The 55,568-nt window shown below is 71.8% G+C and carries 54 protein-coding genes and 2 tRNA genes (2 of these 56 running past the window's edge); 29 read left to right on the top strand and 27 right to left on the bottom strand.

The features are described from left to right. Positions 1-39 carry the end of a peptide-methionine (S)-S-oxide reductase MsrA gene (gene msrA / locus GPA03_RS09620; RefSeq protein ID WP_156251760.1) on the top strand. The gene continues 660 nt to the left of window position 1, outside the view, so only the last 39 of its 699 coding nucleotides appear in the window; its start codon lies beyond the left edge, outside the window; the stop codon is at positions 37-39. A gap of 75 nt (positions 40-114) precedes the next feature. Here the strand turns inward: msrA and GPA03_RS09615 are convergent, their stop codons facing one another. Beyond that, positions 115-519 carry an FKBP-type peptidyl-prolyl cis-trans isomerase gene (locus GPA03_RS09615; protein WP_156251759.1) on the bottom strand — a complete coding sequence of 135 codons (405 nt, stop codon included), beginning with the start codon at positions 517-519 and terminating at the stop codon, positions 115-117. Between the two features lie 62 nt (positions 520-581). Between GPA03_RS09615 and GPA03_RS09610 the strand changes: the two genes are divergently transcribed. After that, positions 582-1,598, top strand: a complete 1,017-nt coding sequence (locus GPA03_RS09610) for a GNAT family N-acetyltransferase (RefSeq protein ID WP_241681194.1) — start codon at positions 582-584, stop codon at positions 1,596-1,598. A gap of 19 nt (positions 1,599-1,617) precedes the next feature. Here the strand turns inward: GPA03_RS09610 and GPA03_RS09605 are convergent, their stop codons facing one another. Together GPA03_RS09605 and GPA03_RS09600 are read right to left on the bottom strand one after the other, a co-directional pair. Further along, positions 1,618-2,589: an acetylxylan esterase gene (locus tag GPA03_RS09605; protein ID WP_156251758.1), complete on the bottom strand. Its 972-nt coding sequence runs from the start codon at positions 2,587-2,589 to the stop codon at positions 1,618-1,620. A gap of 536 nt (positions 2,590-3,125) precedes the next feature. Further along, a complete protein-coding gene (locus tag GPA03_RS09600) occupies positions 3,126-4,031 on the bottom strand; it encodes a Bax inhibitor-1/YccA family protein (RefSeq protein ID WP_156251757.1) in 906 nt (301 codons plus the stop codon). Positions 4,032-4,331: 300 nt separating this feature from the next. Between GPA03_RS09600 and GPA03_RS09595 the strand changes: the two genes are divergently transcribed. The 5 genes from GPA03_RS09595 to GPA03_RS09575 all read left to right on the top strand — a co-directional run bounded on the left by GPA03_RS09595 (position 4,332) and on the right by GPA03_RS09575 (position 8,709). Next, on the top strand, positions 4,332-5,279 hold the full coding sequence (locus tag GPA03_RS09595) for an ABC transporter ATP-binding protein (protein WP_156251756.1): 948 nt from the start codon (positions 4,332-4,334) through the stop codon (positions 5,277-5,279). Further along, the gene (locus GPA03_RS09590) at positions 5,276-6,112 is read left to right on the top strand and encodes an ABC transporter permease subunit (RefSeq protein WP_156251755.1); all 837 of its coding nucleotides are present in this window, start codon (positions 5,276-5,278) and stop codon (positions 6,110-6,112) included. The genes GPA03_RS09595 and GPA03_RS09590 overlap by 4 nt, the downstream gene beginning before the upstream one ends. Positions 6,113-6,276: 164 nt before the next feature. Then, on the top strand, positions 6,277-7,449 hold the full coding sequence (locus tag GPA03_RS09585; protein WP_241681244.1) for a sensor histidine kinase: 1,173 nt from the start codon (positions 6,277-6,279) through the stop codon (positions 7,447-7,449). Continuing rightward, positions 7,446-8,120, top strand: coding sequence for a response regulator (locus GPA03_RS09580; protein ID WP_156251753.1), 675 nt, complete (start codon positions 7,446-7,448; stop codon positions 8,118-8,120). Before GPA03_RS09585 ends, GPA03_RS09580 begins: the two co-directional genes overlap by 4 nt. Positions 8,121-8,145: 25 nt before the next feature. Further along, on the top strand, positions 8,146-8,709 hold the full coding sequence (locus GPA03_RS09575; protein ID WP_156251752.1) for a GNAT family N-acetyltransferase: 564 nt from the start codon (positions 8,146-8,148) through the stop codon (positions 8,707-8,709). Between the two features lie 4 nt (positions 8,710-8,713). On the opposite strand, the gene GPA03_RS09570 is transcribed toward GPA03_RS09575, so the two are convergent. Then, positions 8,714-9,526 carry a hypothetical protein gene (locus tag GPA03_RS09570; RefSeq protein ID WP_162458319.1) on the bottom strand — a complete coding sequence of 271 codons (813 nt, stop codon included), beginning with the start codon at positions 9,524-9,526 and terminating at the stop codon, positions 8,714-8,716. 115 nt (positions 9,527-9,641) lie between these two features. Between GPA03_RS09570 and GPA03_RS09565 the strand changes: the two genes are divergently transcribed. Next, positions 9,642-11,372, top strand: coding sequence for a serine/threonine-protein kinase (locus GPA03_RS09565; RefSeq protein ID WP_162458318.1), 1,731 nt, complete (start codon positions 9,642-9,644; stop codon positions 11,370-11,372). Between the two features lie 17 nt (positions 11,373-11,389). Then, the gene (locus tag GPA03_RS09560) at positions 11,390-11,827 is read left to right on the top strand and encodes a methyltransferase family protein (protein ID WP_156251749.1); all 438 of its coding nucleotides are present in this window, start codon (positions 11,390-11,392) and stop codon (positions 11,825-11,827) included. An 85-nt stretch (positions 11,828-11,912) separates the two neighbouring features. Here GPA03_RS09560 and GPA03_RS09555 read toward each other — a convergent pair. The 4 genes from GPA03_RS09555 to GPA03_RS09540 all read right to left on the bottom strand — a co-directional run bounded on the left by GPA03_RS09555 (position 11,913) and on the right by GPA03_RS09540 (position 15,544). Then, positions 11,913-11,986: transfer RNA gene (locus GPA03_RS09555), tRNA-Leu, on the bottom strand. A 28-nt stretch (positions 11,987-12,014) separates the two neighbouring features. Further along, a complete protein-coding gene (locus tag GPA03_RS09550) occupies positions 12,015-13,385 on the bottom strand; it encodes an NAD(P)/FAD-dependent oxidoreductase (RefSeq protein ID WP_156251748.1) in 1,371 nt (456 codons plus the stop codon). A gap of 55 nt (positions 13,386-13,440) precedes the next feature. After that, positions 13,441-14,280 carry a uracil-DNA glycosylase gene (locus GPA03_RS09545; protein WP_156251747.1) on the bottom strand — a complete coding sequence of 280 codons (840 nt, stop codon included), beginning with the start codon at positions 14,278-14,280 and terminating at the stop codon, positions 13,441-13,443. Positions 14,281-14,722: 442 nt separating this feature from the next. After that, positions 14,723-15,544: a DNA polymerase subunit beta gene (locus GPA03_RS09540; protein ID WP_156251746.1), complete on the bottom strand. Its 822-nt coding sequence runs from the start codon at positions 15,542-15,544 to the stop codon at positions 14,723-14,725. 133 nt (positions 15,545-15,677) lie between these two features. Here GPA03_RS09540 and GPA03_RS09535 point away from each other — a divergent pair, with 133 nt between their 5' ends. The 6 genes from GPA03_RS09535 to GPA03_RS09510 all read left to right on the top strand — a co-directional run bounded on the left by GPA03_RS09535 (position 15,678) and on the right by GPA03_RS09510 (position 23,922). After that, entirely contained in the window at positions 15,678-17,120 is a 1,443-nt protein-coding gene (locus tag GPA03_RS09535) for a xanthine dehydrogenase small subunit (RefSeq protein ID WP_241681193.1), read from the top strand. Beyond that, the gene (gene xdhB / locus GPA03_RS09530; protein WP_156251745.1) at positions 17,117-19,534 is read left to right on the top strand and encodes a xanthine dehydrogenase molybdopterin binding subunit; all 2,418 of its coding nucleotides are present in this window, start codon (positions 17,117-17,119) and stop codon (positions 19,532-19,534) included. The genes GPA03_RS09535 and xdhB overlap by 4 nt, the downstream gene beginning before the upstream one ends. Beyond that, entirely contained in the window at positions 19,531-20,364 is an 834-nt protein-coding gene (gene xdhC / locus GPA03_RS09525; RefSeq protein WP_156251744.1) for a xanthine dehydrogenase accessory protein XdhC, read from the top strand. Before xdhB ends, xdhC begins: the two co-directional genes overlap by 4 nt. After that, positions 20,361-21,704, top strand: a complete 1,344-nt coding sequence (guaD, locus tag GPA03_RS09520) for a guanine deaminase (RefSeq protein WP_156251743.1) — start codon at positions 20,361-20,363, stop codon at positions 21,702-21,704. The genes xdhC and guaD overlap by 4 nt, the downstream gene beginning before the upstream one ends. 33 nt (positions 21,705-21,737) lie before the next feature. After that, positions 21,738-23,186, top strand: a complete 1,449-nt coding sequence (locus tag GPA03_RS09515) for an NCS2 family permease (protein ID WP_156251742.1) — start codon at positions 21,738-21,740, stop codon at positions 23,184-23,186. 64 nt (positions 23,187-23,250) lie between these two features. After that, positions 23,251-23,922 carry a hypothetical protein gene (locus GPA03_RS09510; protein WP_156251741.1) on the top strand — a complete coding sequence of 224 codons (672 nt, stop codon included), beginning with the start codon at positions 23,251-23,253 and terminating at the stop codon, positions 23,920-23,922. A 1-nt stretch (position 23,923) separates the two neighbouring features. Here GPA03_RS09510 and GPA03_RS09505 read toward each other — a convergent pair whose 3' ends face one another. The 8 genes from GPA03_RS09505 to GPA03_RS09470 form a co-directional block, all read right to left on the bottom strand. After that, on the bottom strand, positions 23,924-24,892 hold the full coding sequence (locus GPA03_RS09505) for a Ppx/GppA phosphatase family protein (protein ID WP_156251740.1): 969 nt from the start codon (positions 24,890-24,892) through the stop codon (positions 23,924-23,926). A 74-nt stretch (positions 24,893-24,966) separates the two neighbouring features. After that, the gene (locus tag GPA03_RS09500; RefSeq protein WP_156251739.1) at positions 24,967-25,458 is read right to left on the bottom strand and encodes a DUF501 domain-containing protein; all 492 of its coding nucleotides are present in this window, start codon (positions 25,456-25,458) and stop codon (positions 24,967-24,969) included. Next, positions 25,458-26,066, bottom strand: a complete 609-nt coding sequence (locus GPA03_RS09495; RefSeq protein ID WP_162458317.1) for an FtsB family cell division protein — start codon at positions 26,064-26,066, stop codon at positions 25,458-25,460. The genes GPA03_RS09500 and GPA03_RS09495 overlap by 1 nt, the downstream gene beginning before the upstream one ends. Positions 26,067-26,313: 247 nt before the next feature. Next, the gene (locus tag GPA03_RS09490) at positions 26,314-27,012 is read right to left on the bottom strand and encodes a DsbA family oxidoreductase (protein ID WP_156251737.1); all 699 of its coding nucleotides are present in this window, start codon (positions 27,010-27,012) and stop codon (positions 26,314-26,316) included. Positions 27,013-27,142: 130 nt separating this feature from the next. Continuing rightward, positions 27,143-28,429: a phosphopyruvate hydratase gene (gene eno, locus GPA03_RS09485; protein ID WP_156251736.1), complete on the bottom strand. Its 1,287-nt coding sequence runs from the start codon at positions 28,427-28,429 to the stop codon at positions 27,143-27,145. A 129-nt stretch (positions 28,430-28,558) separates the two neighbouring features. Next, a complete protein-coding gene (locus tag GPA03_RS09480) occupies positions 28,559-28,846 on the bottom strand; it encodes a YciI family protein (protein WP_156251735.1) in 288 nt (95 codons plus the stop codon). 24 nt (positions 28,847-28,870) lie between these two features. Next, the gene (locus GPA03_RS09475; protein WP_241681192.1) at positions 28,871-29,530 is read right to left on the bottom strand and encodes a nucleoside triphosphate pyrophosphohydrolase; all 660 of its coding nucleotides are present in this window, start codon (positions 29,528-29,530) and stop codon (positions 28,871-28,873) included. After that, positions 29,527-30,129, bottom strand: a complete 603-nt coding sequence (locus tag GPA03_RS09470) for a hypothetical protein (RefSeq protein ID WP_156251734.1) — start codon at positions 30,127-30,129, stop codon at positions 29,527-29,529. The genes GPA03_RS09475 and GPA03_RS09470 overlap by 4 nt, the downstream gene beginning before the upstream one ends. Positions 30,130-30,227: 98 nt before the next feature. On the opposite strand from GPA03_RS09470, the gene GPA03_RS09465 reads away from it, so the two are divergent. The 8 genes from GPA03_RS09465 (at position 30,228) to GPA03_RS09430 (ending at position 38,615) form a co-directional block, all read left to right on the top strand. After that, positions 30,228-30,929: an NUDIX hydrolase gene (locus GPA03_RS09465; protein ID WP_156251733.1), complete on the top strand. Its 702-nt coding sequence runs from the start codon at positions 30,228-30,230 to the stop codon at positions 30,927-30,929. After that, positions 30,926-32,227 carry a quinolinate synthase NadA gene (gene nadA / locus GPA03_RS09460; RefSeq protein ID WP_156251732.1) on the top strand — a complete coding sequence of 434 codons (1,302 nt, stop codon included), beginning with the start codon at positions 30,926-30,928 and terminating at the stop codon, positions 32,225-32,227. Before GPA03_RS09465 ends, nadA begins: the two co-directional genes overlap by 4 nt. Then, positions 32,224-33,783, top strand: coding sequence for an L-aspartate oxidase (nadB, locus tag GPA03_RS09455; protein WP_156251731.1), 1,560 nt, complete (start codon positions 32,224-32,226; stop codon positions 33,781-33,783). The genes nadA and nadB overlap by 4 nt, the downstream gene beginning before the upstream one ends. Before the next feature lie 14 nt (positions 33,784-33,797). Further along, positions 33,798-34,244, top strand: coding sequence for an SRPBCC family protein (locus GPA03_RS09450; RefSeq protein ID WP_156251730.1), 447 nt, complete (start codon positions 33,798-33,800; stop codon positions 34,242-34,244). Next, on the top strand, positions 34,241-35,098 hold the full coding sequence (nadC, locus tag GPA03_RS09445; RefSeq protein ID WP_421958410.1) for a carboxylating nicotinate-nucleotide diphosphorylase: 858 nt from the start codon (positions 34,241-34,243) through the stop codon (positions 35,096-35,098). The genes GPA03_RS09450 and nadC overlap by 4 nt, the downstream gene beginning before the upstream one ends. Continuing rightward, on the top strand, positions 35,095-36,231 hold the full coding sequence (locus tag GPA03_RS09440; RefSeq protein ID WP_156251729.1) for a cysteine desulfurase family protein: 1,137 nt from the start codon (positions 35,095-35,097) through the stop codon (positions 36,229-36,231). Before nadC ends, GPA03_RS09440 begins: the two co-directional genes overlap by 4 nt. A gap of 287 nt (positions 36,232-36,518) precedes the next feature. Next, the gene (locus tag GPA03_RS09435; RefSeq protein ID WP_156251728.1) at positions 36,519-37,025 is read left to right on the top strand and encodes an FBP domain-containing protein; all 507 of its coding nucleotides are present in this window, start codon (positions 36,519-36,521) and stop codon (positions 37,023-37,025) included. A 129-nt stretch (positions 37,026-37,154) separates the two neighbouring features. Next, positions 37,155-38,615, top strand: coding sequence for a sugar porter family MFS transporter (locus tag GPA03_RS09430; protein ID WP_156251727.1), 1,461 nt, complete (start codon positions 37,155-37,157; stop codon positions 38,613-38,615). A gap of 41 nt (positions 38,616-38,656) precedes the next feature. Here the strand turns inward: GPA03_RS09430 and mfd are convergent, their stop codons facing one another. The 3 genes from mfd to GPA03_RS09415 all read right to left on the bottom strand — a co-directional run bounded on the left by mfd (position 38,657) and on the right by GPA03_RS09415 (position 43,770). After that, entirely contained in the window at positions 38,657-42,304 is a 3,648-nt protein-coding gene (mfd, locus tag GPA03_RS09425) for a transcription-repair coupling factor (RefSeq protein ID WP_156251726.1), read from the bottom strand. A 183-nt stretch (positions 42,305-42,487) separates the two neighbouring features. Further along, positions 42,488-43,087 (bottom strand): aminoacyl-tRNA hydrolase, encoded by a 600-nt coding sequence (gene pth, locus GPA03_RS09420; RefSeq protein ID WP_156251725.1) that lies wholly within the window; start codon positions 43,085-43,087, stop codon positions 42,488-42,490. A gap of 20 nt (positions 43,088-43,107) precedes the next feature. Beyond that, positions 43,108-43,770, bottom strand: coding sequence for a 50S ribosomal protein L25/general stress protein Ctc (locus GPA03_RS09415; protein ID WP_156251724.1), 663 nt, complete (start codon positions 43,768-43,770; stop codon positions 43,108-43,110). 323 nt (positions 43,771-44,093) lie between these two features. Here GPA03_RS09415 and GPA03_RS09410 point away from each other — a divergent pair, with 323 nt between their 5' ends. Then, complete coding sequence (locus GPA03_RS09410; protein ID WP_156251723.1) at positions 44,094-44,942, top strand: alpha/beta fold hydrolase; 849 nt, start codon at positions 44,094-44,096, stop codon at positions 44,940-44,942. Then, positions 44,939-46,387: an FAD-dependent monooxygenase gene (locus GPA03_RS09405; protein ID WP_156251722.1), complete on the top strand. Its 1,449-nt coding sequence runs from the start codon at positions 44,939-44,941 to the stop codon at positions 46,385-46,387. The genes GPA03_RS09410 and GPA03_RS09405 overlap by 4 nt, the downstream gene beginning before the upstream one ends. On the opposite strand, the gene GPA03_RS09400 is transcribed toward GPA03_RS09405, so the two are convergent. After that, positions 46,371-46,919, bottom strand: a complete 549-nt coding sequence (locus GPA03_RS09400) for a TetR/AcrR family transcriptional regulator (RefSeq protein WP_156251721.1) — start codon at positions 46,917-46,919, stop codon at positions 46,371-46,373. The genes GPA03_RS09405 and GPA03_RS09400 overlap by 17 nt on opposite strands. Continuing rightward, positions 46,916-48,400 carry an FAD-dependent monooxygenase gene (locus GPA03_RS09395; RefSeq protein WP_156251720.1) on the bottom strand — a complete coding sequence of 495 codons (1,485 nt, stop codon included), beginning with the start codon at positions 48,398-48,400 and terminating at the stop codon, positions 46,916-46,918. Before GPA03_RS09395 ends, GPA03_RS09400 begins: the two co-directional genes overlap by 4 nt. Before the next feature lie 14 nt (positions 48,401-48,414). On the opposite strand from GPA03_RS09395, the gene GPA03_RS09390 reads away from it, so the two are divergent. Further along, positions 48,415-49,368 carry an alpha/beta hydrolase gene (locus tag GPA03_RS09390; RefSeq protein ID WP_156251719.1) on the top strand — a complete coding sequence of 318 codons (954 nt, stop codon included), beginning with the start codon at positions 48,415-48,417 and terminating at the stop codon, positions 49,366-49,368. Here the strand turns inward: GPA03_RS09390 and GPA03_RS09385 are convergent. The 4 genes from GPA03_RS09385 to GPA03_RS09370 all read right to left on the bottom strand — a co-directional run bounded on the left by GPA03_RS09385 (position 49,346) and on the right by GPA03_RS09370 (position 52,562). After that, a complete protein-coding gene (locus GPA03_RS09385) occupies positions 49,346-49,984 on the bottom strand; it encodes an SIMPL domain-containing protein (RefSeq protein WP_156251718.1) in 639 nt (212 codons plus the stop codon). The genes GPA03_RS09390 and GPA03_RS09385 overlap by 23 nt on opposite strands. 23 nt (positions 49,985-50,007) lie before the next feature. Then, positions 50,008-50,991, bottom strand: a complete 984-nt coding sequence (locus tag GPA03_RS09380; protein ID WP_156251717.1) for a ribose-phosphate diphosphokinase — start codon at positions 50,989-50,991, stop codon at positions 50,008-50,010. Beyond that, positions 50,988-52,451, bottom strand: a complete 1,464-nt coding sequence (gene glmU, locus GPA03_RS09375) for a bifunctional UDP-N-acetylglucosamine diphosphorylase/glucosamine-1-phosphate N-acetyltransferase GlmU (protein WP_156251716.1) — start codon at positions 52,449-52,451, stop codon at positions 50,988-50,990. Before glmU ends, GPA03_RS09380 begins: the two co-directional genes overlap by 4 nt. Before the next feature lie 39 nt (positions 52,452-52,490). After that, positions 52,491-52,562: transfer RNA gene (locus GPA03_RS09370), tRNA-Gln, on the bottom strand. Between the two features lie 46 nt (positions 52,563-52,608). Between GPA03_RS09370 and GPA03_RS09365 the strand changes: the two genes are divergently transcribed. The 3 genes from GPA03_RS09365 (at position 52,609) to GPA03_RS09355 (ending at position 54,581) form a co-directional block, all read left to right on the top strand. Next, positions 52,609-53,334, top strand: coding sequence for a maleylpyruvate isomerase family mycothiol-dependent enzyme (locus tag GPA03_RS09365; RefSeq protein ID WP_156251715.1), 726 nt, complete (start codon positions 52,609-52,611; stop codon positions 53,332-53,334). A 57-nt stretch (positions 53,335-53,391) separates the two neighbouring features. Further along, positions 53,392-54,015, top strand: coding sequence for a TetR/AcrR family transcriptional regulator (locus GPA03_RS09360; RefSeq protein WP_156252004.1), 624 nt, complete (start codon positions 53,392-53,394; stop codon positions 54,013-54,015). A 77-nt stretch (positions 54,016-54,092) separates the two neighbouring features. After that, a complete protein-coding gene (locus GPA03_RS09355; protein ID WP_156251714.1) occupies positions 54,093-54,581 on the top strand; it encodes a MarR family winged helix-turn-helix transcriptional regulator in 489 nt (162 codons plus the stop codon). Between the two features lie 15 nt (positions 54,582-54,596). Here the strand turns inward: GPA03_RS09355 and GPA03_RS09350 are convergent, their stop codons facing one another. Then, positions 54,597-55,523, bottom strand: a complete 927-nt coding sequence (locus tag GPA03_RS09350) for a 4-(cytidine 5'-diphospho)-2-C-methyl-D-erythritol kinase (protein WP_156251713.1) — start codon at positions 55,521-55,523, stop codon at positions 54,597-54,599. Beyond that, positions 55,520-55,568, bottom strand: partial view of a 16S rRNA (adenine(1518)-N(6)/adenine(1519)-N(6))-dimethyltransferase RsmA gene (rsmA, locus tag GPA03_RS09345; protein ID WP_206673503.1) — the 3' end only. 836 nt of this gene lie beyond the right edge of the window; 49 of the gene's 885 nt are visible here — the last part of the coding sequence; the start codon falls outside the window, past its right edge — the gene reads right to left on this strand; it ends in the stop codon at positions 55,520-55,522. Before rsmA ends, GPA03_RS09350 begins: the two co-directional genes overlap by 4 nt.

Here is a 55,568-nt window from a genome sequence, read left to right as displayed (position 1 = left end):
CAGCTGCCCAGCCAAGACTCGGTGCTCGGGCGGGAGTAGCCCCGCACAACAGACAACCGTGTCCTGCGCATGTACGTGAGACGAGCGCAGGACACGGTGGGGGTCAGGGGCGGCTCAGCGGGCGTCGAGCACGTCGACGACGAACACGAGCGTGTCGTCGCCGCGGATCCCCGCGCGGGGGTTGCCCATGGGGCCGTAACCGTCCTGCGGCGGGATGCTGATGAGCACGCGGGAGCCGATCTGGGCGCCCACGAGGCTGCTGTCCCAACCGGAGATGACACGGCCGACGCCGATCGGGAAGCCGATCGAGCTGCCGCGGTCGTAAGAGTTGTCGAACACGCTGCCGCCCCACACCTGGCCGAGGTAGTTGACCTCGATCGTCTGGCCGGCCTCGACGACGGCGCCGGTGCCCTGCTCGAGGACCTGCACCTGCAGGTCGGCCGGCGGCTGGTCGGCCGGGAACGTCAGCTCGGGCTTGTCGCCGAAGGAGCCGCTTGCGGTGGGAAGAGTCGCAGTCATGACCACCACCCTAAGCGCCGCGCACCCACCCGCGAGTAACGCCCACCTGAAAGGATCGACCCGTGAGCGAACTCCCCCACCTGCCGCCCGGACTCACAGCCCGCCCCATCCGGGCTGAGGATGTCGACGCTCTCGCGCACCTGGTCGGTCAGACCCAGGAACGCATGCGCGGCGCCGCGGGGGCGAACCTGGAGGCGATCCGGGCGGTCGCCGTCGGGATCGGGTCGTGGACGCGGCGCCAGCTCGTGGTCACCGACGGCGCCGGGACCGTACGCGGCTGGGCGAGCGCGCACGACCGTGCGGCAGGCCGCACCGACCTGGTGCTGTACCTCGACCGCTCCGCCGACGACGCCGAGCCGCTCGCCCTGGCGCTTCTCGACTGGCTGGACGACGCCGCTGCGGCGATCGCCCGCCACCGGGACCTCGGCTCGACGCTGCTCGAGATCCTCGTCGATGCCGGTGACGAGGCGATGCAGGAATGGCTCACCCGCCATGGCCACCATCGTGCGCGGCGGTGGCTCAACATGAGCCGCCCGGTGCCGCCGGGCGAGCACCTGCCCGGCCGGGAGGGCGTGACCGTGCGTCGTGTGCGCACCCATGACCTGGGTGACGGCACCACGATGCCGGTCGCCGAGGACCTGCAGGCCGTGCACCGCGTGCTGGAGCACTCCTTCGCCGACCACTTCAACTCCTACCGCGAGAGCTTCAGCGAGTTCGTGCTGCGGCTGCGGGAGGACAGCGGCCACCGCTGGGATCACTGGTGGCTGGCGACCGTGGAGCACGAGGGCGGGGAGCTCGTGGCGGGCGCGCTGGTCTCGACGGTCTCACCCGCCGGCCCCGGCGGCGTCGAGGGCTCGTACGTGAGCTACATCGGGGTGGACCGCCGTGCCCGCGGTCGCGGGGTCGCGAAGGCGTTGCTCGCGACCGTGATCAACGATGCCGCCGAGCGTGGCCGGGACCGCGTAGGTCTGGAGGTCGACGCCGACTCCCCCACCGGGGCTGACGGGCTCTACTCCTCGCTCGGCTGGGAGACCACGTACGTGACCGAGAGCTGGCAGAAGGACCTGCCGACGGACTAGGAATCGGCCGAGGCCACGCTCACCGGGCGAAGCGGGCGGCGAGCCACTCCAGCTGGCGGCCCACCTGGAAGCCCGCGCCGCCCTCGTGGCCGTTGTAGGGATAGATCTCTATCTCCTTGGGGCCCGCGTAGCGGTTGTAGGAGGCGTAGACCGTCGACGGCGGGCAGGTCATGTCCATCAGCGCGACCGACCACAGCGAGGGCGCCTGGCCGCGCTTGGCCATGTTCGCGCCGTCGATGTAGGACAGCGTGCGCCAGGTCTGCTCCACGGCGAGGCGGTGGGTGGCGAGGTAGGCGTTGATCTCGCTGTACGGCGAGGTGCCCACCAGCTCGACGGCGCGGCGCAGGTGCTGCAGGAACGGGACGTCGGCCATGAGGCCGGCGACGTCCGGCACGAGGGCTGCCGTGGCGATCGCGATGCCGCCGCCCTGGCTGCCGCCGGAGACGACCACGGCGTCCTTCGCGATGCCAGGGATCGCGCGCGCTGCGTCGACGGCGCGAGCGGCGTCGGTGAACAGGCGCCGGTAGTAATAGCTCTCCGGGCTCTCGAGGCCGCGCGTCATCACGCCAGGCACGGCGGGCGAGTGACCGACCGGGTCGGGGGTGTCGCCGGGGAAGCCCTGGTTCCACCCCTGCCCGCGGGAGTCGACCCGCAGGTAGGCGTAGCCGGCGCTCGGGAACAGCGACGTCTCCCAGGGCAGCCCGCGGCCGCCGGAGTACCCGAGGTAGTTGATGACCACGGGGAGGTCCCCGGTCACGCCCGCCGGGCGTGCATACCAGGCCTTGATCGGGTGGCCGCCGAAGCCGGCGAACGTGACGTCGAAGACCTCGACATGACGCAGGTGCGACGTCGCGGGCTCCATGGTGAGAGCGAGGTCGTGGCCCCGCGCCTCGGCGAGGGTGCGCTGCCAGAACTCGTCGAAGTCGGCCGGCTCGGCGACGTCGGGGGCGTAGGTCTCCAGGTCTGCGAGCGGCAGATCGAACAACGGCATGCGCTTACCGTAGTGGCCGTTCGGCCACCGGGCCGCGCCTGCTCGGCCGCATCCCGCATCCCGCATCCGGCGCCCCGTCCCGCGCCCGCCTCCCAGCGGCGCCGAGCGACCGGGTCGGTGGTCGGTGCGCGAACCGGCCGCTGGAGGTGGGCGTTGCGGGAGTGACCCATCCGTCGACTCCGCAACGCAGACCACGTCGGCACGTTGCGGGAATGACGCTCCGGTCGACTCCGCAACGCTTACCACGCCCGGGCGTTGCGGAAGTGACCCACCCGTCGACTCCGCAACGCACGTTCCCCAGCGGTGTGGGCCGAGTTGGCCATGGTGTCCCGCGCCAGCGGGGCGCCTCTCTCACCCAGCGGTGGCTTTGCGATCAACCCGGCCAGTACAGGGGCTCATCCCGTACAGACGCGTGCGCTGAGCCACGACCGCGGCGGCGGACGGCCGGCAGGCAGGCAGCACACCCCGCCCACGCACGACGGCGGCCCCGCACCCACAGGTGCGAGGCCGCCGTCGAGCGTTGCCGCGAGGTGAGCTCAGTCGCCGCGCAGGATCGCGAGGATCCGCAGGAACTCCAGGTACAGCCACACGAGCGAGAGCGCGATGCCGAAGGCCGCTGACCAGGCGTACTTGCGGGCCACGCCGTTGGCGACGCCGCGCTGGATCTGGTCGAAGTCCATCACGAGGGTCATCGCGGCGAGCACCACAGCGACCGCGCCGATCAGCAGGCCGAGGCCGCCGGTGCGCAGACCCCAGCCGCCGCCCACGCCCATGAAGCCCAGGAACAGGTTGACCAGAGCGAAGATGCCGTAGCTGATCAGCCCGATCGTGACGATCTTCCGGAACTTCGGCGTGACGCGAATCTTGCCGCTCTTGAACAGCGCCAGCGTGACGCCGAAGGTGATGAACGTCGCGAGGACGGCCTGGATCACGATGCCCGGGAAGCTGAGCTCGAAGACCATCGAGATCAGGCCGAGGAAGGCCCCCTCGAAGACTGCGTAACCCATGATCAGCGCGGGCGACGGCTCCTTCTTGAAGGAGTTGACGAGGCCGAGCACGAGGCCGCCGATGAGGCCGCCCCACATGACCGGCATGAGGAGACCGATGGGCGCGGCGCCCGTCGAGAAGAGGAACCAGGTGGCTGCCGCAGTCAAGACGATGGCGCCGAGGACCATGCCGGTCTTCATGATCACGTCGTCGTACGTGAGGCGCCCGGTCTGGGCCGCGGTGGCCGACGGCGCGTTGTAGGCGTCCTGGACCTGCCGGAACTGCTCGTCCGTGGTCTGGTCGTAGGAGCCGGGCGTGCCGTAGGGGCTGGCCTGACCGTACGGGCTGGGCTGCGCGTAGCCCTGGGCGTTCGGCTGGTAGCCGACACCGACCGAACCGGGCTGAGGCGTGCTCTTCCCGAAGTTCGCACTGTTGCTGAAGTAGGGATTGGCCATCTGGACCTGTGTCCTCCTGGTCGTGGCGCCGAGGTGGCGTGCCGGGTTCATGCTACGGGCACGGCGTACATCTGTGCCACGCCCGTCTGATCGCTTCAACGTGCCGGGGGCCACCGGTGTTCCCGGCTGGGGGCTGCCCGGGTGGGCCTCCGAGCCGTGCGGCGTCAGGATGATGGTCTCACCCGATCGGATGAGGGTGGCGGGCCGAAAAGTCCGCCGGACGGGCGGTGCGCAGCCCGGCCCCCAGCCCTACCGTTGAACCAGTTCGGCGCGGCAAGCGCACCCATAGAGAGGACGCCCATGATCGAGGCACAGAACCTCACCAAGCGGTACGGGGAGAAGGTGGCGGTCGACAACATCAACTTCAGCGTCGCCCCCGGCCGGGTCACCGGCTTTCTCGGCCCGAACGGGGCCGGCAAGTCCACCACGATGCGGATGATCCTGGGCCTGGACCGGCCCACGTCGGGCAGCGTCACCGTCAACGGCAAGCCCTACGCGCAGCATCGCGCGCCGTTGCTCGAGGTCGGCGCGCTGCTCGAGGCGAAGGCCGTGCACACCGGCTCCAGCGCCAGGAACCACCTGCGCGCGCTCGCCGCGACGCACGGCATCGGTATCAAGCGGGTCGAAGAGGTCATCGAGCTCACCGGGCTCACCGACGTGGCGCGCAAGCGTGTGGGCGGCTTCTCGCTCGGCATGGGCCAGCGCCTCGGTATCGCAGCGGCGATGCTCGGCGACCCGAAGACCCTGGTGCTCGACGAGCCGGTCAACGGTCTCGACCCCGAGGGCGTCAAGTGGGTGCGCACCATGGTGCGATACCTCGCGAGCCAGGGGCGCACGGTCTTCCTGTCATCCCACCTCATGAGCGAGATGGCGATCACGGCCGACGACATCATCGTCATCGGTCGTGGCCGGATCATCACCAGCGGTTCCGTCAAGGACATCATCGACTCGAGCACCACCGGTTCGGTCAAGGTGCGAAGCCCCCGCGCCACCGAGCTCGCCGAGGCCCTGCGCCAGGACGGCGTGACGATCACGTCCACCGAGGCCGAGGTCCTCACGGTCGCCGGCCTCGAGGCCGCCGCGATCGGTGATCTCGCGGCCACCCGCGGCATCGCTCTGCACGAGCTCACGCCGCTCAGCGCCTCGCTGGAAGAGGCGTTCATGAGCCTCACCGCCGGTGAGGTCGAGTATCACTCCGAGGCCATGTCCGCCCCGGCGCCCGACCCGACGATGGAGGCAGTCCGATGACCGCCGTTGCTACCCCTGACAGCGTCGCCTCCGTACCCACGACGGCGCACGTGTCCTTCATCCACACGCTCCGCTCAGAGTGGATCAAGTTCCTCTCCGTCCGTTCCACGGCCTGGGTCCTCGCCATCTCGATCCTCATCATGGTCGGGTTCTCGTTGATGATGGCGGCCGGCATGACGTTCGCGACCGACCCGGAGATGACCGGCGGCGAGCCGCTGCCGGCGGACCCCTCCGTCGGGATCATGGTCGCCACGTTCGGGTACTCGATCGGGCAGATCGTGCTCGTGGTCCTCGGCGTGATGCGGATCAGCGGCGAGTACGCGACCGGGCAGATCCGGTCCTCCCTCGCCGCGGTGCCGCGGAGGCTGCCGGTACTCGCCGCGAAGGCGGTCGTGGTCGCCCTGGCGAGCTTCGTCGTCGGGCTGGTCGCGGTGGCGCTGGCCACCCTGGTGACCACACCGATCCTCGAGCCGCACGGCATGGCCGTCGACCTCAGCGACGGCGACGCGCAGCGCGCCCTGCTGGGTGTGCCGCTCTACCTGATGGCCATCGCGCTGTTCTCCCTCGGTATCGGCGCGATGCTCCGGCACACGGCGGGTGGGATCGCCGCGGTCATCGGCGTGCTGATGGTGCTGCCGATCATCGGGCAGATCAACCTGGACATCCTTCAGGACATCGCCCCGTACCTGCCGTCCGCGGCGGGTGAGCGCCTCATCACGGGCGATCTCGCCGAGACGGTCCTCACACCGTGGCAGGGCTATCTGGTCCTGCTCGCCTGGGTGGCTGCCGCCCTGATCGGCGCCGCAGTGCTCCTGCGTCGGAGGGACGCCTGAGCACAACGGGAGGGCCGGCGTCGGCGGGAGATGTCCCGTCGACGCCGGCCGTCGTCGTCGTCCCCGAACCCAAGACAGCGGCGTTCACAGCGCTGCAGACCAGGCGCCTCGGACCGATCCGCCGCTGGTTCGCCGAGCACCCGCGCGGCACCGACATCGTCGTGATGGCATGGTTCGCGCTGCCGAGCCTCATCAACCTGGCCTGGCCGATGCCGCTGCCGGGCGTGCATCTCGCCCTCGTCGCAGCGACGACCGCGGTGCTGTGGTTCCGGCGCCGGTACCCGCTGCACGTGCTGGCCTGGTCGCTCATCGCTGCCGCGGTGAGCTCGGCGATCGTCCACAACACCGGCGGTCACGAGTGGGCTGCCGCCATGGCGGTGTACGCGGTCGCCTCGCTGCGGCCCACCAGGACCGCCTGGATCGCTGCCATCGCCACGGTGCTGGTGCTCGCCACGACCGTCTGGCTCACGATCGACTACTACGTCGCGGCCGTGCAGATCGGTCCGATGCCCGAGCAAGAGCCCACGACGGCCACCCCGGTGCAGGCGCTCGTCGGGGTGCTGTCGTGGATGACGGTCGTGACGCTCGTCGCGCTCGCGATCGGCACCAATGTGCGTGCCCGCCGCCTGCACACGCAAGACCTGGTGGACCGCGCCAACCGGCTCGTGCTCGAGCGGGACCAGCGCGAGCAGCTCGCCACCGCTGCCGAGCGGGCGCGGATCGCCCGGGAGATGCACGACGTCGTCGCCCACTCGGTCTCGGTGATGGTCGCCCTCGCCGATGGTGCGTCGGCCAGCCTCGAGAAGCGCCCGGAGCGCACCCGCGCCGCGCTCACGGAGCTGTCGCTCACCGGGCGCGACGCGCTCACCGAGATCCGTTCGATCCTCGGCGTGCTGCGGACCGAGCAGACGGGCGATGCCCCGTTCGACGGCGAGGCACCCCTGGTCCCGACCGCCGGGGACCTGGAGGAGCTGCTCGGCCGGTTCCGCGCCGCAGGGCTGCCGGTCGAGCGGGTGGACTCCGGACCACCGCTGCCGCAGCAGCCGCGGTTCGCCCTGACGATCTACCGCGTGGTGCAGGAGTCACTGACCAACGTGCTCCGCTACGCGGCGGGTGCGAGCAGCGTCCGAGTCGAGATCGACCGCGCCGACGACGTCGTGACGGTGGTGGTCTCCAACGACGCCGGCACGGGCACCGCGCAACCTGGAAGCGGCCACGGCCTGCTGGGCCTGCGGGAGCGGGTCGGCGCGTTCGGCGGCACCGTCACCGCCGGCCCGCACACGAGCGGCGGCTGGCGGGTCCGCGCCATCATCCCGATCCCCACGGAGCAGACATGACGATCTCGGTGCTGCTGGTCGACGACCAGTCGCTGCTGCGGATGGGCTTCCGCATGGTGCTGGAGGCCGAGGACGACCTCGAGGTGGTCGGCGAGGCAGCCGACGGCTCCACGGGCGCCTCGATGGCCACCGCGCTGCGCCCCGACGTGGTGCTGATGGACGTGCGCATGCCCGGCACCAACGGCATCGACGCCACCGCACAGATCACGGCGACGCTCCCGGACACCCGGGTGCTCATTCTCACCACGTTCGACCTCGACGAGTACGCCTTCGCCGGCCTGCGCGCCGGTGCCAGCGGCTTCCTGCTCAAGGACACCAAGCCGGTCGAGCTGGTCGAGGCGGTGCGTACCCTGCACCGCGGCGACGCCGTGATCGCCCCCCGTGTGACGCGCCGGATGCTCGAGCTGTTCGGCACCAGGCTGCCGACCACGGACCCCGCAGGCATCGCCGCCGAGGCCGTCGAGGAGCAGCTCAGCGAGCTGACCCCACGGGAGCGCGAGGTGCTCATGGCGCTCGCCAGCGGGCTGTCGAACGCCGAGATCGCGGCCCACCTCGTGGTCTCCGAGGCGACGATCAAGACACATGTCGGTAAGGTGCTAGGAAAACTGGGGCTGCGAGACCGTGTCCAAGCGGTGATCTTCGCGTACGAGTCCGGGCTCGTCCGTCCCTGATGTCATGCAGATGGGAGGGCGCTCGATGACCGAAGAGGTCAAGCAGAGCCCCGTCGGTGTCCGCGATGCCGGACCGGAGGACGCAGAGTTCCTCCTCGACATGTTGCTCGAAGCCGTCAACTGGACCGGCGAGGAGCGCGTCAGTCGCAAACAGCTCCTGCGTGACAAGCAGCTCGCGCACTACGTCGCCGGCTGGCAACGTGACGGCGATCTCGGCGTCATCGCCGTCGATCTCGGCGGGCCCGGCGGGCTCCAGATCCCGGTCGGCGCCGCCTGGCTGCGCCGGTTCAACCAGAGCGCCCGGGGGCACGGCTACATCGCCGACGACATCCCCGAGCTGAGCATGGGCGTGGTGCCCGCCCATCGTGGCCGCGGCATCGGGCGCGGGCTGCTGCGCACGATCGCCAGCCGCGCGCAGGATGCGGGGATCCGCGCGATCAGTCTGAGCGTGGAGAAGGACAACCCGGCGATCGCGCTCTACACCTCGGCAGGTTTCCGCACGGTCGCGGTCGGGAACGACGACACCAACGCACAGACCATGCTCCTGGACCTGCTCACCTGGACCCAGCCGGAGCCGCGGCAGTCCTGACCGGTCACGCTGTCGGTGAGTAGACCACCCTGGTCTGCGAGCCCAGCAGCACCTCGAAGCGTCCGAGCACGCTGCCCTGGGGATCGAGCGCGTACACCACGTGAGCCGAACCCAGCTGCGCCTGCGGTAGCTCGACCAGCCGGGTGTCGTCATCCGTCGCCGTGGCGAGGACCTGGAGCTGGGCATCGGTGTTGACGTCGTCCGAGAAGAACCGCGCGGCCTCGAGGTCGCCCGCCTGGACGAGATCGAGGAAGCGCTGCGCCGCGCCTGTCGGCGACGACAGCCCCACCCCTGAGTCCAGCCCCGGGGCCCAGGTCTCGACGTCGGCCAGCCTGTCGCCGTCGAGCAGCAGTGCGTAGGTGACGGTCGCCTCCGTGGTCGGCCCCGAGGTGCGGGAGGCGCTGAGCACCACTCGCACGGTGGCGACCGGCTGACCGTCGTGGCTGCCCACGATCTCGGCCCCGGAGGTGGCGACATCCACCTCGTCGACCGCCTCGTCCGCTGCGACGCTCAGCTCGAAGGCGGTCGCGGCAGCGAAGTCGCGCGCACCCTCGCCCAGATCGAGCGCACTCGTGAGCTCGTTGACGGCCACGGCGACCGTGGCGCCGTCCGAGATGATGCTCGTCGGGGTGCTACCGGCGTCGAGCCCGTGCGCGTAGAGCTCGGTGAGCATCGTGGTCAGGATCGTCACCTGCCCGGTGGGGTCGATCGCCTCCGCGGGAGCGTCGTCGAGCGTGCTCACCGGGTCGGCGCTGGCGCAACCGGTCAGCAGCAGCAACGTGGCTACCGCAGCCGTGCGGGCAAGGCGTCTGCTCATCGCTCCCCTACAATCGCCTGGACTTCCCACCAGCCTAGGCGGCCGCCCGCGAGAGTCGTGTTCGGGTCGGCCGGACCGCGACCCGACGAACCGCACCGGAGGTGCCGTGCCAGAGGTGCACCAGGAACCGGCCAGCGCGCCGGAGATCCCGGGTTACACCTATGTCCGGCCGATCGGTCACGGCGGCTTCTCCGACGTGTACCTGTACGAGCAGCAGATGCCGCAGCGTGAGGTCGCGATCAAGGTGCTGCGGACCGAGGACCTGAGCGAGTCGATCCGCGAGCAGTTCGCCGCGGAGGCCAACCTGATGGCACGGGTCTCGAACCACTCGAACATCGCCGCGATCTACGCTGCCGACGTCGATGACGAGGGTCAGCCGTACCTGGTGATGGAGTACTGCTCGGGCGGCAGCCTGGGCGCGTTCTACCGGCACTACCCGATGTCGGTCAAAGACGTGCTCGTGCTCGGCATCCGGCTCGCCGGCGCCCTCGAGGCCGCGCACCGCGCCGGGATCGTGCACCGCGACGTCAAGCCCGCCAACATCCTGCTGACCGAGTACGGCGTGCCCGTGCTCTCGGATTTCGGGATCTCCACGATCGACGAGGAGCTGCCCGAGGCCGGCAAGCATCCCCAGGTCAGCACCGAGGGCCGGCCCGGTACCGGCGAGAGCTCGGTCGGGATGAGCCTGCCGTGGGCGGCACCGGAGACCCTCTGGGAGGAGCCGGTCTCGGACGCGCGCTCGGACAGGTACTCGCTCGCCGCCACCCTCTACTCCCTGCTCGAGGCGCGGTCGCCCCACGAGGTGCCGGGCGGGCCGAACTCGGCCGCCCACCTGACCGGTCGGATCAAGAGCGGGTTCATCGGAGCCATGAAGCGCCCCGACATCCCGGAGTCGCTGCATGCCATGCTCCGGAGGGGGCTCGCGCACGACCGCGCCGCCCGCTACGACTCCGCTGCCGACATGGGTCGGGCGCTCCAGGACATCCAGCGCGAGCTCAGCCTCGAGGTCACGCCGCTGGAGGTGCCTCGCGGCAGTGCGCCGTCGCGCCCTCCGCAGCCGACCACACGGGTCCACCAGAGCCAACCGATCCAGCTCCCCGAGGGGCACGCCACGCTCCTGCCCCCTGTCGACGGCAGAGTGCCCGTGGGGCAGCCCGGTCAGCCGGCTGCCCTGCCGGGTGGTGCGGCCGTGGCCGGCGCTTCCGACAGCCCTTCCCCCGGTGTCACGGGACCTGTGCAGGCGGCCCCGGTCGCGCCTCTCGCGCACGCAGCGACGACCGGCGGCTGGACGGCGAGCGCCGCCCACCCACCGCCGCGCCGTCGCATGGACTGGCGGGTGGTGTTCGGCGTGCTGATCCCAGTGCTGGTCGTCGCGTGCGTCGTCGTCGCCTCCATGCTGATCGCCCAGGCGAACCGTGGTCCGAGCTACACCGGCCGTGCCGTGGACAACCTGTTGGCCGAGCCGAACAGCGCAGGCGTGTTCCAGGTCGAGATCCCCGAGGAGCTGCCGATCCCCGACGAGGTGCAGTCCCGACAGCTCGTCGACGGCGACGGCGACACGATCGAGGACGCCTTCAGCGTCGACGTCTCCACCGACAGCTCAGCCTGGCTCGACGGCGAGACCGTGCAGCTCAACCCGATGGAGTCGACCAACCTCGACGGTCCGACATCGGTGAGCCCGGAGGAGCTTGCCGACGCGCTCGGGCTCGATGTCGCCTCGATGCACACCGGCGACATCATCCTGGTGGCTGCACCCGCGGGCTACTTCTCCAACACACATCCCGATCTCGGCATCAAGGTCAGCGAGGCCACCCTGGTCGTCCTGACGATCACCGACGCGTTCTGAGTCCGCGGGAGGCAACGATGCGCCCCTATCCACCCCTGCTGTACGGCGGCGGGCTCCTGCTCGCCCTGATCGGGCACCTCGTGCAGCCGCTCGGGCTGCTGGGCGCCTGGTGGGCTCGCGGGCTGGGCGTCGCACTGATGATCGGGTCCGGCGCGCTCGCCCTGGCCGCCGAGCACCGGTTCCGGGCCGCCCGCACCCCCGTGCTGCCGTTCCGCGACGCGACCGCGCTCGTGACCAGCGGGCCGTTCTCGGTGAGCCGGAACCCGATCTACCTGGCGTTCACGGTCGCGGTCCTCGGCATCGCGCTGACAGCAGCGAGCTGGTGGCCGCTGATCACGCTGCCGCTCGCGCTGCTGGCGATCACCGCGGTGATCCGCGGCGAAGAGGAACGCCTGCAACGGATCTTCGGCGATGCGTACGCCGACTACCGCCGCCGGGTGCGGCGCTGGCTGTAGGTACGCGCCCTCACATCGTCACGCCCGGCAAGGTGCCGGACTTCCCTCCCTCGATGCTCGGCGCGGACACCTCCCACGGGCGCGGTGCCCCCACCGGGGCTCGAACCCGGACTGGGCCGATTTTAAGTCGGCTGCCTCTGCCGATTGGGCTATGGGGGCGACTGCGAGGGTAGTCGCCCGGCGCGGATCAGCTCTGGATCGGCTCCGCTGTGCTCCCGGCTCCGGCCGAGCCGCCGCCGGCGACGGCCCGGAACTCGGCGCGCGGTGAGGAGAACGCACCGAGGGCGACCATCTCGCGGCGGAACAGCAGCGCCGTCGTCCAGTCGAGCACGATCCGCACCTTGCGGTTCAGGGTCGGCATGGCCCACATGTGATAGGTCCGGTGCATGAACCAGGCGAGCGGACCACGCAGCTTGATGCCGAAGGTCTGCGCGACGCCCTTGTAGAGGCCGAGCGAGGCGACCGTGCCGAGGTTCGCGTGCTTGTAGTCGACGAGCTCCTCACCCACGATCTCGCGGGCGAGGTTCTGGCCGAGGTGACGTCCCTGCCGGACCGCATGCTGCGCCGTCGGCGCGCAGGTGGCACCGGGCTCGCCGGTGAGGTCGGGCACGGCGGCGCAGTCGCCGGCGGCCCAGGCACCCTCGACGACGGTCCCCTCGGCGTCGACGACCTGCAGGGCCGCGTTGGTGCGCACCCGGCCGCGCTCGTCGAGCGGCAGGTCGGTGCGGCCGAGCGCGGGGCTCGCCTTGACACCCGCGGTCCAGACGAGGGTGTCGGACTCGAAGCGGTCGCCGTCGGAGGTCTCGATGTGGCCGTCCACGCAGGACTCCAGCAGCGTGTTCAGCTTGAGCTCGATGCCGCGGCTGCGGAGCTGCTCGATGGCATAGCCACCGAGTTCCTCACCCACCTCGGGCAGGATCCGGCCCATCGCCTCGACCAGCACGAAGCGCAGGTCCTGCGGGCGGATCGAGTCGAAGTCCTGGCACGCGGTGCGGGCCATGTCCTCGACCTCACCGAGCGCCTCGATGCCGGCGAACCCTCCGCCCACGAACGTGAAGGTCAGCAGTCGGCGGCGTAGCGCGGGGTCCCAGGTCGAGCTCGCCGCCTCCATCTTGCCGAGCACCGTGTTGCGCAGCGCGATCGCTTCCTCGATCTGCTTGAAGCCCATGCCCTGCTCGGCGAGCCCAGGGATCGGCAGCGTGCGCGCCACGGAGCCCAGCGAGGTGATCACGTGGTCGTAGGAGACCGTGTAGGCCTCGCCCTCCAACGGCGTCACCTCGGCCACCCGGCTGCCGTGATCGAGGCTGGTCACGCGGCCGGACAGGATCGTGCAGCCCTTGAGCGTGCGCCGCAGCGGCACCACGACGTGCCTCGGCTCCAGGTTGCCCGCAGCCGCCTCGGGCAGGAACGGCTGGTAGGTCATGTACGAACGGGGGTCGACGACGACGATCGCCGCCTCGCGCCGACCGAGTCTCTTGCGCAGCGACAGGGCGGCGTAGAGGCCGACGTAACCGCCGCCCAGAACGAGGATGCGGGGAACCTTGCGGGCCTTGTTCACCTCTCCAGATTAGGTGACACAGCGCCTGTCAAAATGTGGGTTTGGCCACCTGGTCTCAGCGAACCGCGCGAGCCCGGAGAAGCACGTCGTCGAGCATCTCCTCGGTGAGCCTGCCGGTGAAGGTGTTCTGCTGCGACACGTGGTAGCTGCCGATCAGCAGCACGCGCCGACCCTCGGGTGTCACCACCGCGGCCTCGGCACCGTGACCGAAGCCCGGCCGGGGCCGCGGCACCGCCCAGCCGAGCTCGGCGAGCGCGGCGAAGGTGGCCTGCCAGGCGATTCCGCCGAGCGCGAGGATTGCCGTGGTCGACGGCGTCACGAGGGTGATCTCGCGGCGCAGCCAGTGCGCGCACGTGCGCCGCTCCTCGGGGGTGGGCTTGTTGTCCGGCGGTGCGCAGCGGACGGCGGCGACGATGCGTGCACCTGTGAGCACGAGACCGTCGCCGGCGTGCACGGACGTCGCCTGGTTCGCGAATCCGGTGCGGTGCAGCGCGGCGAACAGCCAGTCCCCGGACCTGTCACCGGTGAAGACCCGGCCGGTGCGGTTGGCGCCGTGTGCCGCGGGGGCGAGGCCGACGATCAGCAGCCGCGGCTGCTCGTCGCCGAACCCCGGCGCGGGGCGGCCCCAGTACGGCTGATCGGCGAACGCGCGCCGCTTGGTGACGGCGACCTCCTCGCGCCATGAGACCAGCCGAGGGCAGGCCTCGCACACGCTGCTGCGGGCGTCGACCTCCCCGAGGTCCGCCGCGGCCGCCGCCAGCGTGGCGACCTGCCGCTCGCGCACCCCGACCGGCGTGTCCGCATCGGCCGGATCACCTGGCCAGCCGGTTCCTGGAGCAACCGGGGACCCGAAAGCCGCGGCCGTGATCGGGTGCGGCAGCGACGACGTTCCCATCCCGCCACGCTATCCCCGCCAGCGGTTCCTCACCGTCCACCCAAGGCCGCCCCGTGGCCGCTCACCCACCAGCCAGCCCACCCCGGCGCCCCACCGGTCACTCACCGTCCACCCAAGACCGCCCCGTGGCCGCTCACCCACCAGCCAGCCCACCCCGGCGCCCCACCGGTCACTCACCGTCCACCCAAGACCGCCCCGTGGCCGCTCACCCACCAGCCAGCCCACCCCGGCGCCCCACCGGTCACTCACCGTCCACCCAAGACCGCCCCGTGGCCGCTCACCCACCAGCCAGCCCACCCCGGCGCCCCACCGGTCACTCACCGTCCACCCAAGACCGCCCCGTGGCCGCTCACCCACCAGCCAGCCCACCCCGGCGCCCCACCGGTCACTCACCGTCCACCCAAGACCGCCCCGTGGCCGCTCACTCACCAGCCGTGGACGCTCAGGCACCGCCGGGTGGCCCGGCAACGACGGCCTCGACGACCTCGCGGGCCTGGGCGATCGCAGCGGCGGGATCGCTCGCGACCGCACCGAGCACGGCGTCGACCGCGGCCACGAGCCCCGCCGGCGCGCCGGGCTGGTCAGCCGCGATCGCGACCAGCCCCTTCTCGTTGGTGACCCAGCGGCCTGCGCGGGCGCACACCGCGTGCGCGGCAAGCAGCAGCGAGCGCGACAGCAGCAGCCCGAAATACGCCGGATCGCCACGCCCGGCGACCTTCGCTGCGCCGTCGAGCAGGAACTGCGCCTCCCAGAGCCCTTCGACCATCCGCGCAGCCAACGCGGGCGGGTACGCCTGGTACGTGTCGCGAGGGCGTGAGAGCACGCCCGTGCTGTCCGCCAGCACGCGGCTCATCGCCAGCTCCCCCGGATAGGCGAGATCGGGGACGCCGAGCGGGTGTCCGGTCTGCATGTGGAAGGTGTTCTCGCCCTCGCTCACCCGCTGCCAGCACGCCTCGACGCGGTCGAGGTCGCGATAGATGAGATCCACGGCGGCGCCGTCGATGCGGAGCCAGCCACCGCCGTCGACCCACGGTCCCCAGCCACCGTGCGGGGTGACCTCGGCGTGCTCGCCAGCGATCTCCCGCACGAGCGCGCCGAGCGTGTCGGTGTCGATCTCGCCGCGGTAGTACAGCCCGAGATCGGTGTCGGAGTCGGGCCGGCCCTCGCCACGGCCACGGCTGCCGCCGAGCGTGACACCCACGATCCCCGGGACGGCGGCGAGCCGGGCGGCCAGGGCGAGCAGAGCGTCGTCGTCGAGGGCCATCCGGCGAGGCTATCCAGGCGAGGTGCAGGTGTACCCTCGAAATCACCGCGCGCCGTTCGCATGGCCAACCGGACGTGGGTTCATCAGCTTCAACCATGCACGAGCAACGGCGCACGGGTGGAGGGAGCTGTCCATGGGCGCTCAGATCGAGATGGGAACCGCGATCACGGTCAACGGGCGGGCACGCCCGCTGGGCGCCGGCGTGGACGGCTCCACCAACGCGCTCGACTGGCTCCGCAACCAGGGCCTCACCGGCGCCAAGGAGGGCTGCGCCGAAGGAGAGTGCGGCGCATGCTCGGTACTCGTGGCGCGACCCGACGGCGAGGGCACGCGCTGGACCGCCGTCAACTCCTGCCTCATCCCGGCGGCCGCGCTCGACGGCGTCGAGGTGATCACCGCCGAGGGCCTCGGAACACCGGAGGATCTCCACCCGGTGCAGCGGGAGATGGCGTTTCGCGGTGGCTCCCAGTGCGGCTACTGCACACCGGGGTTCGTGTGCTCGATGGCGGCCGAGTACTACCGGCCCGAGCGGCGCGCGTGCGACCCCGGCCCCGAGCGCGGCCCGAACGGCTTCGACGTGCACGCGATGGCGGGGAACCTGTGCCGGTGCACGGGCTACCGGCCGATCCAGGATGCGGCGTTCGCGCTCGGTGATGTTCCGGACGACGACCCGCTCGCCGTGCGGCTGTCTCGCCCCGCTCCTGCGCCCCGTGCGACCGTGCTCGACGGCGAGGCCGCCTTCGTGAGGCCGGCCCACCTGAGCGAGGCACTGGCCGCGCTGGCTGGGACCGAGGGCGCCGTGGCCGTCGCCGGTTCGACCGACTGGGGTGTCCAGGCGAACCTCGGCCACCGCCGCGCGCCGCTGCTCGTCGCCATCGATCAGCTCCCCGAGCTGCGCGGGTTCGAGGCCACCCCCGAACGGGTCGAGATCGGCGCCGCGCTCACCCTGTCGGAGATCGAGCGCACGCTCGCCGGCTCGGTGCCGCTGCTGGAGGAGGTGTTCGTCCAGTTCGCATCGCGGTTGATCCGCAACAGCGCGACGCTCGGCGGCAACCTCGGCACCGGCTCCCCCATCGGCGACGCAGCGCCGGCGCTGCTGGCCCTCAACGCGAGCCTCGTGCTGTCCTCGGTGCGCGGCGACCGCGAGGTACCGATGGCCGACTACTTCACCGGGTATCGGCAGAGCGTGCGCGAGCCCGACGAGCTGATCCGGTCCGTGCGGATCCCGCTGCCGCTGCTGCCGCGGTCGAGCTTCGTCAAGGTCGCCAAGCGGCGCTTCGACGACATCTCCTCTGTCGCGGTGGCCATCGCCGCGGACCTCGGCGAGGGTGTGGTGCGCGAGATCAGGATCGGGCTGGGCGGCGTCGCTGCGACCCCGCTGCGGGCAGTCGCGACGGAGCACGCGCTGCGCGGGAAGCCCTGGGAGGTGGGCACGGTAGGCGCCGCTGCATCGGTACTGGCAGGCGAGGGCACCCCGATGGACGACCACCGAGCGAGCGCCCGCTACCGCGCCGCGATGCTCGAGCAGAGCCTGCTGCGCTTCTACGCGACCACGAACGAGGCGGTGTCCTCATGAGCAGCGAGAGCAACGCGCTGGCCGACCGGCCGCGGTCATCGGTCGTCGGCATCGAGGTCCCGCACGAGTCGGCTGCGCTGCACGTCACGGGAGCGGCGCTCTACACCGACGATCTCGTGGGGCGCGCCCCGGGCGTGCTGCACGCCTGGCCGGTGCAGGTGGACCATGCGCACGCGCGGATCACCTCGATCAGCGTCGATGCAGCGCTCACGGTGCCGGGCGTGGTGCGGGTGCTGACCCAGGCCGATGTGCCCGGCATCAACGACGCGGGCGTGAAGGAGGACGAGCCGCTCTTCCCGGGCGAGGTCTGCTACGTCGGCCACGCGGTCGCCTGGGTGCTCGGCGAGAGCCTCGAGGCAGCGCGGCTAGGGGCGGCAGCCGTGGAGGTCGCGGTCGGGCCGCTGCCGGCGATCGTGACGATCGAGGAGGCGGTCGCGGCGGCGTCCTTCCAGGGCACGCCGCGCACGATCTCCCGCGGCGACGTCGAGACGGGCCTGGCGACGGCGCGCCACCGGTTCAGCGGTGAGATCCGCATCGGCGGGCAGGAGCACTTCTACCTGGAGACCCAGGCGGCGCTGGCAGAAGTCGACGAGGCCGGTCAGGTGTTCGTGCAGTCGAGCACCCAGCACCCCAGCGAGACCCAGGAGATCGTCGCGCACGTGCTGGGCGTGCGCAGCCACGACGTGACGGTGCAGTGCCTGCGCATGGGTGGCGGCTTCGGCGGCAAGGAGGCGCAGCCGCACGGTCTGGCCGCTGTGGCCGCGCTGGGGGCGGTGCTGACCGGGCGGCCGGTGCGGTTGCGCCTGACCCGCTCCCAGGACATGACGATGACGGGCAAGCGCCACCCCTTCCACGCGACGTGGGAGGTCGGTTTCGACGACGACGCGCGGATCGTCGCGCTGCGCGCCACGCTCACCGCTGACGGCGGCTGGAGCCTCGACCTGTCCGAGCCCGTTCTCGCGCGTGCGCTGTGCCACGTGGACAACGCGTACTGGATCCCGAACATCGAGCTGCACGGCCGCATCGTCAAGACCAACAAGACCTCGCAGACGGCGTTCCGCGGCTTCGGCGGTCCGCAAGGCATGGCGGTGCTCGAGGACATCCTCGGGCGTGTGGCCCCCGCGCTGGGAGTGCCGGCCGACGAGCTGCGCCGCCGCAACCTCTACGGCGACGGCCAGAGCACCCCGTACGGCCAGCCGGTACGTCACGCGGAGCGCCTCACCCAGATCTGGGACCGTGCCCTCCAGACGAGCACGTTCGAGCAGCGCTCCGCCGAGGTCGAGGCCTTCAACTCGGCACACCCGCACCGCAAGCGAGGCATCGCGATCACACCCGTCAAGTTCGGCATCTCCTTCAACTTGACAGCCTTCAACCAGGCCGGTGCGCTCGTGCTGGTCTACAAGGACGGCTCGGTGCTGATCAACCACGGCGGCACCGAGATGGGGCAGGGCCTGCACACCAAGATGCTGCAGGTGGCGGCGACCGCGCTCGGGCTGCCGCTCGGGCTCGTGCGGCTGGCACCGACGCGCACCGACAAGGTGCCGAACACGTCCGCCACCGCCGCCAGCTCGGGGACCGACCTGAACGGCGGCGCCGTGCAGGATGCCTGCCGGCAGATCGTGGACCGGCTGCGTGAGGTGGCAGCCCCGCTGCTCGGGGTCGCACCGCCGGAGGTGGTGCTCGCCGACGGCCGGGTCCGCGCTGCCGATGGCAGTGCGGAGCTGTCTTGGTACGAGGTGGTCGCCGAGGCGTACATGGAGCGCGTGTCGCTCTCCGCCGCGGGCTACTACCGCACCGAGGGCCTGCACTGGGATGCCGTGCGCATGCAGGGCTCCCCCTTCAAGTACTTCGCCTACGGGGCGGCCGTCACGGAGGTCGAGGTCGACGGCTTCACCGGTGCGTACCGCACGCTGCGCACCGACATCGTCCACGACGTCGGCGACTCGTTGTCTCCGCTGATCGACCGCGGGCAGGTCGAGGGCGGCTTCGTGCAAGGTGCCGGCTGGCTGACCCTGGAGGAACTGCGCTGGGACACCTCCGACGGACCGGCAAGGGGCAGGCTCGCCACCCAGGCCGCCAGCACCTACAAGCTGCCCTCGTTCGGCGAGATGCCGGAGACCTTCCGCGTCGAGTTCCTCGAGCGGGCTCACGAGAGCGGCGTGATCTACGGCAGCAAGGCCGTGGGTGAGCCACCGCTGATGCTCGCGTTCAGCGTCCGTGAGGCGATCCGGCAGGCCTGCGCGGCGTTCGGTCCGGCGGGCCACTGCGTCGACCTGAGCCTGCCCTCGACGCCGGAGGCCACCTTCTGGGCCCTGAGCGAGGCACGGACCGCGCGTGCGCCGGACCCGCCTACGAGCGGCAGCAGCGGTGCGCTCGATGGCATCCGCGCGACGCCCGTGCCGGCAGAGCGATGAGCTGGGTCGAGGCAGCCGCACGGCTGCACGCGCAGCAGATCCCCTATGCCCTGGTCACGGTGATCGAGGTGCGCGGCCACGCCCCGCGCGAGGCCGGCGCGAAGATGGTGGTGGCCGCGGACTCGTCGTGGGGCAGCATCGGCGGCGGCAACATGGAGATCAGCTCGGTGCAGCGTGCGAGGACGATGCTCGCCGGCGGCGAGAGCGCGCCTGCGGTGATGGAGTTCGGGCTGACCGAGCACGCGAGCTCCGAGCACGGCCGGCAGTGCTGCGGCGGCCAGGTGCGCGTGCTGGTGGAACCGATCGGGGTACGTCCCACGGTGGTGCTGTTCGGCCTCGGCCACGTCGGGCTCGAGCTCGCACGCATCGCGTCACGGCTCGACGTGACGCTGCATCTCGTCGACACCCGCCCCGGCATCCTCACCGCCGCCCAACGGGCGGATCTGGAGGCGGGCACGGCGGGCGTCCGGTTCCACCACCCGGCGGCCCCCGAGAGCGTGCTGACCGCGGCCGGGCTGGTGCCGGACTCCGCGCACGTCCTCGTGCTGACCCACGACCACGCCGAGGACATCGCGATCTGCGACACCGCGCTGCGCCGCCCCCTCGGCTCGATCGGGCTCATCGGCTCCCGCGCCAAGTGGGCCCGGTTCCGCAAGCGCCTGCACGAGGCCGGGCACGACGACGCAGCCCTCGAGCGGATCGTGTGCCCGATCGGGGTGGCCGACATCACCGGCAAGCACCCCGCCGTGATCGCGGTGAGCGCCGCGGCCGACCTGCTGCGCGTGCTCCAGAAGTCCGAGCCCGGCCGGCCGGCCGGAGCGATCAGGTGAGCACGACGTTGTACCGAGCCCGAGCGCTCGATGTTCCCAGCGGTCCGCTCGGGGGTGCAGTGCTGCGCGCGGACGAGGACCTCGCGCTGCTCGTCGCCGACGGCGTCATCACCCGGCGTGGGCCCTGGACCGAGGTGAGCCGGGCGCCCGAGGCGAGCGACGCCGTCGTGCAGGATCTGCGCGCAGGCCTGCTGCTGCCCGGGTTCGTGGACACGCACGTGCACTTCCCGCAGGTGCGTGCGATCGGCGGGCTGGGGCGGCCGCTGCTGCAGTGGCTCGAGACGTGTGCACTGCCGGAGGAGGCCAGGATGGCCGAACCCGCCTACGCGGCTGCGGTCGCCGAGGAGCTGCTGGCCGGGCTCGCCGCCGCGGGTACCACCACGGCCCTGGTGTTCGGCGCACACTTCAGTGACGCCGTCGAGACCCTCTTCACCGCTGCGGAACGGAGCGGGCTGCGGATCACCGCCGGGCTGGTGGTCGGGGACCGCAACCTGCGAGCGGACCTGCACACCGATCCGGCTACCGCGTACGAGGAGGGGCTGGCGCTCGCGCAGCGCTGGCACGGGCGTGGGCGGCTGCGGTACGCCGTCACGCCACGCTTCAGCTTCGCGACCACCGACGAGATGCTCGCCTCGTGCGCGGCGCTGGTGGACGCGGCGCCCGGGGTGCGGTTCACGAGCCACCTCAACGAGAACGTGCGCGAGGTCGCGGCGGTGGCTGAGCTGTTCCCGCAGGCGGGTGACTACCTCGACACCTACGACAGGCACGGCCTGCTGACGCCGCGATCGGTGCTGGCGCACAACGTGCACCCCACCGACGCCGAGCTGGCGCGGCTGGCCGCGAGCGGCACGAGCGTCGCGCACTGCCCGACGTCGAACGCCTCGCTCGGATCGGGACTGTTCCCGATGCGACGGCATGTCGAGGTGGGCGTGGAGGTGGCGCTGGGTTCCGACGTCGGCGGCGGCACCGGGTTCTGCCTGCTCAAGGAAGGGCTGCAGGCGTACTTCGCGCAGCAGCTCCTGGGCGCGGCCGGCCTCCCGCTGACCGCTGCGGACGTGCTCCACCTCGCCACCGCCGCGGGCGCGCGGGCCCTCGGGCTGGCGGAGGTCGGGCACCTCAGCGAGGGCATGGCGTTCGACGCCGTGCTGCTGCAGCCGCCCACGGGCACCACCCTGGAGGCCGTGCTGCGCCACGCCCACGACGCCGACGACGCCCTCGCCAAGATCTTCGCCCTGGGCACTCCCGGCGACATCGCCTCGGTCTGGGTGGGCGGGGAGATGGTCAACCGACACACGGCGACCCCCACCACCCCTATGGTGCCGCTGACGACTCTGTCCTGAGCGTCACTCATCACGCGATCGACCAGGAGCAGCATGGCCACGCCCGAGACCACCCCACCAGCTGACGAACAAGCGGAACCACGGCAGGCGAGCTCCTTCGTCGACCGCTTCTTCGAGATCACCAAGCACGGGTCGACCGTGCCGCGTGAGCTCAGAGCCGGGCTGACGACGTTCCTGGCGATGAGCTACATCATCTTCGTCAACCCGGACGTGCTGTCGAACGCGATCGTGATCGACGGGGTCGACAACGTCTTCACGCAGCTGGTGATCGTGACCTGCATCGCCGCTGCCTTCGGGACGCTCGTGATGGGCATCGTCGCGCGGTACCCGTTCGCGCAGGCGCCGGGCATGGGGCTGAACGCGTTCTTCGCGTTCACCGTGGTCATCGGGATGGGCTATACGTGGCAGCAGGCGCTCGCCGCGGTGTTCATCTCCGGTGTGCTGTTCGTGGTGCTGAGCGTCATCGGCGCGCGGAAGGCGATCGTGCAGGCCCTGCCGATGTCGCTCAAGCTCGCGATCACCGCCGGCATCGGCGCGTTCCTGGCCCTGATCGGCATGAAGAACGCCGGCATCGTCGTCAACAACGAGGCCACCGCCGTCGCGCTGGGCGACTTCGGCTCGCCGACGGTGTGGCTCGCGCTGCTGGGTCTGGTGATCACCGCGGTCCTGATGAAGCTCAAGGTCACCGGCGCGATCCTGTGGGGCATCCTCGCGACAACCGCGATCGCGATCATCTTCCGGCTCGCGGTCTACGCAGGTGCCGACGGACTCGTGCCCTTCGCCGGGTTCTCCGACGGCATCCTGGCGCTGCCGTTCTGGCCCAGCGACCTCGCCCTCCAGATGGACTTCGCCGGCCTCTTCAACCCGGCACACCTCGATGTCAGCGCCGGGTTCCTGGTCACCTCGGCGATCACGGTCATCCTCACGTTCTTCGTCGTCGACTTCTTCGACGCGACCGGCACGCTCACCGGGCTGGCGAACCGCGCCGGCTTCATCGACGCCAAGGGCGACATGCCCCGCGCCAAGACGCTGTTCTCGATGGACGGTCTCGCGGCGATCTTCGGTGCCGCGATGGGCACTTCGACCACGACGGCGTACGTCGAGTCCGCTGCGGGTGTCGAGGAGGGTGGTCGCACGGGCCTGACGGCGGTCACCACCGGTGGTCTGTTCATCGTCGCGATGTTCTTCTGGCCGTTGGTGGGTGCGGTGCCGAGCGCCGCCACGTCCCCCGCACTGATCCTGGTCGGCGCGCTCATGATGGAGGGCGTCAAGGGCATCGAGTGGAGCGACGTCTCCGAGAGCGTGCCCGCGTTCCTGACGATCGTCACGATGCCGTTCACCTACTCGATCGCGAACGGCGTCTCCTTCGGCATCATCGCCTACGCGCTGATCAAGGTGTTCACCGGCCGGTTCAGGGAGAACAGCTGGCTGCTCTACCTGCTCGCCGCGCTCTTGATCGCCCGCTACATCTGGCTCGAGTAGCACCCCGCGTTCAACACGATCCCGCACCCCTTGCAGGGCGACCGTGCGTGGCACGATCGTGCGTATGGAGACGACATGGCTGATACCCGTGATCGCCGTTGCTGTCGGGGCTGGTGTGATCGCGCTGGTCGCGGCGATCGGAGTCGCGCTCCGCTCGTCTCGGGGTTCGTCGGCGCCCAGTGACGTCGTGCCCGGGCGGCCGCCGTTCGCTGCAGGCCCGCCTGGGCCGGAGCTGCTGCAGCGGCTGGGGATCGCCAGGCTGGTCAGGCGAGCGACCGGGGTCGTGCAGTGGCAGGTCGAGGGACGTGAAGCCCTCGCGGCGCGCACCGACGGCCGCGGCTGGGCGACCACGCGCGGCGCGTGGAGCACGCGGGCCACGACCTCCGGTCTCGCCCACTCGCTCGTTGCGGTGCGGCTGCCCGGTCCGCTCCCGGCCATCAACGTGCTGAGCGAGGGCGTCATCGGCTCGCACGTCGACGTCGAGTCCAGCGGATTCAACAGGGCGCGCGACATCCGCACCGACGACGACCGGCACGCCCACGCCGTGCTCACACCGCGGGTGATCGCCCTGCTGCAGGATCTCCCCGAGGACCTCTCGGTGCAGGTGGTCGGTGATCACCTCATCAGCTTTCGTCGTGGCGTGCCGACCGCCGCCGAGGTGCTGCAGCGGGCGGCGCTCCTGGCTCAGATCGCCGCCGCGATCCCCGCGTTCGTCTACGACGGCCTCGGGGACTGAGTCAGCCGAGCCTGCTCAAGACCGAGAGCGCGATGCCGTCGAGGATGTCGTGCTCGCTCGATGTGACCGTCGTGACGCCCGCGCTCGCGGTGAGGTGGCGGATCACCTCCGACCACACGAGGGCTCCGGCACCGATCACGTCGACCCGGCCCGGGTGCATGTACGGCAGCGCAGCACGCTCGGCGCGGCTCATCCACAGCAGCTCGTCGCACGCTGCCAGGACGTCCTCGACGGCGAGCCGGGCCCCGTCGATCTCCTCGGATCGATAGCGGTCGAGTCGCAGCGCATGGGCCGTCACGGTCGTCACCGACCCGGCGACCCCCACCAGCGTGCCGGTGCTCTCCAGCGGCACGGTTGCCGTGGCGCGATCGAGCGCGGCGCGGATGTCAGCTCGAGCCGCTCCCACCTCTGCCTCGCTCGGCGGGTCCGAGGACAGGTGCCGCTCCGTCATCCGGACGCAGCCGATGTCGAGGGAGATCGAGGCATCGGGCATCGGAGCTGGCCCGGAGGCCGCTCCGACCACGAGCTCGGTCGACCCGCCCCCGATGTCGACGACGAGCGCAGGCCCGGGGTCGTCGGCGCCGAGCACGCGCACCGCGCCCGCGAAGCTCAGCGAGGCCTCCTCGGTACCGGAGATCACCTCCGGTGCGACCCCCAGCCGCTGGGTCACGCCGTCGATGAAGGCATCGCGGTTGCGCGCGTCGCGGGTGGCCGAGGTCGCCACGAACCGAACGGCCTCGACCTCGTGCTCACGGCACAGCGCCGCATACCGCTCGGTCGCGTCCAGCGTGCGAGCGAGCGCCTCCGCGGCGAACTCGCCGGTCTTGTCGACTCCCTGACCCAGTCTGACCACCTCCATGAGGCGGACGACGTCGGTCAGGCTCGCTCCGCCGTCGGGCTCGGTCTGGGCGTCTGCGACGAGCAGACGGATGGAGTTCGTTCCGCAGTCGATACCAGCCACACGTGTCACGGCCACACCTTGCCACGAGCGGAGGGGGCTCGACGACGGGGAAGCCGTTCCGGGCGGCGAGAACGGGCTGCGGCTCAGCAGGTGCAGCGGTCCGGCCGCCAGCTCTCGCGGATGAGCGCGAGGGCCTCGTCGCCGATCGGGTTGACCCCTGGGCCGACGGCGAGCGCGTGCCCGACCAGCACGTGCAGGCACTTGACGCGGTCGGGCATGCCACCGGCGCTGATGCCCTCGATCTCGGGGACCTCGCCGAGCTCGTGACGGCGGCGCAGGTAGTCCTCGTGGGCAGCCCGGTGCGCAGCGGCGAGATCCGGGTCCTCGGCGATCCGAGCGCTCATCTGCTTCATGACGCCACTGGCCTCGAGCGTGCTGACGGCCGCGACGGCGGGCGGGCAGGTCAGGTAGAACGTCGTCGGGAACGGCGTGCCGTCGGGCAGCCGGGGCGCCGTGCGCACCACGGTCGGGCGGCCGCACACGCACCGGGCCGCGACCGACACGACCCCGCGTGCCGGCCGGCCCAGCTGCTCGGTGATGACGTCGAGGTCGGCCTGGCTGACCAGCTCGGTCATCAGTCGTCGACCTCACCGGCGACCTGCACGGAGTCCCACACGGTCAGGTACCACGGGCCGGTGCGCGGCATGGTCACCGGCCCGTCATCCTCGGTGCTCGTGGGCTCCTCGCCGGTCACGGTCTCGGGATCGACCACCACGTAAGGCGTCTCCCCCGGCATCACGAACCCGAGCCGATCACGAGCCTGGGCCTGCACGAACGCTGCGTCCTCCCAGCGTTCGACGGCGTCCTCGAGCGCTGCGTTGCGCTCCTCGCTGGCCGCGATCGCGTCGTTGAGCTCCCGTAGCTGCTCCTGCTGCGCGACGTAGGCACGAAGCGTGGGGGCGAGCAGGACGAACGCGACCAGCACGACGACGAACAGCATCACCATCCGCACCGTCACCTGCCTCGGCTCGTCGTGCCGCTCGACCGTGGCACCGCCAGCGGGTGCGGTGCTCGCCCGGCGCGGCGTGGCGCTCGGCTTGCGCAGCGGCTTGCTGGAGGCTGTGGAGCCCTTCGCCGGGCGTGAGGTCGCGCGGCTGCCGCGGGCCGGCTTGCGCTGGGCCGTCGCAGAGCGCGACGCACCGGCGGCGGTCGTGCGGGGTGCAACAGGACGGCGGGAGCTCACCACCACATGTTCCCTCACCTGCGCGCGGTTCGGCCGCAGGTGACGTGGCGCGCGTCGTGGGCAGTCCTCCCCGGAGCCGGCCAGACCCCTGGGATTCGTGACGCGCGCACCCACGCGTATGTGGAACAAAGTCCACGGTCGAAGACGGCCAGAGGACGAAGCAACCGGTTGCCATCGCATCGAGCGCGGACTTCGTTCCAGAAGCTGGTCGTTCCGGTGCGTGGAGCGCCCCGGCCGCAGCACCACCTCACACCGCGCAGGCGTCGCCCTCGCAGTTCGCACCATCGGCAGCGGAGACCATCTGCAGCGGGTTGGCCGTGGCCCACGCCTGCTCCAGCGCGCGCGTGAACACCTCGATCGGCTGCGCCCCGGACACGCCCACCGCCTCGGCGAGCACGAAGAACGGCACTCCCCGCGCCCCGTACGCGCCGGCCTGGGCGATGTCGGCACGCACCGCGTCGGCGTACTCGTCACCGGCGAGCACCTGCTGCACACGCGTCTCGTCCAGGCCGACCTCGCCGGCCAGCCGCACCAGCACATCCGGGTCGTTGACCTGCTCGTTGTCGCTGAAGTGGGCGCGCATGAATCGGTCCTGAGCGGCGTCGCCCAGCCCCTCCTCGTTCGCCAGGTGCAGCACCCGGTGGATGTCGAAGGTGTTGCCGGTGCGGGTGGTCTCCAGGTGGTACTCGAGCCCGACCCCGGCTGCCTGCTGCTCCAGCGCCCGCTGGTTGGCGAGCGCCTGCTCCACCGGCATGCCGTACTTGCGTGCCAGCATCTGGCTGGACGGCTCGGTCGTCACCTCGGGCGCCGAGGGGTCGAGCTGGAAGCTGCGCCAGGAGATCTCCACCTGGTCGCGGTGCGGGAACTGCTCGAGGGCAAGCTCGAGGTGACGCTTGCCGATGTAGCAGAACGGGCAGACGATGTCGGACCAGATGTCGATCTTCATGCTCGCTGCAACCTGCCGACCACCCGGCTCATTCCGAGGCGGGTCGTCGGTCACGTCGACGAGCCGTCAGCACGAACGGCGCAGCCCCCGGCACGTGTGAACGTGCCGGGGGCCGCGGGGTCACCTCGGATCAGGCGGAGGGCTTCCAGCGCGGGAAGGCCGTGGCACCGGCGTAGACGCCGGAGCTGTCGAGCTCGTCCTCGATCCGCAGGAGCTGGTTGTACTTGTTGATGCGCTCACCGCGGGCGGGCGCGCCGGTCTTGATCTGGCCGGCGTTGACCGCGACCGACAGGTCGGCGATCGTCGTGTCCTCGGTCTCACCGGACCGGTGAGAGACCATCGCGGTGAAACCGTTGCGCTGCGCGAGCGTGACGGCGTCGAGGGTCTCGGTCAGCGAGCCGATCTGGTTGACCTTGACCAGCAGGGAGTTGGCGGCCTTGGTCTCGATGCCGCGGGCCAGGCGCTCCGGGTTGGTGACGAACAGGTCGTCGCCCACGATCTGCACCTTGTCGCCGACCTGGCCGACGAGCTCGCTCCAGCTGGACCACTCGTCCTCGGACAGCGGGTCCTCGATCGAGACCAGCGGGTAGTCCGACACGAGCTGGGAGTAGTACGCGATCATCTCGGCGGGGGTCTTCGAGCCGCCCTCGAAGGCGTAGGCGCCGTCGGAGAAGAACTCGGTGGCCGCGACGTCGAGCGCGAGCGCGATGTCGGTGCCTGCGCTGAAGCCGGCCCTCTCGATCGCCACCAGGATCAGGTCGAGCGCCGCACGGTTGCTCTCGAGGTTCGGTGCGAAGCCGCCCTCGTCGCCGAGGCCCGTCGCCAGGCCCCGCTCCTTCAGCACGGACTTGAGGTGGTGGTAGACCTCCGCACCCCAGCGCAGCGCCTCCTTGAAGGTGCCGGCACCGATCGGGGCGATCATGAACTCCTGGACGTCGACGTTGGAGTCGGCGTGGCTGCCGCCGTTGAGGATGTTCATCATCGGGACCGGCAGCACGTGCGCGTTCGGACCGCCGATGTAGCGGAACAGCGAGAGGTCGGAGCTCTCGGCGCTCGCGCGCGCGGCCGCGAGCGAGACGCCCAGGATCGCGTTGGCACCGAGCTTGCCCTTGTTCGGCGTGCCGTCGAGCTCGATGAGGGTGGCGTCGAGGTGACGCTGGTCAGCGGCGTCGAGCCCGAGGATCTCGGGAGCGATGACCTCGGTCACCGCGGCCACCGCCTCGCTCACGCCCTTGCCGAGATAGCGGCCCTTGTCGCCGTCACGGCGCTCGACAGCCTCGAATGCACCGGTGGACGCGCCCGAGGGCACGGCGGCGCGGGCAAAGGACCCGTCCTCCAGCGCGAGCTCGACCTCCACGGTGGGGTTGCCGCGGGAGTCAAGAATCTCCCGGGCGCCGACGGCCTCGATCGTGGCCATGTGCGACTCCTTCTCAGATGGGTGTCAAAGTGTGAAATCTTCTGGAATCCGCGTTCAACCCTAGCCCTGGCACGAGGGCCGCCCGCGGTGGTGTTCGTCACCCGCCAGCTGCCGGGCGAGGCGCTGCGCTCAGGCGCCGGCGGCGAGCTCGTCGCGCACGCTGCCGACCATCGGCTGCCACTCCTTGAAGGTGGTGATCTCGACGTCGGAGCAGGTCATGTAGGGGTCCGAGTCGAGGTAGGCCTGTACGCGCTCACGGGTGGCGTCGAGCAGCAGCGCACCGCCGGAGGCGTCCTCGAACGGGCCCCCGAGCAGCAGGATGCCCTCGTCGGTGAGTCCCTGCAGCAGCTCGCGGTGCGCGGGCCGCAGGGGCAGGCGGACGTCGTCGCCGTGGAAGACGGTCTGGATGAGGATCATGCTGCTGACCCTACTCAGGCGCCATCAGGAGCCTGCACCTCGGCTGGCTCGTTCCAGATCGCGGGTCGCGGCACGCAGCGACGCCTCGGCGTCGATGCCCTGCGCATCGGCCTCGACGACCAGGGCGAGCAGCGCTGCACCGAGGCGTGCGCCGTCGTCGTGCTCCGCCGCCTTGGGAGTGCTCGACGGCGAACCCGCCTTGCGCAGCCGGCTCACCACCTTCTGGGCGCGCGCGAGGGCCGGCAGCGCGGTGGGGATGTCGTCGAGCGGGTGGGCCCGCTGCTTCTCGACCGTCTTGATGGCGTCCCACTGCGCGGTGACCTCCTGCGCGGTCGCTGCCGCGCTGTCGCCGAACACGTGCGGGTGGCGGCGGGTCAGCTTGGCGACGAGGCCGCGCGCGACGTCGTCGATGTCGAAACCGCCCGCATCGCCGGTGCGGGTGCGTTCGCTGGCCACCCGGGCGTGGAACAGCACCTGCAGCAGCAGATCGCCCAGCTCCTCGGCGAGGGCTTCGTGATCGCCCTGCTCGGCGGCCTCCGCGACCTCGTGGGCCTCTTCGATCGCGTACGGCGCGAGCGAGGCGTGCGTCTGCTCCGCATCCCACGGGCAGCCGCCCGGGGACCGCAGCCGGTCCATGACCGCGACGGCCTCGAGCAGCGCCGCGCCCGCGGGCTCAGAGGTCACGCGACCTCGGGTGCCGGCGACTCGATCCAGTCCCAGGTGGAGGCCATCAGGCCCTCCTCGGTCCAGGTGCCGTAGCGCTCGCTCACCGTGACGTCGAGCTCGGCGAGCCGGCTGCCGATCTCTCCCTGGATCTCCTGCGCGTTCGGGGCGTCACCGAGCGACTCGATGGCGATCTGGCTGCGCAGGTAGAGCATCGAGGCGTCGCTCAGCTCTCCGCTGGCATCGAACCCGAGCTGCTGGCCCAGTGCCCCCCAGGTCTCGAGCGCCTGCGACTCGGACACCCCGGCGCCGGCCTCGCTGACCACCTCGAGGATCGTGGGCGCCGCGACGAGCCGGTTGAGCACGGCCGCCGGCTGCGCCATCTGGGCGGCCAGGTCCTCGGCGGAGGCATCCGGCTGCTGGGCCAGGATGCTGGCGCGCACGAACGTGTTCCAGTCCTCGAGGGCTGCGGTCACGTCGCTCTCGCCGATCACCTGGCCGTCCACCACAGCGGCGGTGCCAGGGGCGGGCGCACAGCCCGCGATCAGCGCGCCCGCGAGCGCAAGCCCGGCGAGCGGTGCAACGAGACGACGCGTGAGACGAGTTCCAGTTCGAGCCACCCGCTCATGGTAGGTGCTGCGGGCCGCGCTTGCGTTCAGGTCATTGTGACACTAAGGTTCTTTACGAGTTCAGGTCATTGTGACCCTAAGGAGCGCAGATGGGTGAGTCCCCGGAGGTAGCGGTCTCCACCGTGATCTTCGCGCTGCGCAACGAGGACCCGCGTAGCGCGGAGCCGCCCACGCTCTCGCTCCCCCTCGTCTTCCGCACCCGCGAGCCGTTCGACGGCCGCTGGGCCCTGCCCGGCGGCCCGCTCGGCGACGAGACGCTCCAGGACGCCGCCCGCCGCACCCTCGCCGCGACCACGGGTCTCGAACCCGCCTACCTCGAGCAGATGTACACGTTCGGCGACCCGGGGCGCTCCCCCGACGGCCGCCGAGTCGTCTCGGTCGTCTACTGGGCGCTGGTCCGCGCGGACGAGGTCGCCCACGCCCGCCCCCAGCAGAACGTGCGCTGGCTCGCGGCCGACGATCTGCCCACGCTGGCTTTCGACCACAACCTCGTCGTCGAGTACGCGCTCTGGCGGCTGCGCAACAAGGTCTCCTACGGCCGCATCGCACACGCGCTGCTCGGCGAGACCTTCACGCTGCGCGAGCTGCGCGAGGTGCACGAGATCGTTCGCCAGAAGCGGCTCGACCCCGCCAACTTCCGCCGGCAGGTGGAGGCGGACGGCGCCGTCGTCCCCACGAGCGAGATGCGCACCGGCGGTGCGCACCGGCCCGCCCGGCTGTACCGCTACAACACCGAGGTCGAACCCGTCGACCTCGGCCCGATCGCCCAGCCCACGAGGAGCGACACATGACAACCACCGCCTCGGTCGATCTGCGGATCCGCAGCATCGACGCCGGCGCGCCCGGCAGCACCTGCTCCTCCGAGCTCGGCAGCGGGCCCTGGGAGCTCGACGCCCGCGCCCCCGGCTACGGTCCCGGCGCCTCGCAGGCCGACACGCTCCCGCTCGGCTCACCTCGGCAGGGGTCGCTCCCGCAGCGGTACCGCGACGCCTCCCCCGCGGAGCTCGACTCCTGGATCCGCGCCGCTCGCGCCACGCTGGCCGACGACGCCGTGATCCTCGGGCACTTCTACCAGCGTGACGAGGTGGTCACCTATGCGGATTACGTGGGCGACTCCTACCAGCTCGCGCAGGCGACCAAGGAGCACCCGGACGCCCGAGCGATCATCTTCTGCGGCGTGCACTTCATGGCCGAGACCGCCGACATGCTGTCCGGCCCGGACCAGCGCGTGATCCTGCCGAACCTCGCCGCCGGCTGCTCGATGGCCGACATGGCGAACAGCGACCAGGTCGAGGAGTGCTGGGAGCAGCTGACCGAGCTGTACGGCACCCGGCCCGACGAGTCCGGCCGGGTACCCGTGATCCCGGTGACCTACATGAACTCCTCCGCTGCGCTGAAGGCCTTCTGCGGCCGCAACGGGGGCATCGTGTGCACGTCCTCGAACGCCTCGACCGTGCTGGCGTGGGCGTTCGAGCGCGGTCAGCGCGTGCTGTTCTTCCCCGACCAGCACCTGGGCCGCAACACCGCCAAGGCCATGGGCATCCCGCTCGAGCAGATGCCCACGTGGAACCCCAACAAGCCCCTCGGCGGCAACGAGGAAGCCACGCTGTCCGAGGCCAAGGTGCTCCTGTGGCACGGGTTCTGCTCGGTGCACAAGCGGTTCACGGTCGACCAGATCGCCCGGGCCCGCGCCGAGCACCCCGGCGTGCGCGTGATCGTGCACCCCGAGTGCCCGATGCCCGTGGTCGACGCTGCCGATGAGTCTGGCTCCACCGACTACATCCGCCGCGCGATCGAGGGTGCCACCGAGCCCACCACGTTCGCGATCGGCACCGAGATCAACCTCGTGCAGCGGCTCGCCGCGCAGCACCCGCAGCACACGATCTTCTGCCTCGACCCCGTGGTGTGCCCGTGCTCGACCATGTACCGGATCCACCCCGGCTACCTCGCCTGGGTCCTCGAGGGGCTCGTCGCGGGCGAGACGCTCAACCAGATCTCGGTGCCGCAGGATGTGACCACCCACGCCCGGATCGCCCTCGAGCGGATGCTCGAGGCCAGGCCCGACGCCTCGTCGGGAGCCGCGCGATGACCCGCGTGCTCGTGGTCGGGTCCGGCATCGCGGGCCTGTCGCTCGCGCTGGACGCCGCCGACGCCGGCCACGAGGTGCTGGTGGTCACCAAGGGCGAGCTCGGGAGCTCCAACACGCGCTACGCCCAGGGCGGGGTCGCGGCAGCGGTCTTCAGCGACGACTCGGTCGAGTCCCACATCTCCGACACGCTCGCGGCCGGCGCCGGGCTCTGCGACCCCGAGGCCGTGCGTGTGCTGTGCGCCGAGGGCCCGGACCGCATCCACGAGCTGATCGCCCTCGGCGTCGCCTTCGACTCCCGCGACGGCGAGCTCTCGCGCGGTCTCGAGGCCGCCCACTCCTACCCCCGCGTGCTGCACGCGGGTGGCGACGCGACCGGCGCCGTCATCGAGGCAGCCCTGGTCGCACGGCTCCGGGAGCGGCACGTCACCATCCACGAGCACGCGTTCCTGCTGTCCTTGCTGACCGAGCGCGGCCCGGGCAGCCGGGTCGTCGGCGCCGATGTCGAGCTCGACGGCGGCGCTCGCGACCGTTTCGACGCCGACGCCGTGGTCCTCGCCACCGGGGGCGCGGGCCAGCTCTACCCGTACACCTCGAACCCGCCCGCAGCTACTGGCGACGGCGTCGCCTGCGCTGCGCGGGTCGGCGCGAGGATCGCGGACGTGGAGCTGTACCAGTTCCACCCCACCACGCTGGCGCGTGCCGGCAACTTCCTGGTCTCCGAGGCGGTCCGCGGCGAGGGCGCGGTGCTCCGGAACGCCGAGGGCGAACGGTTCATGACCGAGGTCGAGGGCGCCGAGCTCGCTCCTCGCGACGTGGTGGCGCGTGCGGTGTTCGCCGAGATGACCCGTCAGGGCGGCGTGCCGGTCACGCTCGACGCCACGGCGCTGGGTGCCGGCTTCCTCGCCGAGCGCTTCCCCAGCATCGACGCCGCGGTGCGCGCCGCCGGGCTGGACTGGGCGCAGGAGCCGGTGCCGATCACGCCGGCGGCGCACTACTGGATGGGCGGGATCGCCACCGACCTGCACGGCCGCACCAGCGTGCCCGGGCTGTTCGCGATCGGCGAGTGCGCCCGCACCGGCGTGCACGGCGCCAACCGGCTCGCCTCCAACTCCCTGCTCGAGGGCGCCGTCTTCGGGCACCGCGCCGCCCTGGCCCTCGCCGACCTGGAGCACTGGCCCGCCACCCCCCACCCCTCCGATTTCAACGCACTTTCGACATCCGTGGGACGAGAAGGTCTCACCACCCGAGACGGTGTCAAAAGTGCTTTGAAATCGGGGGTGGGGGTGAGCCGGGCGGCGATCCAGCAGGTGATGTGGGACGCCGTCGGGCTGGTTCGCGACGGCGAGAAGCTCGCCGAGGCCGTCGAGACGCTCTCCGGGTGGCTGGCCGCGGCGCCGCAGCCCACCGACCGCGCCTCTCACGAGGACGCGAACCTGCTGCTGATCGCGCATGCCTGCGCGCAGGCGGCACTGGCTCGGACCACCTCGGTCGGAGCACACTTCCGAAGCGACGACCCAGCCACCGCGTCAGCGTCGCCCGTTCTGCTGTCCGTCTGAGAGAGGCACGAGGAATGACCGAGACGACCGTGGTGACCTCCGAGCGCGTCGTGCGCGCGCCGGCCGAGGCGATCTTCGAGCTGATCGCCGACCCGGCGCGGCAGCCCGAGTGGGACGGTAACGACAACCTCGCCGTGGCCGAGCAGGGCCAACGGGTGCGGGCTGTCGGCGACGTGTTCACCGTGACGCTGACGAAAGGCACCCCGCGCCCCAACCGCGTGGTCGCCTTCGAGGAGGGCCGGGTGATCGCGTGGCGTCCCGCGCCCACCGGCGAGCCCGAGCCCGGTCACGAGTGGCGCTGGGAGCTCGAGCCGGTCGAGGGCGGCACGCTCGTGCGGCACGTCTACGACTGGACGAACCTCACCGACGCCAAGCGGTTCGACAAGGCCCGCTCGACCACGGCCGAGCACCTCGCAGCCTCGATCTCCCGGCTCGCCGCCTTGGCGGAGGCGGGCGCGTGACCCAGCTGCTCCCCGCTGTCGTCGACGAGATCGTTGCTCGCGCGCTGCACGAGGACGCCCCCTGGGGTGACCTCACCTGCGCGGCGCTCGTGCCGCCGTCGGCCACCTCGACGGCGGAGCTCACCGCCCGCGAGGGCGGCACCTTCGCTGGTGGTCCCGCCGTCGAGGCTGCGTTCCGGCTCACGGGCGCGAGCATCGCGGTCGACCTCTTGGTCGCCGAGGGCGAGGCGTTCGAGGCGGGCACCGTGCTCGCGCGCGTGGAGGGCCCGGCCGCCGGGGTGCTGCAGGCGGAGCGGATCGCGCTGAACTTCGCGCAGCGGCTCTGCGGGATCGCCACGGCCACCGCGGCGTACGTGGCGGCGGTCGCGGGCACCGGGGCGCGCGTGGTCGACACCCGCAAGACCACACCAGGGCTGCGGGCCCTCGAGCGACACGCCGTTCGCGCCGGCGGCGGGCACAACCATCGCTACAGCCTCTCCGATGCCGTCATGGTCAAGGACAACCACCTGGCGGTGCTGCTCGCCTCCGGTGCTGACCTCACCCAGACCCTGCGGGCGGTCCGGGACCGGATCCCGCACACCACGAGCGTGGAGGTCGAGGTCGACCGCATCGAGCAGATCGAGCCGGTCCTCGCCGCCGGGGTGGACGTGATCATGCTCGACAACTTCACGCTCGACCAACTCCGCGAGGGGGTCGCGCTGATCGACGGCCGCGCGATCGTCGAGGCCAGCGGCAACGTGCGGCTCGAGACCGTGGCAGCCATCGCGGCCACCGGCGTGGACGTGATCAGCGTGGGCGCGCTGACCCACAGCATCCGGTCGCTCGACCTGGGGCTGGACATCGAGGTGCGGTGAGCCTCTACCTGGATGCGGCGGCCACCACGCCCGTGCGCCGCGAGGCGCTCGAGGCGATGTGGCCGTACCTGACCGGCGACTTCGGCAACCCCTCCAGCACCCACGAGCTGGGCGAGCGGGCGGCGGTCGGGCTGGCCGATGCGCGCGCACGCGTCGCTGCTGTGCTGGGCTGCCGCGCCAGCGAGGTCACGTTCACCTCGGGCGGCACCGAGGGCGCGAACCTGGCTGTCAAGGGGCTCGCGCTCGCCCGGCCACGAGGGCGGCGCGTGGTCACCTCCCCCATCGAGCACGAGGCGGTGCTGGCCTCGGCCGAGCACCTCGTGCGGTGGCACGGGTTCGAGAGCTCGCGGGTCGCCGTCGAGCATGACGGGCGGGTGAGCGCCGCCGCGCTCGAGGCGGCGCTCAGCGACGACACCACGCTGGTGAGCATCGGCTGCGCGAACAACGAGATCGGCACGGTGCAGGACATCGCGACGCTGGCCGCGGCGGCCCGCGAGCGCGGCGCCCTCGTGCACACCGACGCCGTGCAGGCCGCGGGTTGGCTCCCGCTCGACGTCGCCGCGCTGGCCGTCGATGCCCTCAGCATCTCGGGCCACAAGGTGGGCGCCCCCAAGGGCATCGGCGCGGTGTTCGTGCGGGGCCGGTGCGCCGTCGTGCCCCTGATCGACGGCGGCGGCCAGGAGCGCGAACGGCGTTCCGGCACCGAGAACGTGGCCGGTGCCGTTGCCCTCGCGACGGCCCTCGAGCTCGCCGAGCGCGAGCGGGCCGAGGCGGCCGAGCGGGTGGGTGCGCTGCGCGAGGACCTCGTGGCCAGCGTGCTCGCCGGGGTCCCGACGGCGCAGCTCACGGGGTCCGCGACCTCTCGGTTGCCTGGCCACGCCTCGTTCTGCTTCCCCGGCACCAGCGGCGAGGCGGTGCTGCTCGAGCTGGAGCGCCGCGGCGTGCTCGTCTCCTCGGGCTCCGCCTGCGCCGCCGGCCGGGACGAGCCCTCCCACGTGCTGCTGGCGCTGGGCATCGACGCCGAGGTCGCCGGAACCGCGGTGCGGCTGACGCTGCCGACCTCGGTCACCGCCGTTGAGACATCGCGGGCCGCTGCTGCGATCGTGGATGCGGTGGCCGCGGTCCGGGCCTGAGCCCGGTACCGGGATCGGTCGCTGTGGCCGGAGGAGATCGGGCCTGCCGGAGGTCCAGGCAATTCGCTTGCGCGGTGTCGTACCGTGGAGCTGCCTGCAGGCGCGACCTGCCGCAGGCATCCGAACGAGCGAGGAGTGGCGATGACCGGCATCGCAGGGAGCGGGGTGGCCGCGCAGGCCTGCTCAGTGCTACCCGCCCCGCTCGCCCTCGGCAAGCCCTGACGTCAGGTGCAGGTCGGTGGGCGGGCCAGCGCTGCCCACCATCTCCTGCCCGCAAGGACGAAGTCATGACCCCGCTCACCGACGCGCAGATCCGCGCGTCCTTCATCAACGCCAGCCGCCGCGAGGTGGCGAACGCCAACCTTCCCGATCTCGCCGAGATCCGCTGGGACCGCCTCGACTACCTCGGGTGGCGGGACCGCAAGGCCCCGCTCGTCGCCTACGTGGTCGTCGAGCTCGACGAGGGGCCGACCGGCATCGTGCTGCGCGCTGCCGACCGGGGTACCGGCCCACGCCGGCGAGCGATGTGCGCCTGGTGCGAGGACGTCGTCGAGACCGAGGACGTCGGTCTGTTCACCGCACGACGCGGCGGGCCGGCCGGCCGCAAGGGTGACAGCATCGGCACCCTGGTCTGCGGCGAGTTCCAGTGCTCGGCGAACGTGCGGCGCACGCCCACCGCGGCCGAGGCCGGTTCGGACATCGAGGAGGTCCGCGAGCTGATCGTCGCCGACCGGATCGCCGGCCTGCGCCGGCGCTCGACCACGTTCGTCAGCGAGGTCGCGCGCACCCGCTGAGGTTCCGGGCCGGTTCCGATCGGGGCGCTCCCGGTCGGAACCGGCCACCCGCCGGATCCCTCGACGCTAGGTTGGGCAGCAGCGGCACAGCGGTGGCTCGGCGACCGTGCCTCGGGGGAAGGAACAGCGATGACAGCATCCGCAGCACCGGTCAGGCTCAACGCGCGTGTCATCGGCATCTGCATCGCCGCCGCGCTCGGCGGCTTCCTGTTCGGCTTCGACACCGCCGTCATCAACGGCGCCGTCGACGCGCTGACCGAGGAGTTCGCGCTCAGCCCCGCCCTCTCCGGGTTCGCGGTGTCCTCGGCTTTGCTCGGCTGCGTGGCCGGCGCCTGGTTCGCCGGCGGGCTGGCGAACCGGTTCGGCCGCATCCCCGTGATGCTGATCGCTGCCACGCTGTTCCTCGTCTCGGCGATCGGCTCCGGGCTCGCCTTCGGTGTGATCGACCTGATCGTCTGGCGTGTCGTCGGCGGCTTCGGCGTCGGCGCCGCATCGGTCATCGCGCCTGCATACATCGCCGAGGTGTCCCCGGCGCGGGTTCGGGGGCGACTGGGGTCGCTGCAGCAGCTCGCGATCGTGACCGGCATCTTCGTGGCGCTGCTCTCGGACGCCTGGCTGGCGGGCTCGGCAGGCGGCGCCGCGAACGAGCTGTGGCTCGGGCGCGAGGCGTGGCGGTGGATGTTCATGGCCGAGGCGGTTCCCGCGGTCGTGTACGGGCTGATGGCGCTGCGGCTGCCGGAGTCCCCGAGGTTCCTGGTGGCGCGCGGCGACCTCGACAAGGCGTCCCAGGTGCTGCTCGACTTCACCGGCGAGCTCGACGTCAACCTCAAGATCCAGCAGATCAAGACCTCTCTCGGCGAGGAGCGCAAGCAGAAGCTCTCCGACCTCAAGGGCCGGGCGCTCGGGCTGAAACCGGTGGTGTGGCTGGGCATCCTGCTGTCGGTCTTCCAGCAGTTCGTCGGGATCAACGTGATCTTCTACTACTCGACGACGCTGTGGCGCTCGGTGGGGTTCGAGGAGTCCGATGCCCTGACGATCACGGTGATCACGTCGGTGACCAACATCGTGGTCACGGTCGTGGCGATCATGCTCGTGGACCGGGTGGGGCGCCGCCCGATGCTCCTCGCCGGCTCGGCGGGCATGGTGGCCTCGCTCGGCCTGATGGCGGTGGCGTTCTCGAACGCCACGCTCGTCACCGCATCCGACGGCACCTCGACGGCGGAGCTCGCCGCGCCGTGGTCCACGGTCGCGCTGGTCTGCGCCAACGTGTTCGTGGTCGCGTTCGGGGTGAGCTGGGGCCCGCTGGTGTGGGTGCTGCTCGGCGAGATGTTCCCCAACTCGATCCGTGCGTGGGCGCTCGCTGTCGCGGCCGCAGCCCAGTGGCTCGCGAACTTCGCGATCTCCACGACGTTCCCGGTGTTCGCCGACATCGGGCTCCCGTTCGCCTACGGCTTCTACGCTGTCTTCGCGCTGCTGAGCTTCGTGTTCGTGCTGGCCAAGATCCCCGAGACCAAGGGCAAGGAGCTCGAGGACATGGACGACGAGATGACCGTCGAGCGGCGACAGCGCCGCCGCGCCGCCCGGACCTGACCTTCCGCGACGCCGGCGACGCCGGCGCCCGGGCCAGCCGGTCAGGCCGTCGGGCTCGGCACCGGAGTGAGGACGTCGTCGATCACCCGGCGGACCCACTCCATGAGCGGCTCGCCGGTCAGCGGCTGGCCGCCGACCTTCGACGTCGTCGGCGTCGGTACCAGCACGGTGCGCACCCCAGGCTTGAGCACGCTGCCCGGGAACAGCCGCTTGAGCCGCACCTGCCGCGACTCCGCGAGATCCACGGGACCGAACCGCACGTACTTGCCCTGCTGGGTGATCTCCGCCAGCCCCACCGCACGCGCGGCGATCCGCAGCTTGGCCACCTCGAGCAGTCGCAGCACCGGGTCGGGCGGGGTGCCGTACCGGTCGTCGAGCTCCTCGGCGACGGCAGCGATCGTCGCGTCGTCGGCGGCAGCGGAGAGCTTCGCGTACGCCTCCAGCCGCAGCCGCTCGTGCGCGATGTAGGCCTCCGGGATGTGCGCGTCCACCGGTAGCTCGATCCGTAGCTCCGAGAGCTCCTCGGTCTTCTCGCCCCGGTACCCGGCCACGGCGTCCGCGACCATCCGCACGTACAGGTCGAAACCGACCCCGGCGATGTGCCCGGACTGCTCGCCGCCGAGCAGGTTGCCCGCGCCGCGGATCTCGAGGTCCTTCATCGCGACCTGCATGCCGGCGCCGAGGTCGGTGTGCGCGGCGATGGTCTGCAGCCGGTCGTGGGCGGTCTCGGTCAGCGGCTTCTCCGGCGGGTACAGGAAGTACGCGTACGCGCGCTCGCGCCCACGCCCCACGCGGCCGCGCAGCTGGTGCAGCTGCGAGAGCCCGAGCACCTCCGAACGCTCCACGATCAACGTGTTCGCGTTCGAGATGTCGAGCCCGGTCTCCACGATCGTCGTGCACACCAGCACGTCGAACCGCTTCTCCCAGAAGTCCTGGATCACCCGCTCGAGCTGGTGCTCCCCCATCTTGCCGTGCGCGACCTCCACCCTGGCGTCGGGCACCAGCTCGCGGATCCGCGCCGCCGCTCGGTCGATCGACTCGACCCGGTTGTGCACGTAGAACACCTGGCCCTCGCGCAGCAGCTCACGCCGCACCGCCGCGGCGATCTGCTTCTCCGAGTACGGCCCCACGAACGTCAGCACCGGGTGCCGCTCCTCGGGCGGCGTCGCGAGCGTCGACATCTCCCGGATGCCGGTCACCGCCATCTCCAGCGTGCGCGGGATCGGCGTCGCGCTCATCGACAGCACGTCCACGTTGGTGCGCAGCTGCTTGAGCGTCTCCTTGTGCTCGACGCCGAACCGCTGCTCTTCGTCGACGACGACCAACCCGAGGTCCTTGAACCTCACCTCACCGGTGATGAGCCGGTGCGTGCCGATGACGACGTCGACCGAGCCGTGGCGCACACCGTCGCGGATCGCCTCGGCCTCCTTGTCGGACTGGAACCGCGACAGCCCCTTGACGTTGACCGGGAACCCGGCGTAGCGCTCGCTGAAGGTGTCGAGGTGCTGCTGCACCAGCAGCGTCGTGGGCACCAGCACCGCGACCTGCTTGCCGTCCTGCACCGCCTTGAACGCCGCCCGCACCGCGATCTCGGTCTTGCCGTACCCGACGTCGCCGCACACGAGCCGGTCCATCGGGACCGACTTCTGCATGTCGGCCTTGACCTCGTCGATCGTGACGAGCTGGTCGGGCGTCTCGACGAACGCGAACGCGTCCTCGAGCTCCGCCTGCCAGGGCGTGTCCGGCGCGAACGCATAGCCCTGCGTGGCCATCCTGGCCGCGTAGAGCCGGATCAGCTCCGCGGCGATCTCCTTGACCGCCTTGCGCGCACGCCCCTTGGTCTTCGCCCAGTCCGCGCCGCCCATGCGGTTCAGCGACGGCGCCTCACCGCCGGTGTACTTCGTGACCTGGTCGAGCGACTCGGTCGGCACGAACAGCCTGTCGCCCGGCTGGCCACGCTTGCTCGCGGCGTACTCGATCACCAGGTACTCGCGGCTCGCCGCGCTCGCACCGGTCCCGACCGTGCGCTGCACGAGCTCGACGAACCGCCCCACACCGTGCTGCTCGTGCACCACGAAGTCGCCGGTCTTGAGGGCGAGAGGGTCGACGACGTTGCGACGCTTGGAGGGCAGGCTCCGCATGTCTCGGGTCGAGGTCCCTGCTCGGCCGGTCAGGTCCGCCTCGGTCAGCAGCGCGAGCCGGAGCGGCTCGGAGACGAACCCCTTGCCCACGCTCGCGGTGGTGACCAGCACGATGCCCACGGCCGGCTGCTCGGGATCCTCGCCCTGGCGCGCGTCCGCGCCGGCGGGCTCCACGGCCGCCACCAGGCGCGCCGGCACGTCCGCGGCCAGCAGCTGCTCAACCATCCGGCGCGCCGGGCCGGCGCCCTCGGTCGCGAGGACGAGCCGCCAGCCTGCCGAGGTCAGCTCACGCAGATCGGTCACGGCCTGCTCGATGTCGCCCCGATAGCCGTGCACGTCACGTGAGGCGATCGAGATCGACGGCGTCCCCTCCGCGGACACCTCGCCCTCGGTCGTTCCCTCCGCGAGCTCGGCGAGCTCGGCGTCGCTCTCGAACGCGCCGAGCGTCCACCAGCCGAGCCCGCGCCTGGCAGCGACGTCCCTGGTGGAGCCGAGCGTCGCGAACGAGGCCAGCGACAGGTCGAGCGGCGTCTGCGCCCCGGCGGCTGCCGAGGTCCATGCGGCCTCCAGGAACTCCTGCGTCGTCGCCACGAGGTCGTGCGCACGCCTGCGGAGCCGCTCGGGGTCGTCGAGGATCAGCAGCGAGCTCTCGGGCACCAGATCGAGCACCGGGACCATGTCGTCCACCAGTGCCGGTGCGAGCGACTCCATGCCGTCGACCGCGATGCCCTCGGCCAGCCGGTCGAGCATGTCGGCGGCACCGGGGAGCTGCTGGACCAGCGCCGCAGCGCGCTTCCGGACCGACTCGGTGAGCAGGATCTCGCGGCACGGCGGTGCCCACACGCCGTCGTCCGCGATCTCCAGCGACCGCTGGTCGGCGGCCGAGAACCACCGGATCTCACTGACCTCGTCGCCCCAGAACTCGATGCGCTGCGGGTGGTCCTCGGTGGGCGCGAAGACGTCCAGCAGACCACCGCGGACCGCGAACTCACCGCGCCGGGTCACCATGTCGACGCGGGTGTACGCCGCGCCCACCAGCCCCTCGATGACCTCGTCCATCGCCACGGTGTCGCCCGCTCGGAGCGCGACCGGCTCGAGGTCACCCAGGCCCGCGACCACCGGCTGCAGCAGGGCACGCACGGGCATCACGAGCACCCGGATCGGGCGGGACGAACCCGCCGCGCCGCCGCCGGCACCGCCGTCCGGGTGGGCGAGGCGGCGGAGCACCGCGATCCGGCGGGCGACGGTGTCGCTGCGCGGCGAGAGCCGCTCGTGCGGGAGCGTCTCCCACGAGGGGAAGACGGCGACGTCCTCGGCAGGAAGGTAGGCGCGCAGGGCCTGCGCGCGCTCCTCGGCCTCGCGTCCGGTCGCGGTGACGACCACCAGCGGGCGAGCGCCACGCTCGGCGAGGTCCGCGAGGATCGAGGGCCGCACGCCGACCGATGCGGACACGTCGAGCGAGCCTCGCGCCGGGACCGCGTCGAGAAGCTCGGACATGCCCGGATCGAGGCGCAGGGCAGGCAGCAGGGCGGACAGGGTCTCGGGCATCAGTCCTCTTTCGGGCAGCACAACTGGCCCGCAGCCGTTGGTCGGTGGGTGCTCCGAGGCGATCGGAGGGCGCCGAGGCGGTGCGGGTTGATCCTCAGTCTAGGTCGATCTGGTCGCGACGCCGGCCCGGAGGCCGCGGGACGACGAGCCCGCACCGCGGCCCGGGCGGGCCGGGCTCGCGGTTCAGCGAGGGGCGTGCAGCCGGTCCTGCGCCAGCACGAGCCCCTTCTCGACGACGTCCCTGACGCCGTCGGCGGCCTCCTCCAGGGTGACCGCCAGATCCTCACGCTCGGACACCGCGAAGTCGCGCAGCACGAAGTCCGCCGGGTCCTGCCTGCCCGGCGGGCGGCCGATACCGATGCGCAGGCGCAGGTAGTCCTTGGTGCCCAGGGCAGCGCTGATCGACTTCAGCCCGTTGTGCCCACCCTCGCCGCCGCCGCGCTTGAGGCGCAGCGTGCTCGGCGGGAGGTCGAGCTCGTCATGGATCACCAGCAGCCGCTCGGGCGGCACGTCGTAGAACCGCACCAGCGCAGCGACCGGGCCGCCGGAGACGTTCATGTAGGTGCTCGGCTTGGCGAGCACCACCCGGGGACCGGGCGCTCCGGAGGGGAGCACGCCCAGCCGGCCGTCGAGCACCTGCGCGCGAGCCTTGTGCCCCGTGAAGCTCCCCGGGATGTCCCGGGCCAGCACGTCGAGCACCATCTGACCGACGTTGTGACGGTTGCCCGCGTACGTCGGGCCCGGGTTGCCGAGCCCGACGACGAGGAACATGCCGCCGGTCATGAGTGCCCCTGGACCGGGGTTCAGGACTCGGAGTCGTCAGACTCGTCGGCCGCGCCCTCCTCGGACGCGTCCTCGGCAGCCTCACCAGCGGCGGCACCGGCCGCAGCGGAGGCCTCGTCGGCCTCGAGGTCCTCGGCGCTGGCGCGCGGCACGCTGATGACGACAACGGTCGTGTCGGGGTCGCTCTCGAGCTCGACCCCCTCGGGCAGCACGACGTCGGAGGCGCGCACGGCGTCGCTCTCCTGCAGGCCCTCGATCGAGGCGATGAGAACCTCGGGGATGGTGAGCGCGTCCGCACGGACCGACAGGGTCTGGGCCTCGACGGCGTGGATCGTGTCGGGAGCGGACTCACCCTCGACGTGGACCGGGATGTCGACGACGACCTTCTCACCACGGCGAATGATCACGAGGTCGAGGTGCTCGATCGTGCGCTTGACGGCGTCCCGCTGCACGTCCTTGGTCAGGGCGAGCTCCGAGCGGCCCTCGAACTCCAGGGTCAGCAGCGCGTTGGCGTTGCCCTTGAGCGCGAGGAACGTGTCGTGGCTCGGGAGCGCCAGGTGGACCGGGTCGGCACCGTGGCCGTACAGGACCGCGGGGATCAGACCGGCGCGGCGGGTGCGGCGCGCGGCGCCCTTGCCGAACTCGGTACGGACGGTCGCGGCCAGCTTGCTGGTGTCAGCCATGGGAATGCTCTTTCGTGAGGAGGTCGGGATGCTCCTCGACGTGGGACGCCGGGCGGACGGCGCCATCAGCGCTCCGCCACGTCGATCACGGACTGTCGGTCACGACCTGCAGGTGGATTCACGATCCCTGCGGCCCGCTGGCCGTCCGACGTCCCTCGCCGAGGCAACGGCGACCATCATAGCGGACGACAACGGCTGCCCCCTCTCCGGGGTTTGTGTACCATGTGGTACATGAACATGGTTGCCTGGAGCACACCGACAGCCCTCAGGATCGCGCGGGCACACCTGCGCGACCTCGAGCGCCGGCCCGAGCGGGCACGGCCATGAGGACCGTCGAGCTCTCGGCCGGGACCATCGCGTACGAGGACACCGGCGGCGACGGACCGGTGCTGCTGCTCCTGCACGGCGTCATGATGGACGCAGGAGTCTGGGACCCGGTGCTGCCGCTGCTGCCCGAGGGCGTGCGCTGCGTCCGGCCGGTGCTGCCGCTGGGCAGCCACCGGATACCGCTGCGGCGGCCCGAGCTCGCCACCCACCACGGCGTGGCCGCCCTGGTGGGCGAGCTGATGGAGGCACTCGACCTGCGCGACGTCACGCTCGTGCTCAACGACTGGGGCGGCGCGCAGCTGCTGCTTGCCGAGCGGCCCGAACGCGTGACGCGCGCGGCCCTCGTCGCGTGCGAGGCGTTCCAGAACTTCCCGCCCGGTGTGCCCGGCACGATGATCGCCGCGAGCGCGGCGATCCCGGGCGCCATGTTGCTGACGGCGCACCTGCAGCGCTTCGCGTGGTTTCGGCGGGCGCCCGGCGCGTGGGGGTGGATGCTCAAGCACCCGGTGCCGGCCGCCGTCATGGACCGGTGGTTCGAACCCGCCCGGTTGGATCGAGCGATCCGACGCGACCTGCGCACCTTCGCCGGCTCGACGCCGTCCCGCGATCAGCTGCGGGACCTGACCCGGCGACTGGCCGGCGTGACGATCCCGGTGCTCGTGGCGTGGGCGAGCGAGGACCGCCTGATGCCGCGCGAGCACGGACGAGCGCTCGCGGAGCTGCTGCCGCAGGGCTATCTGGTCGAGATCCCAGACAGCTACACGGTGGTGCCGCGGGACCAGCCGGCGGCGCTCGCGCGTGCGCTGACCGGACTGCTTCAGCGCGACGGCGAGCCGGTGCGATGACCGACGCCGACGTGGTCGTGATCGGCGCCGGTCCCACCGGGCTGCTGCTCGCGGGCGACCTCGCGGAGGCCGGCCTGCAGGTCCGGCTCCTGGAGAAGCGCAGCCAGCGCTCCAACCTCACCCGGGCGTTCGCCGTGCACGCCCGCACCCTTGAGCACCTGCAGGTACGCGGACTGGCCGACGCGCTCGTGGCGACCGGTCACCCCGTCGACGGACTGCAGCTGTTCGGGTCGGTCACGCTGCGACTCACCGGCCTCGACAGCCCGTTCCCCTACCTGCTCGTGACGCCGCAGCTGCACGTCGAGCGCCTGCTGCTCGAGCGCGCGCTCGATCACGGCGTCCAGATCGTCGAGGGGGCCGAGGTCACGGGGCTCTCCCAGGACGACGGCGGCGTGCTGGTGGCCAGCCGGGACGCAGCCGGGGCGGGTCCGGGGTCCACGAGCACGGTGACGGCGGCGCCCTTCGCGGTCGGCACGGACGGCTACCGGTCCGCCGTGCGCGACGCCCTCGGTCTGGACTTCCCGGGCCGGTCGGCGATCCGGTCGCTGATGCTGGCCGACGTCCGGCTGACCGCTCCCCCGCGAGACCTGCTGACCGTCCGCGGCAACAGCCACGGTTTCGTCTTCGTGGTGCCCTTCGGCGACGGCTGGCACCGCGTGATCGCCCGGGACGCCCGGCGCGAGGTCGACGTCGACAGCCCGGCCTCCCTCGAGGAGGTCCGCGATGTGGTCACGCGGGTGCTCGGCACCGACCTCGGCATGACCGAGGCCCGATGGACCTCCCGGTTCCACAGCGACGAGCGACAGGTCGCCCGGTACCGGGTCGGCAGGGTGCTGCTGGCCGGCGACGCCGCGCACGTGCACTCGCCTGCGGGTGGGATGGGCATGAACACCGGCCTGCAGGATGCCGCGAACCTGTCCTGGAAGCTCGCCGCGGTGCTGGCCGGGCGCGCCGAGGAGGCGATGCTCGACAGCTACCACGACGAACGGCACGCCGTCGGGGAGCAGGTGCTCCGCACCAGCGGCGGGCTGATCCGAGCCGCGTTGCTGCGGCACCCCCTCAGCAGGGCGATGCGTGACCTCGCCGTCCGCGCCGCACTCGCGCTGCCACCTGCCAGCGCGGCGCTCAGCGGCCGGGTCAGCGGCATCGCCCTGCGCTATCCCGCACCCCAGGGCTCGCACGCCCTGGTCGGCCGGCGCGCCGTCGACGGTGGCGTCGGACTCGGGATCGAGGGCGGCCGGTTCGCGCTCGTGGCACCCGAGCCGCTGCTGGCACGCCACCGTGCCAGCCGGCACCTGGCGACGTGCCCGATCGATGCTGGGGTGCCCGCGCAGCTGGTCCGACCCGACGGCTACGTCGCGTGGGCTCGCGCTCCCGGCGACCGGGGCGAGGCCGGCTTGTCCCAGGCCATGCGACGGTGGGGCGCGCTCACTCCCTCCGGGTGACGTTCGCCGTGAGGAACTCCATGACGGCCGCGTCGGCACGCCGACGATCGCCACCCAGCGCGAGGTCGAACAGGACACCCCGACTGAGGGCGAGCGCTGCGTACGCGATGGCCTCGGCCCGCTCCGGCGGGTGACCCGCCCGCTCGTGGAAGTCGGTGAGGCTCTCGAGCCAGGCCTGGATCCACCGGCGCAGCGACGAGGCCCACTCGTGCCCGTGCATGGCCGCCGCGGCCAGCTCGAAGAAGAGCGGCCCGAACGTAGGCGCCTCGTCGGCGAGGCGCTTCCAGAACTCCCAGCCCGCTTCGAAGGGGTCGCGGCCCTCCTCGAGCATCTCGGCCAGGTAGCGCTCCTGCGACGCCCATGTCGCGTCGACGACGGCTGCCAGCAGCCCCTCGCGCGACCCGAAGTGGTAGAGCAGCATCCGGTGGCTGCTCCCCACACCGGCGGCCACCGTGCGCAGGCTGGTGTCTCCGACCCCGTTCTCCGTGAACCAGTCGACGACCCGGCTCAGCAGCTGCTCACGTGCACTCACGACTGCCGATCGTAGGTGGGACTCGAGGCTGTGATGGCAGCGACGACGGAATCGACGTCGGTGCCGCGGTAGCCGATGTGGCCGTCCGGCCGCACGAGCACGAGCCCCGCGTCCATGCGGTACCGGCGCCGCACGTCACCATCGGGATCGGAGTCGTCGTCGATGTCGATCACCGTGACCGGCTCCGGTAGCGGCGGCAGCGCCGGCGACGCGCCGATCCGGAGCAGCGCGAAATGGTCGACGCGGAACGCCTCGTGGAGCGAGCCGGTCGGCAGCGGCGCGTCCGGGGCGCGATCTCCCGGCGCAGGCGCGGCGGTGCGGCGACCGGTCCGGTAGCTCAGGTCGATCTGGGAGGTGCTGCGACTCGCGGCGCGCGCCGCGAGCGATGACGCGCTCACCACTCGGAGCATCACATCTCGCCACGCCCGCGCGAGCGGGTGCCGCAGTGCGAAGATGCGGCGGCGCGCACCGACGTCGCGGATCACCGTCGCCGCGACGGCCCGACGTTCCCGGGCGTAGTCGTCGAGCATCTCAGGTGGCGCACCGTCGGCGACCCGGGCCAGCCGCCACGCGAGCCCGACGGCATCCTGGATCCCGAGGTTCATACCCTGCCCGCCGAAGGGTGGGAAGACGTGCGCGGCGTCTCCGGCCAGCAGCAGCCGTCCGGAACGATAGGCCTCAGCGAGGCACAACCGGCTCCGGAACACCGAGGTCCAGCCGACCTCCCGCACCTCGAGCGTGCCGGGACCTCGCCGGTCCAGGAGCGCCTGCAGCGACGCCCTGTCGGGTCGGACGGCCTGTGCCGAGCCCTCGTCGGTCACGTCGATGAAGACCCGCCAGAGCCCGTCGTCGGGAAGCCGCATGAGCATCAGCGGCCCGCTCGCGCCCAGCCACATCGCGCCGTCGCCCAGATCCGGGTCGCTGCGAAACCGGACGTCGGCCAGGTGGTAGACCTCGCCGGTGCGCTCGCCCGGGAAGGCGATGCCGGCGGCCTGCCGGATCGTGCTGCCGGCACCGTCTGCGCCCACCACCCAGTCGGCGCGCAGGTCGCCATCGCCCGCAGTGCGCAGCGTCACCCCGGAGGGGTCGGCTGCGACTCCGGTCACGGCGCGACCCCACTCGACCGCTCCGCCGAGCTCGGCGAGCCGGTCCCGCAGCATCGTCTCGAGCCCCTGCTGCGGCACCACGTAGGTGTAGGGGTACGGGCTGTCCGGCGGGAACCAGCGCTGCCTCGCGACCACGCGCTCGCCCCGCATGATGGAGCTGCCCGCGAGCCGATAGGCGGTCTGCTCGACCCGGTCGGCCACCCCGAGCATCGCGAGCAGCTCCATCGACCGCGCCTGCAGACCCAGCGCCCGGGAGGCAGTGCTGGCCGCGTCACGTCGGTCGAGGACCCGCGCCTGGATGCCGTGGTGAGCCAGTACCAGCGCGGCCGTCAGACCAGTGGGACCAGCACCGACGACCGTGATCGTGTCATTCATGTACCATATGGTACATGAATGATGTGCCGGGCCGTGAGTCGTCCGTGACCACGACGTCCTTCCAGGTCGACGTCGACGGCGATGTCGTCGCTGCGACCCGCTACCGGGTCGGACCTGGCACCGCTCCGCAGCCGACCGTGCTGCTCTGCACGGGTTTCGGCGGCACCCAGGACACGCCCGCCGTGGTCGCCGCAGCGCAGCGCTTCGCCGCCGCGGGGATGACGGCGGTGACGTTCGACTACCGCACCTTCGGGCTGAGCGCGGGTGAGCCGCGGCAGGTGGTCTCGGTGCGCGACCAGCTCCGTGACATCCGGACCGTGCTCGCCCGGCTGCGGGAGGACCGTGCCGTCGACGACGACCGGATCGCCCTGTGGGGCACCTCGCTCGGAGGCGGGCACGTGCTCGCGGTCGCCGCGACCGAGCCGGTCGCGGCCGTCGTGGCCCAGATGCCCTTCAACGGTTTCCCACGTCGGGTCGAAGGACGGCCGCTCGGTCGCTCCCTCGCGGTGCTCGCCGCGGCCCTCCGGGATGCCGCACGCGGCGTGCTGGGCCGGCCGCCGCTGTACATCCCAGCCGTCGGCGCGGCCGACGAGCTCGCGGTGATGGTGGGCAGCGAGGCCAACGACGCGGTGGCTGGGCTCTCCAGCGCCACCTGGCGCAACGAGGTCGCCCCGCGCGGCATCCTCGAGATGATGCGCTACCGGCCGGGGCGCCGGGTCGCCGACATCGCCGCGCCGCTGCTCGTGACGATCGCCGGTCGAGATGCCGAGACTGTCGGCGAGACCACGCGGCACCTGGCGGACCAGGCTCCCGACGGCCGGCTCGTCGCGTACGACACCACCCACTTCGGCATCTACCGGCCCGAGGTCCGCGAGCGGGTGCTCGACGACCAGGCCGCATTCCTGCGGCGTGCCCTCGGGATATCGGCCGATCCGGGGAGCGATCTCAGTCAGCGAGCTCCCAGGTGACCGTGACCGCCGCCGTCACTGCCTGCTGCCCCGGCTCGACGGGCATCGAGGCCCGCCCCTTCTCCATCGCCGCGAACGTCGTGCGTGGCGAGATCGTGTCGCCGGCCAGACCCTCCACGATCGCCCTGACCTGGCCCAGGCCGCGCCCGGCCCGCGCTGCGTAGCCCGCGGCGATCTCCCTGGCGTTGTCGAACGCGGCGTCGCGTGCCCGGGCCATGGCCTCGGTCGAGTCGGAGACGGCGAAGTCGAGCGAGTCCATGCTCGCGTCAGCACCAGCTGCTGCGACAGCGGCGTGCACCAGGTCGCCTGCAGCCGCCGCCGACCGCAGCGTCACCCGCAGACCGAGGCGGACGTGCATCACGGTGGCGAGGATCTGCCCGTGCTCGCCGGGCCGGTCCTCACGCCAGATCGCGCTGCGGGTGCTGGCGATCCCGGAGCGGTCCACGCCGCCCTCGAGGAAGACGTCACGCATCCGGGCGAGGGAGCTCTCAGCGGTGCGCAGCGCCGTCGCGAGGTCGTCCGAGCGCACGTCGACCCCGAGCGTCGCGAGCACGATGTCGGGCACGACGTCGACCGAGGCCGATCCGGTGACAGTGACGCCTTCGTCTCTACGCATCGTCGTGACTCCCTCGCGATCGGCTACGAGTTTCCGTCGAACAGACTGGTGACCGAGCCGTCGTCGAACACCTCGCGGATGGCCCGCGCGATCAGGGGCGCGATCGAGAGCACCTTGAGGTTGGGGAACTGCTTCTCCACCGGGATCGGCAGCGTGTCGGTGACGACCACCTCGCGCGCACCGCACTCCTGCAGCCGGGACGGCGCGGGATCGGACAGCACGCCGTGCGTGGCGACCACGGTCACGCTGCTAGCCCCCTCGGCCAGCAGCACCTTGACCGCCTCCGCGATCGTGCCGCCGGTGTCGATGAGGTCGTCGACGAGCACGCACTCGCGGCCCTCCACCTCACCGACCACCCGGTTCGCCTTCGCCTGATTGGGTCGGGTGATGTCCCGGGTCTTGTGCACGAACGCCAACGGGCAGCCGCCGAGCTTCGCGGCCCACTGCTCCGCGACCCGGATGCGCCCGGCGTCCGGGGAGACGACGGTGACGTTGTTGAGATCGACCCGGCCGCGCACGTGGTCGACCAGGATCGGCATCGCCCAGAGGTGGTCGACCGGCCCGTTGAAGAAGCCCTGCGTCTGGGCAGCGTGCAGGTCGACGCTCATGAGCCGGTCGGCGCCCGCGGTCTTGAACATGTCCGCCATCAGCCGGGCCGAGATCGGCTCGCGGCCACGGTGCTTCTTGTCCTGCCGCGCGTAGCCGTAGAACGGCAGCACCGCGGTGATCGAGTTGACCGAGGCGCGCTTGAGCGCGTCGACCATGAGCAGCTGCTCCATGATCCACTGGTTGATCGGCGCGGTGTGCGACTGCAGCACGAACGCCTCGGTTCCGCGGACGCTCTCCGCGAACCGCACGTAGATCTCCCCGTTCGCGAAGTCGTACGCGGTCGTGGGGACGACCTCGATGCCGAGCTCGGCGGCGACATCCTGCGCGAGCTGCGGGTGCGCCCGACCGCTGACGAGAACCAGTCGCTTCTCGCCGAGATTGGTGATGCCAGTGCTCACGCGGGGTCTCCGTCGGACTCGGGGTCGTGCTGGTCGGCGGCCGCTGCTGCCCTCGCGGCGGAGCTGTCGGGGAAACGGCTCTCGACCCAGCCCTCGATGTTGCGCTGGTTGCCGGGGGTCACCGCGAGCGCGCCCGGCGGCACGTCCCGTCGAAGCACTGCGCCGGCACCGGTGTACGCGCCGTCCCCGACCGTGACGGGCGCCACGATCATCGTGTCGCCGCCGATCTTCACGTAGGAGCCGATCACGGTGCGGTGCTTGGTGGTTCCGTCGTAGTTGAGCGTGACGCTCGCGGCGCCGATGTTGGTGTGCTCACCGATCGTCGCGTCGCCGATGTAGGAGAGGTGCGGAACCTTGGACCCCGCACCGATCTCGGCGTTCTTCGTCTCGACGTACGCGCCGATCTTGCCCTTCTCACCGAGGACCGTGCCCGGTCGCAGGTAGGAGAAGGGGCCGACCGTGGCGTGAGGGCCGATCACTGCGAGCGACCCGTGCGTGCGGGTCACGGTGGCACCCTCCCCCACCTCGACGTCGGTCAGCGTGGTGTCCGGGCCGACGACGGCGCCGCTCGCGACCACGGTCGCACCGTGCAGCTGGGTGCCCGGCAGGATCGTGACGTCGGGGGCCAGGTCGACCTCGACGTCCACCCAGGTGGTGGCCGGGTCGACGATCGTGACGCCGTCGAGCATCCAGCGCTGCAGGGTGCGGCGGTTGAGCTCGGCACCGAGAGTCGCGAGCTGGGACCTGTCGTTGACGCCCTCGACGAGGATCGAGTCCTCCGCGACGATCGCGGCGACCCGCCGGCCGCTGCGGCGCGCGAGCGCGAGCACGTCGGTCAGGTAGACCTCGCCCTGCGCGTTGTCGCGCCCCACCGAGCCGAGCCCTTCCCGCAGCGCGGCGGCGTCGAAGACGTAGATCGAGGCGTTGATCTCGCGGATGGCGCGCTGCTCGGGGTTTGCGTCCTTCTCCTCGACGATGCCGGTGACGGTGCCGTCGGCGTCGCGCACGATCCGGCCGTACCCGGTCGGCTCGTCGACCTCGGTCGAGAGCGCGGTCACGGCGTTGCCGTCGGCCTCGTGCGCCTCGAGCAGGGCCGCGAGGGTGCCGGTGTCGAGCAGCGGCACGTCGCCGGCGAGGACGACCACCGCGCCCTCCACCGGCGCCGGCGTGCGGGCGTCGAGCGCCTCGAGCGCGCACTGGACGGCACGGCCGGTGCCAGGGATGTCGTCCTGGTCGGCGACGATCGCGGCGGGATCCACCTCCGCGACATGGGCCACGACCGCGTCGCGCTCGTGGCGGACGACGGTCACCAGGTGATCGGGGGCCAGGCCGCGGGCGGTCGCCAGTACGTGTCCGACGAGGGTCCGGCCACCGATGCGGTGGAGCACCTTCGGGGTTGCGGACTTCATCCGGGTACCAGCGCCCGCGGCGAGCACGATGACGGCTGCGGGGCTTGTCACCGGGCCACTGTAGCCCGGTGAGAAGGCCGGTCGAGACCGCTCCGCCCCCAGGATTCGAACCTGGACCACACGGCACCAAAGGCCGGCGTGCTGCCGTTACACCAGGGCGGACAGCGCCTCCAAGTCTGCCAGGAACCGATGGCGCTAGCGTTCTCGCATGGCCGACGGCGTCGATCACCTCTCGGGGCTCGCCACGTTCCAGCGCGAGTTCCTGCGCCTGATCCCACTCGCGGACCCCGCCACGCCGGTCCCGTGGTGCGGCCGTTGGCGGGTGCGGAACCTCGTGGTCCATCTGGCTCGCGTGCACCACTGGGCCGCCGCGCAGGCGCGCCGCGAGCGCGAGACCCCGTTGGGGCGCGGGCCGTTCGACCTCGAGCCGTTCTACGCCGAGCAGGCCGCCGAGCTGCGGCAGACGCTCGCGCTGCTCGACCCCGAGCAGCGCGCCTGGACGCTGCTCGACGACGGCGTCCCCGCCTCCGAGCACACCGGAACCGTGCGCTTCTGGCATCGCCGGCAGGCGCTGGAGACGCTGATCCATCTCTGGGACCTGGCGACGGCGATCGGCCAGGATCCGCCGTCGGCGTCGACCGCGTGGTGGGTCGACTGTCTCGACGAGGTGGCCACCGTGATGCACCCCCGACAGGTGCGGCTGGGCCGCAGCGCGCCGCCGGCAGCACGGTTGGCCTACCTGCCGGCCGAGACCGACGAGCCGATCGTGCTCAGCGGTGGCAGCGGCACCGGGATCGACGTCCGGCTCGAGGGCCCGGCCCGTACGCTGGCGCTGCTGACGTGGGGCCGAGCGAGCCTCGATGCGGCCGAGATCACGGTGCGCGGGTCACGGGAGGTGGCCGCCGCCGTGCTGGCGAGCGGCCTGACACCGTGACGGACACCACGGCTACGGCATGATGGCGGTGTGACCGAGACCCCGCGCCGCCCCAGCATGACGGGCCAGCAGCGGCGCGAGCAGCTGCTCACCGTCGGGCGGTCGCTGTTCGCCGAGAAGGGCTTCGACGCCACCAGCGTGGAGGAGATCGCGGCCCGTGCGCAGGTCTCGAAGCCTGTGGTCTACGAGCACTTCGGTGGCAAGGAAGGGCTCTACGCGGTCATCGTCGACCGTGAGGTCGAGCTGCTGCTCGGATCCCTGACGGCCGCCCTGTCACGGCGCGGGCACCCGAAGGTCACGGTCGAGGCCGCCGCGTTCGCGCTGCTGGACTACATCGAAGAGCGCACCGATGGTTTCCGGATCCTCGTGCGGGACTCCCCGGTGGCGCAGGCCACGGGGACGTTCTCGTCGCTGATCGGGGATGTCGCCAGTCAGGTGGAGCACATCCTGACCGCGCAGTTCACGCGGCAGGGGCTGGCCGTGGAGCACGCGCCGATGTACGCGCAGATGCTCGTCGGGATGATCGCGCTGACCGGCCAGTGGTGGCTGGAGGCACGCACGCCGCCGAAGGCCGAGGTGGCCGCCCACCTCGTCAACCTGGCCTGGAACGGCCTGCGCGGACTCGACGCCGAACCGGAACTCACCCGCACCTGGCAGTCGCGAGCCGTCGAGCAGGACTGACCTGATCGGGGCTCTCGGAGCGACCCGGCACCGCGCCGGCCGCACCACGCCCGCTCTCTCCCGTACCCTCAACGTCCATGGAGGACGAGGTCGACAGGATCGTCGACGCCTGGCGGCGTGAGCGGCCCGATCTCGACCCCGCGCCGCTCCACGTGTTCTCCCGGATCTCGCGGCTCGCGCGGCATCTCGAGCTCGCCCGGCGCGCGGCGTTCACCTCCCGTGGCCTGGAGCCGTGGTCCTTCGACGTGCTCTCCGCGCTGCGGCGGGCCGGCGCGCCGTACGAGCTCACGCCCGGTGTGCTGATGTCCCAGACGCTGGTCTCGTCCGGCACCATGACCAATCGCGTCGACCGGCTGGTGGCCGCGGGTCTGGTCGAGCGCCACGGCCGCCCCGGCGACCGCCGTGTGGTGGTGGTGCGGCTGACCGAGCCGGGCAAGGACGCCGTCGACCAAGCGATGTCCGAGCTCCTCGACTACGAGAGCTCCCTGCTCGAGAACCTGGACCTGGCCGGGCGCGAGGCGCTCACGGCGACACTGCGCTCGCTGATGGAGCCGTTCGACAGCTGAGGAGGGCCCCTGGCCTCAGTCCACCTCGGCCGCGACCGGCTCCACGAGCCGCGCCCCGAGCGAGGGTCCGGTGACGACGAGGACCTCGTCGGCGACCCCGGCGGCCCTCACCGACTCGGCGACGTCGGCGGCGTCACCAGGCCCGGCAGCGATGCCTACCACCGTGGGTCCGCTGCCGGACACGATGGCGGCGAGCGACGGCGACGCCTCGAAGGCGTCGATGACGTCCTGGAGCTCGGGCCGCAGCTCGATCGCCGCCGGCTGCAGGTCGTTGACCAGGTAGCGCGCCACCCCGTGCGGGTCTCCGGCCACCAGGGCGTGCATCAGCTCGGGCTCGACCTCCGGCACCGGCGCAGCCGCGGGGTTCTGCTCGTCCCACACGCGGAACACCTCGGGCGTCGACAGCCCCCGGTCGGACATCGCCAGCACCCAGGTGAAGCGTCCACGCGCGAGCGCGGGCGTCAGCACGTCACCCCGGCCTACGCCGATGGCGGTCTGCCCCGTGAGCGCGAACGGCACGTCGGCGCCGAGCTCGGCGGCGAGCTCTCCGAGCTCCTCGCGCGCGAGGCCGGTGCCCCACAGCAGGTCGCAGGCGAGCAGCGCCGCGGCGGCGTCCGCCGAACCGCCGGCCATACCCCCCGCGGTCGGCACCCCCTTGGTGATGCGCAGGTGGACGCCCGCACCGGTGCCGGTGGCGTCGGCGAGCAGCTGCGCGGCACGCCAGGCGAGGTTCGTCTCATCGGTGGGCACCTCGGCGGCGGCCCGGCCGGTGACCGAGAGCGAGATCCCCTCGGCAGCCTCGGCCACGACGTCCTCGTACAGGCTCACCGCCTGGAACACGGTGGCGAGGCGGTGGTAACCGTCCGCGCCCACCGCGCCGACGCGGAGCGAGAGGTTGATCTTGCCCGGTGCCCGCACGTGCACGGCCGCCGGCGCGATCACCCGGCCACGTCCCGCTGCTCTGCGATCGCCGCGAACTGCGTGATG

The sequence above is a fragment of the Pseudactinotalea terrae genome, assembly GCF_009733845.1.
In the GTDB taxonomy this organism is placed as follows: Bacteria; Actinomycetota; Actinomycetes; order Actinomycetales; family Beutenbergiaceae; genus Pseudactinotalea; species Pseudactinotalea terrae.
Note: the sequence above shows the minus strand (reverse complement) of the source record. Positions and strands in the feature narration are given on the sequence as shown.

What these genes read in the sequence shown, in the direction of transcription:
- GPA03_RS09590 (WP_156251755.1), top strand. Translation starts at nt 5,276, where the DNA reads ATGACCGCCGTTGCTACCCCTGACAGCGTCGCCTCCGTACCCACGACG.
- GPA03_RS09515 (WP_156251742.1), top strand. Translation starts at nt 21,738, where the DNA reads ATGGCCACGCCCGAGACCACCCCACCAGCTGACGAACAAGCGGAACCA.
- GPA03_RS09390 (WP_156251719.1), top strand. Translation starts at nt 48,415, where the DNA reads ATGAATGATGTGCCGGGCCGTGAGTCGTCCGTGACCACGACGTCCTTC.
- GPA03_RS09360 (WP_156252004.1), top strand. Translation starts at nt 53,392, where the DNA reads ATGACGGGCCAGCAGCGGCGCGAGCAGCTGCTCACCGTCGGGCGGTCG.
- pth (WP_156251725.1), bottom strand. Translation starts at nt 43,087, where the DNA reads ATGACCGGCGGCATGTTCCTCGTCGTCGGGCTCGGCAACCCGGGCCCG.
- GPA03_RS09615 (WP_156251759.1), bottom strand. Translation starts at nt 519, where the DNA reads ATGACTGCGACTCTTCCCACCGCAAGCGGCTCCTTCGGCGACAAGCCC.
- GPA03_RS09465 (WP_156251733.1), top strand. Translation starts at nt 30,228, where the DNA reads ATGGGTGAGTCCCCGGAGGTAGCGGTCTCCACCGTGATCTTCGCGCTG.
- eno (WP_156251736.1), bottom strand. Translation starts at nt 28,429, where the DNA reads ATGGCCACGATCGAGGCCGTCGGCGCCCGGGAGATTCTTGACTCCCGC.
- GPA03_RS09535 (WP_241681193.1), top strand. Translation starts at nt 15,678, where the DNA reads ATGGGCGCTCAGATCGAGATGGGAACCGCGATCACGGTCAACGGGCGG.
- GPA03_RS09575 (WP_156251752.1), top strand. Translation starts at nt 8,146, where the DNA reads ATGACCGAAGAGGTCAAGCAGAGCCCCGTCGGTGTCCGCGATGCCGGA.
- GPA03_RS09365 (WP_156251715.1), top strand. Translation starts at nt 52,609, where the DNA reads ATGGCCGACGGCGTCGATCACCTCTCGGGGCTCGCCACGTTCCAGCGC.
- GPA03_RS09395 (WP_156251720.1), bottom strand. Translation starts at nt 48,400, where the DNA reads ATGAATGACACGATCACGGTCGTCGGTGCTGGTCCCACTGGTCTGACG.
- nadB (WP_156251731.1), top strand. Translation starts at nt 32,224, where the DNA reads ATGACCCGCGTGCTCGTGGTCGGGTCCGGCATCGCGGGCCTGTCGCTC.
- GPA03_RS09560 (WP_156251749.1), top strand. Translation starts at nt 11,390, where the DNA reads ATGCGCCCCTATCCACCCCTGCTGTACGGCGGCGGGCTCCTGCTCGCC.
- GPA03_RS09430 (WP_156251727.1), top strand. Translation starts at nt 37,155, where the DNA reads ATGACAGCATCCGCAGCACCGGTCAGGCTCAACGCGCGTGTCATCGGC.
- GPA03_RS09545 (WP_156251747.1), bottom strand. Translation starts at nt 14,280, where the DNA reads ATGGGAACGTCGTCGCTGCCGCACCCGATCACGGCCGCGGCTTTCGGG.
- GPA03_RS09500 (WP_156251739.1), bottom strand. Translation starts at nt 25,458, where the DNA reads ATGACCGAGCTGGTCAGCCAGGCCGACCTCGACGTCATCACCGAGCAG.
- xdhB (WP_156251745.1), top strand. Translation starts at nt 17,117, where the DNA reads ATGAGCAGCGAGAGCAACGCGCTGGCCGACCGGCCGCGGTCATCGGTC.
- GPA03_RS09605 (WP_156251758.1), bottom strand. Translation starts at nt 2,589, where the DNA reads ATGCCGTTGTTCGATCTGCCGCTCGCAGACCTGGAGACCTACGCCCCC.
- GPA03_RS09585 (WP_241681244.1), top strand. Translation starts at nt 6,277, where the DNA reads ATGGCATGGTTCGCGCTGCCGAGCCTCATCAACCTGGCCTGGCCGATG.
- GPA03_RS09450 (WP_156251730.1), top strand. Translation starts at nt 33,798, where the DNA reads ATGACCGAGACGACCGTGGTGACCTCCGAGCGCGTCGTGCGCGCGCCG.
- mfd (WP_156251726.1), bottom strand. Translation starts at nt 42,304, where the DNA reads ATGCCCGAGACCCTGTCCGCCCTGCTGCCTGCCCTGCGCCTCGATCCG.
- GPA03_RS09570 (WP_162458319.1), bottom strand. Translation starts at nt 9,526, where the DNA reads ATGAGCAGACGCCTTGCCCGCACGGCTGCGGTAGCCACGTTGCTGCTG.
- GPA03_RS09480 (WP_156251735.1), bottom strand. Translation starts at nt 28,846, where the DNA reads ATGATCCTCATCCAGACCGTCTTCCACGGCGACGACGTCCGCCTGCCC.
- GPA03_RS09600 (WP_156251757.1), bottom strand. Translation starts at nt 4,031, where the DNA reads ATGGCCAATCCCTACTTCAGCAACAGTGCGAACTTCGGGAAGAGCACG.
- GPA03_RS09595 (WP_156251756.1), top strand. Translation starts at nt 4,332, where the DNA reads ATGATCGAGGCACAGAACCTCACCAAGCGGTACGGGGAGAAGGTGGCG.
- GPA03_RS09405 (WP_156251722.1), top strand. Translation starts at nt 44,939, where the DNA reads ATGACCGACGCCGACGTGGTCGTGATCGGCGCCGGTCCCACCGGGCTG.
- GPA03_RS09410 (WP_156251723.1), top strand. Translation starts at nt 44,094, where the DNA reads ATGAGGACCGTCGAGCTCTCGGCCGGGACCATCGCGTACGAGGACACC.
- GPA03_RS09490 (WP_156251737.1), bottom strand. Translation starts at nt 27,012, where the DNA reads ATGAAGATCGACATCTGGTCCGACATCGTCTGCCCGTTCTGCTACATC.
- GPA03_RS09355 (WP_156251714.1), top strand. Translation starts at nt 54,093, where the DNA reads ATGGAGGACGAGGTCGACAGGATCGTCGACGCCTGGCGGCGTGAGCGG.
- GPA03_RS09540 (WP_156251746.1), bottom strand. Translation starts at nt 15,544, where the DNA reads ATGGCCCTCGACGACGACGCTCTGCTCGCCCTGGCCGCCCGGCTCGCC.
- GPA03_RS09435 (WP_156251728.1), top strand. Translation starts at nt 36,519, where the DNA reads ATGACCCCGCTCACCGACGCGCAGATCCGCGCGTCCTTCATCAACGCC.
- GPA03_RS09385 (WP_156251718.1), bottom strand. Translation starts at nt 49,984, where the DNA reads ATGCGTAGAGACGAAGGCGTCACTGTCACCGGATCGGCCTCGGTCGAC.
- nadA (WP_156251732.1), top strand. Translation starts at nt 30,926, where the DNA reads ATGACAACCACCGCCTCGGTCGATCTGCGGATCCGCAGCATCGACGCC.
- xdhC (WP_156251744.1), top strand. Translation starts at nt 19,531, where the DNA reads ATGAGCTGGGTCGAGGCAGCCGCACGGCTGCACGCGCAGCAGATCCCC.
- GPA03_RS09415 (WP_156251724.1), bottom strand. Translation starts at nt 43,770, where the DNA reads ATGGCTGACACCAGCAAGCTGGCCGCGACCGTCCGTACCGAGTTCGGC.
- GPA03_RS09580 (WP_156251753.1), top strand. Translation starts at nt 7,446, where the DNA reads ATGACGATCTCGGTGCTGCTGGTCGACGACCAGTCGCTGCTGCGGATG.
- GPA03_RS09510 (WP_156251741.1), top strand. Translation starts at nt 23,251, where the DNA reads ATGGAGACGACATGGCTGATACCCGTGATCGCCGTTGCTGTCGGGGCT.